This window comes from Luteimonas sp. MJ250, from assembly GCF_039548455.1.
Lineage (GTDB): Bacteria > Pseudomonadota > Gammaproteobacteria > Xanthomonadales > Xanthomonadaceae > Luteimonas.
The window spans coordinates 225452-283122 of record NZ_JBCLVB010000014.1 but is presented as its reverse complement, the minus strand read 5'-3'; the positions used below and the strand labels follow the sequence as shown (position 1 = coordinate 283122).

Annotated in this window: 48 protein-coding genes and 1 pseudogene (2 of these 49 running past the window's edge); 27 read left to right on the top strand and 22 right to left on the bottom strand. The window is 70.0% G+C overall.

All coding sequences use genetic code 11. The features are described 5' to 3' along the window. On the bottom strand, positions 1–1313 hold the 5' portion of the coding sequence (locus WCE37_RS12410) for a M14 family metallopeptidase (RefSeq protein WP_343277247.1). It extends 37 nt beyond the left edge of the window; 1313 of the gene's 1350 nt are visible here — the first part of the coding sequence; its start codon is at positions 1311–1313; its stop codon lies beyond the left edge, outside the window. 137 nt (positions 1314–1450) lie between these two features. Here WCE37_RS12410 and rsgA point away from each other — a divergent pair, with 137 nt between their 5' ends. Then, positions 1451–2533 (top strand): ribosome small subunit-dependent GTPase A, encoded by a 1083-nt coding sequence (rsgA, locus tag WCE37_RS12405; protein WP_343279666.1) that lies wholly within the window; start codon positions 1451–1453, stop codon positions 2531–2533. A gap of 54 nt (positions 2534–2587) precedes the next feature. Beyond that, entirely contained in the window at positions 2588–3802 is a 1215-nt protein-coding gene (locus tag WCE37_RS12400) for a flavohemoglobin expression-modulating QEGLA motif protein (protein WP_343279665.1), read from the top strand. On the opposite strand, the gene WCE37_RS12395 is transcribed toward WCE37_RS12400, so the two are convergent. Both WCE37_RS12395 and WCE37_RS12390 read right to left on the bottom strand, forming a co-directional pair. Next, positions 3799–4698: a LysR family transcriptional regulator gene (locus WCE37_RS12395; RefSeq protein ID WP_343277248.1), complete on the bottom strand. Its 900-nt coding sequence runs from the start codon at positions 4696–4698 to the stop codon at positions 3799–3801. The two genes, WCE37_RS12400 and WCE37_RS12395, sit on opposite strands and share 4 nt — an antisense overlap. A gap of 63 nt (positions 4699–4761) precedes the next feature. Then, positions 4762–6507 (bottom strand): gamma-glutamyltransferase family protein, encoded by a 1746-nt coding sequence (locus WCE37_RS12390; RefSeq protein WP_343279627.1) that lies wholly within the window; start codon positions 6505–6507, stop codon positions 4762–4764. A gap of 230 nt (positions 6508–6737) precedes the next feature. Between WCE37_RS12390 and ggt the strand changes: the two genes are divergently transcribed. The 3 genes from ggt to WCE37_RS12375 all read left to right on the top strand — a co-directional run bounded on the left by ggt (position 6738) and on the right by WCE37_RS12375 (position 13582). Then, positions 6738–8465: a gamma-glutamyltransferase gene (gene ggt / locus WCE37_RS12385; protein ID WP_343279626.1), complete on the top strand. Its 1728-nt coding sequence runs from the start codon at positions 6738–6740 to the stop codon at positions 8463–8465. Positions 8466–8595: 130 nt separating this feature from the next. Further along, positions 8596–11691 (top strand): TonB-dependent receptor, encoded by a 3096-nt coding sequence (locus WCE37_RS12380; protein ID WP_343279625.1) that lies wholly within the window; start codon positions 8596–8598, stop codon positions 11689–11691. Between the two features lie 76 nt (positions 11692–11767). Then, positions 11768–13582, top strand: a complete 1815-nt coding sequence (locus WCE37_RS12375) for a serine hydrolase (protein ID WP_343279624.1) — start codon at positions 11768–11770, stop codon at positions 13580–13582. On the opposite strand, the gene gltS is transcribed toward WCE37_RS12375, so the two are convergent. Genes gltS through dgcN form a run of 4 tightly spaced genes read right to left on the bottom strand, consistent with a single transcriptional unit; the run spans position 13575 to position 18501 of the window. Beyond that, complete coding sequence (gene gltS / locus WCE37_RS12370) at positions 13575–14771, bottom strand: sodium/glutamate symporter (RefSeq protein ID WP_343277252.1); 1197 nt, start codon at positions 14769–14771, stop codon at positions 13575–13577. The two genes, WCE37_RS12375 and gltS, sit on opposite strands and share 8 nt — an antisense overlap. Before the next feature lie 45 nt (positions 14772–14816). After that, a complete protein-coding gene (locus tag WCE37_RS12365) occupies positions 14817–16448 on the bottom strand; it encodes an amidohydrolase family protein (RefSeq protein ID WP_343279623.1) in 1632 nt (543 codons plus the stop codon). Beyond that, on the bottom strand, positions 16445–17452 hold the full coding sequence (gene dgcA, locus WCE37_RS12360; RefSeq protein WP_343279622.1) for an N-acetyl-D-Glu racemase DgcA: 1008 nt from the start codon (positions 17450–17452) through the stop codon (positions 16445–16447). Before dgcA ends, WCE37_RS12365 begins: the two co-directional genes overlap by 4 nt. Further along, entirely contained in the window at positions 17446–18501 is a 1056-nt protein-coding gene (gene dgcN, locus WCE37_RS12355; protein ID WP_343279621.1) for an N-acetyltransferase DgcN, read from the bottom strand. Before dgcN ends, dgcA begins: the two co-directional genes overlap by 7 nt. A gap of 175 nt (positions 18502–18676) precedes the next feature. Between dgcN and WCE37_RS12350 the strand changes: the two genes are divergently transcribed. After that, positions 18677–21019: an NADP-dependent malic enzyme gene (locus WCE37_RS12350; protein WP_343279620.1), complete on the top strand. Its 2343-nt coding sequence runs from the start codon at positions 18677–18679 to the stop codon at positions 21017–21019. Here WCE37_RS12350 and WCE37_RS12345 read toward each other — a convergent pair. The 3 genes from WCE37_RS12345 to WCE37_RS12335 are packed head-to-tail and all read right to left on the bottom strand — an operon-like array spanning position 21016 to position 23619. After that, positions 21016–21372, bottom strand: coding sequence for a response regulator (locus WCE37_RS12345; RefSeq protein ID WP_343279619.1), 357 nt, complete (start codon positions 21370–21372; stop codon positions 21016–21018). The two genes, WCE37_RS12350 and WCE37_RS12345, sit on opposite strands and share 4 nt — an antisense overlap. A gap of 7 nt (positions 21373–21379) precedes the next feature. Then, the gene (locus tag WCE37_RS12340) at positions 21380–21820 is read right to left on the bottom strand and encodes a response regulator (RefSeq protein ID WP_343255901.1); all 441 of its coding nucleotides are present in this window, start codon (positions 21818–21820) and stop codon (positions 21380–21382) included. Further along, a complete protein-coding gene (locus tag WCE37_RS12335; RefSeq protein ID WP_343279618.1) occupies positions 21817–23619 on the bottom strand; it encodes an ATP-binding protein in 1803 nt (600 codons plus the stop codon). The genes WCE37_RS12340 and WCE37_RS12335 overlap by 4 nt, the downstream gene beginning before the upstream one ends. Before the next feature lie 185 nt (positions 23620–23804). Between WCE37_RS12335 and aceE the strand changes: the two genes are divergently transcribed. Next, complete coding sequence (aceE, locus tag WCE37_RS12330) at positions 23805–26498, top strand: pyruvate dehydrogenase (acetyl-transferring), homodimeric type (RefSeq protein ID WP_343279617.1); 2694 nt, start codon at positions 23805–23807, stop codon at positions 26496–26498. 192 nt (positions 26499–26690) lie between these two features. On the opposite strand, the gene WCE37_RS12325 is transcribed toward aceE, so the two are convergent. The 7 genes and pseudogenes from WCE37_RS12325 to WCE37_RS12295 form a co-directional block, all read right to left on the bottom strand. Then, positions 26691–27464, bottom strand: coding sequence for a hypothetical protein (locus WCE37_RS12325; RefSeq protein ID WP_343279616.1), 774 nt, complete (start codon positions 27462–27464; stop codon positions 26691–26693). A gap of 170 nt (positions 27465–27634) precedes the next feature. Further along, positions 27635–27988: a BON domain-containing protein gene (locus tag WCE37_RS12320; protein WP_343279615.1), complete on the bottom strand. Its 354-nt coding sequence runs from the start codon at positions 27986–27988 to the stop codon at positions 27635–27637. 195 nt (positions 27989–28183) lie between these two features. Beyond that, the gene (locus tag WCE37_RS12315) at positions 28184–28447 is read right to left on the bottom strand and encodes a DUF3297 family protein (protein WP_343256181.1); all 264 of its coding nucleotides are present in this window, start codon (positions 28445–28447) and stop codon (positions 28184–28186) included. Positions 28448–28527: 80 nt separating this feature from the next. Further along, positions 28528–28995: a peptide-methionine (R)-S-oxide reductase MsrB gene (gene msrB, locus WCE37_RS12310; protein ID WP_343256191.1), complete on the bottom strand. Its 468-nt coding sequence runs from the start codon at positions 28993–28995 to the stop codon at positions 28528–28530. Between the two features lie 54 nt (positions 28996–29049). Beyond that, positions 29050–29319 (bottom strand): annotated as a pseudogene (locus tag WCE37_RS12305) (DUF4031 domain-containing protein); the annotation flags it as partial. 7 nt (positions 29320–29326) lie between these two features. Continuing rightward, positions 29327–29896 carry a DUF3016 domain-containing protein gene (locus tag WCE37_RS12300; protein ID WP_343279614.1) on the bottom strand — a complete coding sequence of 190 codons (570 nt, stop codon included), beginning with the start codon at positions 29894–29896 and terminating at the stop codon, positions 29327–29329. A 57-nt stretch (positions 29897–29953) separates the two neighbouring features. Next, a complete protein-coding gene (locus WCE37_RS12295) occupies positions 29954–30664 on the bottom strand; it encodes an arylesterase (protein ID WP_343279613.1) in 711 nt (236 codons plus the stop codon). A 211-nt stretch (positions 30665–30875) separates the two neighbouring features. Here WCE37_RS12295 and WCE37_RS12290 point away from each other — a divergent pair, with 211 nt between their 5' ends. Genes WCE37_RS12290 through WCE37_RS12275 form a run of 4 tightly spaced genes read left to right on the top strand, consistent with a single transcriptional unit; the run spans position 30876 to position 35956 of the window. Further along, positions 30876–31883 carry a L,D-transpeptidase gene (locus WCE37_RS12290; RefSeq protein WP_343279612.1) on the top strand — a complete coding sequence of 336 codons (1008 nt, stop codon included), beginning with the start codon at positions 30876–30878 and terminating at the stop codon, positions 31881–31883. 3 nt (positions 31884–31886) lie between these two features. Beyond that, a complete protein-coding gene (locus tag WCE37_RS12285; RefSeq protein ID WP_343279611.1) occupies positions 31887–32651 on the top strand; it encodes a peptidoglycan DD-metalloendopeptidase family protein in 765 nt (254 codons plus the stop codon). A 57-nt stretch (positions 32652–32708) separates the two neighbouring features. Next, entirely contained in the window at positions 32709–33431 is a 723-nt protein-coding gene (locus WCE37_RS12280; RefSeq protein WP_343279610.1) for an ABC transporter ATP-binding protein, read from the top strand. After that, entirely contained in the window at positions 33428–35956 is a 2529-nt protein-coding gene (locus WCE37_RS12275; protein WP_343279609.1) for an FtsX-like permease family protein, read from the top strand. Before WCE37_RS12280 ends, WCE37_RS12275 begins: the two co-directional genes overlap by 4 nt. Positions 35957–36047: 91 nt before the next feature. Here WCE37_RS12275 and WCE37_RS12270 read toward each other — a convergent pair whose 3' ends face one another. Beyond that, entirely contained in the window at positions 36048–36308 is a 261-nt protein-coding gene (locus WCE37_RS12270) for a hypothetical protein (protein WP_343256188.1), read from the bottom strand. A 140-nt stretch (positions 36309–36448) separates the two neighbouring features. Here WCE37_RS12270 and WCE37_RS12265 point away from each other — a divergent pair, with 140 nt between their 5' ends. Together WCE37_RS12265 and WCE37_RS12260 are read left to right on the top strand one after the other, a co-directional pair. Then, on the top strand, positions 36449–37609 hold the full coding sequence (locus tag WCE37_RS12265; RefSeq protein ID WP_343279608.1) for a methyltransferase: 1161 nt from the start codon (positions 36449–36451) through the stop codon (positions 37607–37609). Continuing rightward, entirely contained in the window at positions 37606–38313 is a 708-nt protein-coding gene (locus tag WCE37_RS12260; protein WP_343279607.1) for a 16S rRNA pseudouridine(516) synthase, read from the top strand. Before WCE37_RS12265 ends, WCE37_RS12260 begins: the two co-directional genes overlap by 4 nt. Before the next feature lie 51 nt (positions 38314–38364). Here the strand turns inward: WCE37_RS12260 and WCE37_RS12255 are convergent, their stop codons facing one another. Continuing rightward, entirely contained in the window at positions 38365–38889 is a 525-nt protein-coding gene (locus tag WCE37_RS12255) for a DUF1415 domain-containing protein (RefSeq protein ID WP_343279606.1), read from the bottom strand. Further along, positions 38889–39371, bottom strand: a complete 483-nt coding sequence (locus WCE37_RS12250) for a YajQ family cyclic di-GMP-binding protein (protein WP_343256089.1) — start codon at positions 39369–39371, stop codon at positions 38889–38891. The genes WCE37_RS12255 and WCE37_RS12250 overlap by 1 nt, the downstream gene beginning before the upstream one ends. A 114-nt stretch (positions 39372–39485) precedes the next feature. Here WCE37_RS12250 and WCE37_RS12245 point away from each other — a divergent pair, with 114 nt between their 5' ends. Both WCE37_RS12245 and WCE37_RS12240 read left to right on the top strand, forming a co-directional pair. After that, entirely contained in the window at positions 39486–40535 is a 1050-nt protein-coding gene (locus WCE37_RS12245; protein ID WP_343279605.1) for an NAD(P)-dependent alcohol dehydrogenase, read from the top strand. Positions 40536–40649: 114 nt separating this feature from the next. Then, positions 40650–41504 (top strand): DMT family transporter, encoded by an 855-nt coding sequence (locus WCE37_RS12240; protein ID WP_343279664.1) that lies wholly within the window; start codon positions 40650–40652, stop codon positions 41502–41504. A gap of 133 nt (positions 41505–41637) precedes the next feature. Here the strand turns inward: WCE37_RS12240 and WCE37_RS12235 are convergent, their stop codons facing one another. Next, the gene (locus tag WCE37_RS12235; RefSeq protein ID WP_343256087.1) at positions 41638–42258 is read right to left on the bottom strand and encodes an OmpW family outer membrane protein; all 621 of its coding nucleotides are present in this window, start codon (positions 42256–42258) and stop codon (positions 41638–41640) included. A gap of 247 nt (positions 42259–42505) precedes the next feature. On the opposite strand from WCE37_RS12235, the gene WCE37_RS12230 reads away from it, so the two are divergent. From WCE37_RS12230 to WCE37_RS12220, 3 genes are all read left to right on the top strand, one after another. Then, a complete protein-coding gene (locus tag WCE37_RS12230) occupies positions 42506–43960 on the top strand; it encodes a dihydrolipoyllysine-residue acetyltransferase (RefSeq protein WP_343279604.1) in 1455 nt (484 codons plus the stop codon). A gap of 10 nt (positions 43961–43970) precedes the next feature. Beyond that, positions 43971–45791, top strand: a complete 1821-nt coding sequence (lpdA, locus tag WCE37_RS12225) for a dihydrolipoyl dehydrogenase (RefSeq protein WP_343279603.1) — start codon at positions 43971–43973, stop codon at positions 45789–45791. A gap of 200 nt (positions 45792–45991) precedes the next feature. Then, positions 45992–47914, top strand: coding sequence for a peptidoglycan recognition family protein (locus WCE37_RS12220; RefSeq protein WP_343279602.1), 1923 nt, complete (start codon positions 45992–45994; stop codon positions 47912–47914). A 55-nt stretch (positions 47915–47969) separates the two neighbouring features. Here the strand turns inward: WCE37_RS12220 and WCE37_RS12215 are convergent, their stop codons facing one another. Next, entirely contained in the window at positions 47970–48893 is a 924-nt protein-coding gene (locus WCE37_RS12215; protein ID WP_343279601.1) for a hypothetical protein, read from the bottom strand. A gap of 181 nt (positions 48894–49074) precedes the next feature. Here WCE37_RS12215 and WCE37_RS12210 point away from each other — a divergent pair, with 181 nt between their 5' ends. The 9 genes from WCE37_RS12210 to atpD form a co-directional block, all read left to right on the top strand. Next, positions 49075–50619: a BCCT family transporter gene (locus WCE37_RS12210; protein WP_343279600.1), complete on the top strand. Its 1545-nt coding sequence runs from the start codon at positions 49075–49077 to the stop codon at positions 50617–50619. Positions 50620–50918: 299 nt separating this feature from the next. Next, the gene (locus WCE37_RS12205; protein ID WP_343277280.1) at positions 50919–51302 is read left to right on the top strand and encodes a hypothetical protein; all 384 of its coding nucleotides are present in this window, start codon (positions 50919–50921) and stop codon (positions 51300–51302) included. Between the two features lies 1 nt (position 51303). Further along, positions 51304–52101, top strand: a complete 798-nt coding sequence (gene atpB, locus WCE37_RS12200; protein WP_343277281.1) for a F0F1 ATP synthase subunit A — start codon at positions 51304–51306, stop codon at positions 52099–52101. Between the two features lie 112 nt (positions 52102–52213). Next, the gene (atpE, locus tag WCE37_RS12195; protein WP_343256079.1) at positions 52214–52513 is read left to right on the top strand and encodes a F0F1 ATP synthase subunit C; all 300 of its coding nucleotides are present in this window, start codon (positions 52214–52216) and stop codon (positions 52511–52513) included. A gap of 100 nt (positions 52514–52613) precedes the next feature. Then, on the top strand, positions 52614–53084 hold the full coding sequence (locus tag WCE37_RS12190; RefSeq protein WP_343256078.1) for a F0F1 ATP synthase subunit B: 471 nt from the start codon (positions 52614–52616) through the stop codon (positions 53082–53084). Between the two features lie 5 nt (positions 53085–53089). Further along, positions 53090–53617 carry a F0F1 ATP synthase subunit delta gene (locus WCE37_RS12185; RefSeq protein WP_343279599.1) on the top strand — a complete coding sequence of 176 codons (528 nt, stop codon included), beginning with the start codon at positions 53090–53092 and terminating at the stop codon, positions 53615–53617. 94 nt (positions 53618–53711) lie between these two features. Beyond that, positions 53712–55262 carry a F0F1 ATP synthase subunit alpha gene (gene atpA / locus WCE37_RS12180; protein WP_343256076.1) on the top strand — a complete coding sequence of 517 codons (1551 nt, stop codon included), beginning with the start codon at positions 53712–53714 and terminating at the stop codon, positions 55260–55262. An 85-nt stretch (positions 55263–55347) separates the two neighbouring features. Further along, positions 55348–56211, top strand: coding sequence for a F0F1 ATP synthase subunit gamma (gene atpG / locus WCE37_RS12175; protein WP_343279598.1), 864 nt, complete (start codon positions 55348–55350; stop codon positions 56209–56211). Between the two features lie 146 nt (positions 56212–56357). Next, positions 56358–57671, top strand: partial view of a F0F1 ATP synthase subunit beta gene (gene atpD, locus WCE37_RS12170; protein WP_343279597.1) — the 5' portion only. Its footprint extends 96 nt past the window's final position; 1314 of the gene's 1410 nt are visible here — the first part of the coding sequence; its start codon is at positions 56358–56360; its stop codon lies off the right edge, out of view.

Sequence of the window (57671 nt, the reverse complement as noted above, 5' to 3'; positions counted from 1 at the left end):
TGCGGGCATTCCGGGACGGCCGTGGGCGGCTGCGGCTCCAGCAGCAGGGCCATCAGGCTTTGCGCCGCGTGGCGGGCGGCCTTGTCCAGCTCCGCGGCGGGCGTGGTATCGCCCACCTCGTAGGTCACCGTTGGCGCGCCTAGGCGGCAGAACGCCCAGTTCTTGAACACCGGCGAGCGGGCGGTGGATGGCTTTTCCTCGATGTCGAAACCGGCCTGCATGGCCGTGATCCACGCGTGCAGCACGCCGCCCGGCGCGCGCGATGGATCCTCGGTCACGGTGTAGAACACGTCGCGGAAGGTGGAGTGGAAATCGATGGCGAAGGCCACGCGGCCGGCGTCGATGCCGCGGGCGTCCAACAGGTCGCGCAGCGCGCGCGTTTCCGGCTGCGCGAATGGCCCCCAGTCGCGGTTGAGGTCGACGCCGTTGGCGTTGCCGCGCCAGTGGCCCTCGACCACGCCGTCCGGGTTCAGCAGCGGCACCACGAGCACGCGCACCCGTTCGCGAAACGTGCGTGCCTGCGGCGTGTCCGCGGCCAGGGACTCTATGAATCCGGTCAGCGCCTGGGTCCCGGTGTTCTCGGGCGGATGCTGGCGCCCGAGCACCAGCAGCACCGGTGCGTCGGTGTCGGCAACGGCGCCGAACTCGAAAACATGCAGCGGGCGGCCCTGGACCGAACTGCCGAAGGTGCGTGGCTCGACGCCGAGCCGCGCGGCGACGTCTGCCGACCACGCCTCGAAGTCCCCGGGCAGGAACGGCGGCTGTGCCGACACGTGCAGCGCGCCCGTTTCGAGCTGCAGCTGCAGATGGGCGACGCCGTCGTCATCGACCCGGTACTCGTCGCCACCGGCCTCGCGCCACTCCCGGCCGTCGGCGCTGAGCTTGGGCACGTAGCGGTGGCGATGGCCGTGGGCATAGGCGAAGCGCAGCTCCAGCGTGCGCGGCGCGTCGGCGTGGATGCGGAAGCCATACCAGGCGCTGGGATTGACCGGCTCCGTTTCCGGGGCGATGTCGATGCGGTAGCGGCCTTCACCCAGGCGCTCCACGCCGGACAGCCGCGCCGCGGGCAGCAGGTTGTCGAAGCGGATGCCGTCCGCGTCGAAGCGCCAGGCCTTTCGGACCTGGACCGCCACCTGCGGTACGTCCGCCGGAGCGGCGGCGGGCGGCACGGAGGCCGCCGCCTCCGGCGGATCGATCGGCTGGTGCGACGCACAGCCGGCCACGAGCAACGCCAGCGCGGCGGGCAGCCAGCGGGCGGCGCGCGTGGCCGCGTGGCCGCAGCGGTGCCGGCGTTCTTCGGTGGAAGGCGTCATCTGGAATCCAGTCGGGGGCAGTGACGCGCGATGGTCGCAGGCGCACCAAGGGCTGCCAAGCCGGCAGCGCTGGCGGGCGCTAGAATCGCGGCCATGATCTTCCATCGCCCCAGCGCTTGAATCCCGCCCCCGCCGAACTGCAGGCCATCGGCTGGCGGGCCGGCATCGATCCGCGCTGGCAGGAGGCGATGGACGCGCATCCGCAGGCGCGCCCTGCGCGGGTGGTCGAGCAGCATCGCTCGGGCTACGTGGTGGCCACCGGTCCCGACGACGGCGTCGCGGTGGAGTCGCTGCCCGAGTGGCAGCGGCCGGTCGGATACCGCAAGGGCACGGTGGCGCCGGAAGACCGGCCCGCAGTCGGAGACTGGGTGCTGGTCGAGGACGGCAAGCGCATCGTCGCCCTGTTGCCGCGCCGCAGCGCGATCAAGCGCGGCGCCGCCGGCGAGCACTACCGGCAGCAGCTGATCGCCGCCAACGTCGACGTGGCCTTCGTGGTCTGCGGGCTGGACGGGGACTTCAATCCGCGCCGCATCGAGCGCTACCTGCTGCTGGTGCAGGGCAGCGGCGCGCAGCCGGTGGTGGTGCTGACCAAGGCCGACCTGCCGGGTGCCGACCCGGCCGCGGCGCACGCCGCGCTGGCCGCCATCGAGGCCCTGGGCGTGCCTGCGGTGGCAGTGAACGCGAAGGACGCGGCGGCGGTCGTGGCGCTGTCGCCCTGGCTGCGTCCGGGCGACACCGCCGTGCTGGTCGGGAGCTCCGGCGCCGGCAAGTCCACGCTGACCAACACCCTGCTCGGCAGCGACCGGATGAAGACCGCCGCGGTGCGCGAACACGATGCCCGCGGCCGCCACACCACCACCCATCGCGCGTTGCTCCCGCTGGCCACCGGCGCCTGCCTGATCGACACGCCCGGCATGCGCGAACTCAAACCCACCGGCGAAGAGGAACTCGCCGACGGCGGCTTCGCCGACATCGAGGCGCTGGCGGCGCAATGCCGGTTCCGCGACTGCGCGCACGGCCGCGAGCCCGGCTGCGCGGTGCGCGCCGCGATCGCCAGCGGGACGCTCGACGAAGGCCGCTTCCTCAACTACCTGAAGCTTGGCGGCGAACTCGCCGCCGCCTCGGACCGCCTGGCCTCGCGCCTGGCCGACCGGCAGGTCGCGAAGCTGCCATCGCGCACTCCACAGAAACGGCCGGACGACCGGTCCGGCAAGCGCTGAGGCGTGGACGCCCGGTCGCCCGAGCTCGCAGGCCACGCCGCGCTCGACGCGCGCATGGTCGCGGCGGCGCGCGGGATCCGGGTGCTGACCTTGGCAAGCTGGCCTGCGACGGTGCAGCAGGAGTTCCTTGCCGGCCTTGCGCAGGGCCGGCTGCGGCTGCCGCGGGTCGGCTATCCCCGCCATGACTTCAGCGATGCCCGCCGCGAACTGCAGGCGATCGTGGATGCCGCCGACCCCGCGCATCCGCTCGGTCGCTACCTGGTGGACTCGGCGCGGCAGTGGGACGTGGCCGCGCGCATGCTCGAAGCGCTGGGCACGCCCGCGGCCGGTGCGCTGTCGGTGGCGCTGTACGGCCGGCCGGACGACCCGCTGCCTGGCGGCGGGCCGAGCACGCGCGAGGCCGCGCGCCATTTCATCGCCATCGCCAACGAGCTCGACCGCGAACTGCTGGCGCCGGAGGAGCAGGTCGCGATCTCCGCCAACGCGCTGCAGCTGCAGCTGCAGAACGCGCTCGACGCCTTCTTCGGCGGGCGCGTGGTGGCGGTGGAGCTGGACCCGGACATGATCGCCAAGGCTGCGGCCGGCGCCTACCGCATCCGCCTGCGCACCGGTGCCGCCTACACCGATTACGACCGCCGCCAACTGTTGCACCACGAGGCGCTGGTGCATTCGCTGACCGCGCTCAACGGCCGCGCGCAGCCGCTGCTGCCGAGCCTGGCGATGTCCTCGCCGCGCATCACCGCCACCCAGGAGGGCCTGGCGGTGCTGGCCGAACAGATCACCGGCAGCATCGACATCGAACGCATGAAGCGCATCAGCCTGCGCACCGAGGCCATCGCGATGGCGATGGAGGGCGCGGACTTCCTGCAGGTGTTCGGCTACTTCCGCGACGCCGGCCAGGACGCTGCGGAAAGCTTCTCCTCGGCCCAGCGCGTGTTCCGCGGCGTGCCGGTGACCGGCGGCGCGGCCTTCGCCAAGGACACGGTCTACCTGCGCGGGCTGGTGGAGGTGCACACCTTCTTCCGCCACGCGCTGCGCGACGGCCGCCTGCGCCAGTGCCGGCGCCTGTTCGCCGGCAAGATGACGCTTGACGACGTGCAGGCCTTCGATCCGCTGTTCGATGCCGGGGTGCTGGCGCCGCCGCGCTGGCTGCCCGACTGGGTGGCGCGCGCGAACGGCCTGGCCGGACAGCTGGCGTTCTCGCTGTTCGCAAACCGGATCCGGCTGGACCGGCTGTCCGGTGTCGCCGCGCCGGGCAGCGCTGCCTAGGCCCCGCCCGGGCGCGTGTCGCGCAGGGCCTTTGCAAACACCACCAGGAAGCGGCGCGCGGCCTCCGATGGCGGGCGGTCCTCGAGGTGCACGCACTGCACCTTGAAGCGCAGCGGCGGCGAGAACGGCCGGTGCGAGGTGGCGGGGCCCGTGGCTGCGCGCGCGGTGAACTCGTCCACCACCGCCACGCCCACGCCGTGGCGCGCCAGTTCGGCGGCGATGTAGAAGGTCTGGTTGGAAACCACTTCGTTGACCGTGATGTCCTGGCGCTGGAGCTCGCGGTTGAGCAGTTCGCCCACCGGCCCGCCCGTGGTCAGGCCCACCAGGTCCTGGCCGTCGAGGATCCGCAGCGGCACGTGCTCGTCGACGCCGGGAAGGGCCGCAGTCTGGAATAACAGCATCAGCTCCCCGGTGTCGATGTCGCGACGTTTCATTCGTGGGTGCATGGGCGGGTCGTAGGCGATGGCGATGTCGCAGCTGCGTTCGTACAGTGCCTGGAACAGCGCATCGTGGTGCAGCGTCTGTACGTCGAAGGTGACGTCCGGGTGGCGCGCACGGAAACGCGCAATCGCCAGCGGCGCGACGTGCAGCCCCAGCGAAGGCACGACCGCCAGGCGGATGCGGCCGCCGGCGAAGCTGCGCAGGTTGCCGACCGTCTTCTGCAACGAAGTCAGCCGGTTGAAGACCTCGGAAACTTCGACGAACAGCTCGTGTGCCTGGTCGGTGGCGACCAGGCGCCCGCGCACCAGGCGAAACAGTTCCAGCCCCAGCTGCTGCTGGGTGTGCTGCAGCACCTTGCTGACCGAGGGCTGCGAGACGTGCAGCGCGCGCGCGGCGGCGCTGATGGAGCCGGAGGTATAGACGGCGTGGAAGACTTCGATCTGGCGAAAGCGCATTGTCGGCCGGCACTCCAGGGTGGCACCTTCATGATCGCCGCCGGTTGCCCGTATGTCGCGTGACTAAGGTTGTGCAACGACGCCTTCGCGACGCGGGTCGGCGGCGCCCTGCAGGACGCCGTCGGTCCGGGCCACGCCGTGCAGGCCCGAGTCCTCCCCGGCGCCCGCGACGATGTCGATGCCGCGCCCGGACAGCGCCGCGCGCAGCGCCGGGGAAAAAGCGGCGGCCTCACCGTTGAAGCGTTCGCCGCGCGCGACCAGGTTGGGCAGCGCGACCGCCTGTTGCAGCGGCAGGTCCCAATAGAGCCATCCGATCAGGGCCTTGGCGACGTAGGCGGGAATCGCGTTGCCGCCCGGCGAGCCGATCGCGCCGACGAAACCGCCGTCGCGGTCGAGCACGATCACAGGCGACATCGATGAGCGCGGGCGCTTGCCGGGTGCGATCGCGTTGGCGGCAGTCGTGCCCGGGCCCCAGGAGAAGTCGGTCAGCTGGTTGTTGAGCAGCATGCCGCCGACCACGCGCCCGGAGCCGAAATAGGATTCGATGGTGGTGGTCATCGACACCGCGTTGCCCGCGGCGTCGACCACGACGAAGTGGCTGGTGCCGGCGGGCTCGTGGGTGGCGTCGGCCCCGTGCGCGGTCGCGGCGGGCGGCTGGCCATGCGCGGGCCGGCCGGTGGCGGCATGCGCGCCGATCAGCGCGCGGCGCGCAGCGACATAGTCCGGATCAAGCAGGCCCGCTACCGGCACCTGCGTGAAGCGCGGGTCGCCGACGTAGTGGTCGCGGTCGGCGTACATCAGGCGGCTGGCTTCGGCGAAGAGGAACCAGGCCTGTGGATCGTCGGGGCCGCGTTCGGCGATGTCGGTGCCGTCGAGCAGCAACATGAGCTGCAGCAGGCCGACGCCGCTGGCGGGCGGCGGTGCCGCGCAGATCACCCAGGCGCGCAGGGGACGGCAGATGGCGTCGCTGCGTTCGGCGCTGCCTTCGCGCAGGTCCGCCAGCGTCATGCGCGCGCCGTGCGGCGGCTGCGCGACGCGCGCCACCAGTGCGTCGGCCAGCGGCCCCGAGCGCAGGGCATCGGCGCCGCGCACGGCTATCGTGCGCAGGCTGGCGGCATAGGCCGGATTGTGGAAGGTGTCGCCGACGCGTAGCGGGGTGCCGTCCGCTGCGGCGAACAGCGCCACCACGTCGGATGCCCCTGCCTGCGGAAACGTGCCGGCGATGTGGCGATGCAGGCGCGGCGTCACCGCGAAGCCCTGCTCGGCCCGCGCCGCCGTGGATTCGAACAGCGTGGACCAGGACAGCAGGCCGTGCGCGGCGTGTGCGAGCTCCAGCGCGTGCAGCGCGCCGGGTACGCCGGTGGCGTGTCCGCTCAGCATCGCGTCGGCGCGCACCAGCATGTGCCCGTTGCCGTCGGTGAACATGCCGGGCACGGCGGCCGCTGGCGCGCGCTCGCGGCCGATCCAGCTGTCCACCCGGCCCGAGTCCGCGTCGTAATGCAGCACGATCGCGCCGCCCAGCAGCCCCGAGCTCTGCGGCTCGACCAGGCCCAGCATGGCCTGCACGGCGATGGCGGCATCGATCGCGCTGCCGCCACGGCGCAGCACGTCCAGACCGGCCTCGGTGGCGAGCGGGTGCGCGCTGCTGACCAGGCCTGCCGCGGGCGTGTCCGCCACGGCGGCCGGCGGTGGGGGCGCGGGTGTGCCGGCGCCTGCGCCGGTGCCGCAGGCGACCAGGCAGAGCACGGACAGCGAGGCAAGCGCGCGGTATGCCGTGGAGAGCGATGCGTGCAGCAGGGACGAGGTCAAGGGCAGGTTCCTGCGGAGGCCGGCGACGGGTGCGTCGCCGGCGGGAGGAGGTCCCGAGGCTATCGCGATCGCACGCCGGGCGCCCCACGCTTTGCGGAGGTGTCCGATAACGCCAGGTTATGGCCGCGCCCATAGCCCCGCCGCATACCCGTCCGCAGGAAAGCTGGGCGACAGCCGGGCCGGCCTCGGGCAGTGTCGAAGCGCTGCCCCGCCGACAAGGAGACCACCACATGCGCAGGCAATCCAGGCTGTTCCGCGTGGCGCTGTTCGCGCTCTGCCTGGCCGCCGGCTCGGCGGCGCCAGCGCAGACGCGGCAGTTGCTCAACTACGAACAGATCCACAAGCCCGTGGTCGCCGAGGGCGGCATGGTCGTCAGCCAGAGCGCGCATGCCAGCAGGATCGGGGCGCAGGTGTTGCGCGATGGCGGCAACGCGGTCGACGCCAGCGTGGCGATGGCCTTTGCCATGGCCGTGACCCTTCCGCGCGCCGGCAACATCGGCGGCGACGGCTACATGCTGGTCCATCCCGCGGGAGGGGCCGCCGCGGTCGCGATCGACTTCCGCTCGATGGCGCCCGCGCTGGCCACGCTCGATGCCTACATCGGTGGGGACGGAACCCTGAAGGGCCACTCGGCCGGCATCCGCGCCGCGGGCGTGCCGGGCACCGTGGCGGGTCTGGCGCTGGCGCACGAAGCGCACGGCCGCCTGCCCTGGAAGCAGTTGCTGCAGCCCGCGATCCGACTGGCTGCGGATGGGATGGTGCTCAGCCGCGACGAGGCCTTTGCGCTGGATTGGGGCCGGGAGCGACTGGCGCGCAGCACTGCGGGCGCGAAGGTCTTCCTGCACCCGGACGGATCCGCGCTGCGCGCGGGCGAGCGCCTGGTGCAGGCCGACCTGGCCTGGTCCCTGCGCCAGATCGCCGAACACGGCGCTGATGCGTTCTATCGCGGCGCGATCGCCGAGCGGATCGACGCCGGCATGCGCGCCCACGGTGGGCTGCTGCGCAAGGCCGACCTGGCCGCGTATCGCGCCATCGCGCGCGAGCCGCTGCGCGGCAGCTACCGCGGCTATGCGCTGCTGACCATGCCGCCGTCCAGTGGCGGCGGGCCGGGGATCGCGATGACGCTCAATATCCTGGAGCACTTCGACCTGGCGACGATGGGAGCAGGCTCCGCCGATGCGCTGCACGTGCTGGCCGAGGCGACCAAGCGCGCCTGGCGCGACCGTCGGGCCCACGCCAACGATCCGGCGGCGTCACCCGTGCCGCTGCAGGGCTTTGTTTCAAAGGCCTATGGCGCGGCGCGTGCGACGGAGATCGCGATGGACCGGGCGACGCCTGCGGCCGCGGTCGACGCGGGCGACATCTGGGCCCATGAAGGACCGGACACCACCCATTTCTCGGTGGTGGACGACGAGGGCAACGCGGTCAGCACCACTTACACCATCGGCGCCGACTTCGGCTCAGGGGTGATGCTTGAAGGCACGGGTTTCCTGCTAGGCAACCTGATCGGCAACTTCTCGCTGCAGGCGCAACTCGATGCCGCCCGCGAGGGCCGCGAGCCGCCGGCGAACGCATTGCGGCCGGGCAGCCGCCCGGTGTCGAGCATGTCGCCGACGATGCTGCTGCGCGATGGCCGGCCGTGGCTTGTGACCGGCAGCCCGGGCGGCAACACCATCCCGGGCACGATCGTGCAGATGATCGTCAACGTCGTCGACTTCGACATGAACATCGCGGAGGCGACGTCGTTCCCGCGCATCCACCAGCAGGTCACCGCGCGTGGCGAGCTCGACATCGAGCGCGGGTTCAGTCCGGACACGCTGCGCATCCTGCGCGAGCGCGGCCACGAGCCGGAGCAGGGACAGACCATCGGCAGCACGCAGACGCTGCTGTTGGAGGCGTCCCACGTGGAAGGCGCGGCCGATCCCCGGCGCCCGGGCGCGGCTGCCTTCGCGCAGTAGGCGCGCAGGCATAACCTCCCGCTATGGGATGGGGCAGAAAAACGAGGGCTGGCGAAACGGCAACGCCGCTAAAGTCGAATAAGGGGAGCGCGCCTGCGCGCCGGTTTGATGTCTTCGGAGGGAACACCACATGCACCATCGCCTGACCAAGCCGACGCTGCTCAGCGTCATCCTCGGCGCGACGCTCCAGAGCATGGCGTTTGCACAGCAGCAGGATGTCGCGGAGCCGGATACGCCGCCGCTGCAGACAACCGCCACCGCCACTGCCACCGCAAAGGAGCTGGACGCCGTCGTGGTCGTGGGCAGCCGGCTTGCGAGCACGCGCACCGAGGGGCCGTCGCCGGTCCTGATAATGGACGAGGAGAAGATCGAGGCGACCGGCGCGATCTCCGGCGACGAGCTGCTGCAGTCGATCCCGCAGGTCGGCGACATGATGTTCAACAACGCCGACACCGCCGCCAACCTCAACGCCGCGCGCGGCGACGTCGGCTCGATCAACCTGCGCAACCTCGGCACCGGCAACACCCTGCTGATGGTGAACGGGCGTCGCATGGTCCCGCATCCGGGCACGCAGACCGAGGCGCTGGTGCCGCGGCAGACCGCCAACATGAACGCGATCCCGCTGTTCGGCACCCGCCGGGTGGAGACGCTGCTCGGCGGCGCGTCCGCGCTGTACGGATCCGATGCGGTGGCCGGCGTGGTCAACGTGGTGCTCGACACCCACTACCAGGGCTTCCAGGTGCAGGGCCAGTACGGCGGCTCCGAAGACGTGGACTTCCGCCAGGGCAATATCAACTTCAAGGCCGGCAAGTGGTTCAACGATGGCCGCACGCGGGCCACGGTGGTCGGCGGCTGGACGCACCGCACCGACCTCCCGGCCACCGAGCGCGACTACAGCGCCAACATGGACCGCCGCGCGCAGATGGACGGCACCGACTTCGAGGGCGTCACCGCCTTCGACGACCGCATCACCGGCACGGCCTGGGGCGTGTTCCAGACCATCGACGGCGTGCGCGTGCGCGATGCCGACAACGGTTCGATCACCAGCGCCAGCGGCTATTTCCACATCGACCCGGTCGGCCACCACGGCTGTACCGCGCAGGTCACCGGTGACGTCTGCATCAACTCGGGCTCCCAGAGCACCGACGCCGACCGGCCGCTGCGCTTCAGCCCGAACCACCAGCGCAACATCCTGGGCGAGGTCGACCGCATGAACGTGTTCGGCACGCTCGAGCACGACCTCGACGACAACTTCGTCGCCTTCGCGGAGTTGGCGTACTACGAGTCCCGCTACAAGGGCATGCGCGAGCAGGCGGCGGCGCTGGGCGCGGCGCCGATCATCGTGCCGAAGACCAATTACTGGAACCCGTTCGGCGCCATGTACCTGCCCGACGGCTCGCTCAACCCCAACCGCCTGGCCGGCATCGACGCGCCGGAGGAGGGGCTGGACGTGCGCATGACCAGCTTCCGCGCCACCGACACCACGCGCCCGTACACGGTCGATGACGACCAGTACCGGTTCCTGGCCGGCGTCCGCGGCATGGTGGGCGGCTTCGACTGGGAAGGCGCGGTGCTGTACTCGGAGGCCAACACCACCGACACCCAGCACGGCTCGATCAGCAACACGCTGTTCAGCGAGGCGCTGGCGTGGAGCACGCCCGATGCCTACAACCCCTTCCACGGCGGCAACCTTGCCGACTGGGGTGCGCCGCCGGATTCCGCGCGCAATCAGGTGGCGATCGACCACTTCACCGTCCCCGTGGTCCGCAAGAGCAAGGCGACGCTGTTCCAGGTCGATACCCGCTTCATCCGCGAGGATCTGTTCGCGCTGCCCGCCGGCCACGTCGGCGTCGCCTTCGGTGCCGAGTGGCGCCGGGAAACCCTGAAGGACGACCGCGACCCGCGCTTCGACGGCACGATCACCTACACCAACCCGATGAACGGCGCGATCACCAGCGACGTGCTCGGCGCCAGCCCGTCGGGCGACAACTCCGGCGACCGCGACGTCGGTTCGCTGTACGCCGAGTTCGCGATCCCGCTGGTGTCGCCGTCGATGGGCGTGCCGCTGGTGCGCGCGCTGGACCTGCAGGTCGCCGGGCGCCACGAGCGCTACTCGGACTTCGGCGGCGTCACCAAGCCCAAGGTCTCGCTGGCCTGGGACATCGTGGACGGCCTGATGGTCCGCGGCAACTGGTCGGAGAGCTTCCTCGCGCCCAACATCCTGCAGCTGTACGCCGAAGGCACCACGGTCAGCAACAGCCGCACCGACTACTACGTCTGCGAGGCCGACATCCGCAACGGCACCATCGACGGCGTGCACCGCTGCGGCCGCAGCTACAGCACCATGGCGATCCGCAGCGGCAACCGCGACCTGCAGCCGGAGACGGCGGAAACCTGGTCGGCGGGCGTCGTGTTCCAGCCGCGCTTCCTGCCCGAATCCACCCGGATGACGTTCACCGCCGACTACTTCGAGATCCAGCAGGAAGACGTGATCGGCATCCTGGGCGAGGCCACGCAGCTGGCGCTGGACTACCTGCTGCGCATGGAGGGCTCGTACAACCCGGCGGTGGTGCGGCTGGAGCCCGATCAGGCCCGGATCGACCTGTTCGACGGCACCGGGCTGGCGCCGGTGGGCATGGTCGACTACGTCGACGACGTCTACATCAACCGCCTGCCGCGGACCACGCGCGGCATCGACTTCGGCGTCGACTGGCGCCTGCGCACGGACAATGCCGGCACCTTCTACTCCAGCCTCAACGCGACCCGCCTGATCGAGATGTCGCAGGACCCGACCGAGGACGAGCTGCGCATCATCGCCGCCCAGGAAGCCGGGGTCATCGATGACAACTTCGACATCCGCAACGCCGGCAACCTGCTGGGCGTCAACGGCAAGCCGGAATGGCGCGCGACCTTCAGCGCCTCCTGGCGCAAGGACGGCTGGGGCCTGGGCACCTTCGTCAACCACACCGACGCCTTCGAATCGACCGGCGCGGTCTCCAACCTCGGCAATTACTACCCGGTGCCGAGCTGGACGACGACCAACCTCTGGGCCGAGCATCGCTTCAGCGGAACCGAGGGCTTCCTCGATGGCACCCGTATCCGCCTGACGGTGCGCAACATCGGCGATCGCCAGCCGCCGCTGACCCCGAGCGCGCTGGGCTATTCTTCGCTGCACAATGCGCTCGGGCGCGGTTACTACCTGACGGTGACCAAGTCCTTCGACTGATCGCCGTCCACGCGCGCGCCGCCGCCATGGATGGCGATGGCCTGGCGCACGGTCCCGGAATCCCCTCGGAGGCACCATGAAGCAACGCAGCAGGGCCGGTCGCGCCCTGGCACTGTTCGCCGTCGTCCTGGCCTGCTGCGCCTGGCTGCCGTCCGCGGCGGCCGGGGGCATCGAGGACCGGTTGCGCGGGTTGATGGACGAGCACGGCACGGTGGGCCTGGCGGTGGTGGTGGTCCGCGACAACGCCATCGTCTACAGCGGCAGCCTGGGCTGGAAGGACCTGGAGCGGCAGGTTCCCCTTGAACAGGATGACGCCTTCCGCATCGCCTCCATCTCCAAGTCCTTCGTGGCCACCTCCATCCTGCAGCTGGTGGAGCAGGGCCGCCTGTCGCTGGACGACGAGGTTGGCGGCCTGATCGGCTTCCCTGTGCGCAACCCGGCGTTCCCGGAGCGCCCGGTCACGCTGCGGATGCTGCTCAACCACACTTCGTCGATCACCGACGGCGAGCAGTACGGCAGCCTCGATGCCATCGATCCCGGAGCAGGCGGCGCGTGGCGGGAGCGCTATGCCGACCGCGCGCCCGGTGAGCGCTACGAATATTCCAACCTCGGCTACAACATGGCCGGCGCGATCGTCGAGCGCGTGTCCGGCGAGCGCTTCGACGCCTACGTCCGCAAGCACGTGCTCCAACCGCTCGGCCTCTACGGTGGCCACCTGGTGGACGCTTTGGACCGGAACCGTATCGCCTGGATCTACCGCTGGCGCGAGGGCGATGGCTTCGTGCGTTCGGAGGCGGCCTACGCGCCGCTGGCCGAACGCCTGCAGGGCTATGCCATGGGCCGCGACGCCCCCCTGTTCTCGCCCACGGGCGGGCTGAAGATCCCGGCACCGGACCTGGCGAAGTACATGCTGATGCACATGAACCACGGCCAGTGGAACGGCGTGCGCATCATCAGCCCGGCGAGCGCGGTGGCGATGCAGACGCCCACCGTCGCCATCGACGGCGGCAGCGGCGGCTACGGCCTGGCCATGCGCACCGACCGGACCCTGGTGCCCGGGGTGGTGCTGACCGGCCACACCGGATCGGCCTACGGCCTGTACAGCTCGATGTTCTTCGATGCGGAGAGGAAGTACGGCTTCGTCGTGATCACCAACGGCAGCCGCGGCGAGGAGGCGTTGCGGACGGCGGTCAACCGGGCGCTGCACGAGCACTTCATCGCCGGCCTTGAGGAGACGCCGGCCGCGCCCGTCGTCTCCGGCGCGGCCACGATGGACGCGGCGGGCATGGTCGACATCCGCAGCCTGGTGCCGGACATGTCGCAGGCGATCGCCTATGCCGGCAGCGACAACTTCGTCGGCGCGCCGGTGGACGGCTACGAAGCGCCGCGCTGCTGGCTCAAGCGCGAGGCGGCCGAGGCGCTGGCGCGGGTTGAGGCCTCGCTGCGCGAGCGGGACATGCGCCTGCACATCTTCGACTGCTACCGCCCGGTGCGCGCGGTGACGCACTTCATGCGCTGGGTCGGCGATGCCGGCGACGTCGCCACCAAGGCCACCCATTACCCGGACCTGGACAAGCAGCAGCTGCTCGACGGCTACATCGCGGAGGTTTCGGGCCACAGCCGCGGCCACACCGTCGACCTCACCGTGCTGCGCTGCGACGATCGCGGCCTGGACTGCGCGCCGCTGGACATGGGCACCGGCTTCGACTTCTTCGGCACCCGCGCCAATACCGATTCGCCGGAGGCCAGCGCGGAGCAGCGCGCCAACCGCCACCTGCTGCGCGACGCGATGGCCGCCGGCGGCTTCGCCAACTATCCGATGGAATGGTGGCACTACAGCTTCCAGACCGGCGTGGTGCCGGGGCCGCTGTACGACGTGCCGGTCAACTGAAGAAGTTGATGAACCCGGTGATGATCAGCGCGTTGCTGAAGTCGATGAAGAACGCGCCCACCAGCGGCGCGACCAGGAACGCGCGCGGCGCCGCGCCGTAGCGCTCGACCAGGGTGCGCATCACCGCCATCGCGTTCGCTGTGGTGCCGAGCATGAAGCCGATGAAGCCGCCACCCATCACCGCGGCGTCGTAGTCGCGACCCATCATCCGGAACACCACCAGGCAGAACGCCGCCACCATCGCCACCTGCAGGCCCAGGTTGACCAGCAGCGGCATCGCCAGGCCGGCCAGTTCCCACAGCTTGAGGTTCATCAACGCCACCGACAGGAACAGCGCCAGGCTGACGTTGCCGATGAGGTCGGTGGTCGGCACCGACATGCCGATCCAGCCGGTGGCGTCGTCGATGTTGCGGATCACCGCGCCGACCAGCATCGCGCCGACGTAGGCGGGCAGGGTGATGCCGGTGGTCGAGATCAGGTCGCTGACCCAGCTGCCCAGCCACATCGCCACCAGGATCACCACAATGCTCTTCAGCGCGCCGTATTCGCGCTGGGCTTCGGTCAGCGGCGGGCCGGCGGCCTGGAGGTCCTCGGGCGAGGTGTGGTCCTGCGGCCGCGAGGACACCAGTTTGAAGCGCCGGATCAGCACCGTGATCACCGGCCCGCCGATCAGTCCGCCCAGCACGATGCCCGACATCGCCGCGGCCACCGCGATCGATTCCGCGCCTTCCACGCCGGCCGCTTCGAACAGCGGCGCGAACGCCAGCCCCGTCGCCGGGCCGCCGGTCAGCGTGGTCGAGCCTGCGAGGACGCCGAAGAGCGGGTGCAGGTCGAAGCCCATCGCCACCGCCATGCCGAGCAGGTTCTGCGCCACCGCGAACACGGTGGCCAGGGCCAGGAACACCATCACCTGCTTGCCGCTGATCTTCAGCAGGCGCAGGCTGGCGTTGAGGCCGATGGTGGTGAAGAACGCGATCATCAAAGGGCTCTGCAGCCCGGTGTCGAGCACGAACAGCGTCGTGCCGCGGTCGTGGGCGATCCAGGCCGCGATCGCGAACACCAGTCCGCCGATCACCGGCGGCGGCAGGTTGTAACGGCCGAGCACGGGGATCACGCGGCACAGCGCATAGCCAATGAACAGCGCGATGCCGGCGAGGGCGAGGGTCTGGACGGCGTCGAGTTGCAGCATGGCTTCCTTCTCGGTCTCAGGCCGCCCGCGGGTGGCGGGCGGTGCTCAGGGGCAGGTGCCCGGAGGCGGACGATGCTGGAGCATGCGGCCCGGCAGGGCATGTGCCGCATGGCCCTCGTCGATCACCGGTATTCCGTTGACGAACAGGTGCACGACGCCCGTAGACAGCACGTCCGGCCGGATGTAGTCGGCCTTCGGCGCGTAGGCCTCCGGGTCGAACACCAGCACGTCTGCGAACTGCCCGGCGCGCAGGAAGCCGCGATCGGCGATGCCGAACGTGGTCGCGGTCAGCCCGGTGGAGCGGTGGATGAAAGCGGCCAGGTCGATCACACCCTCACCCACGACGAAGCGCGCGTACTTCTCGGGAAAGGTCGCGTACTGGCGCGGGTGGCCATCGCCGCCGTCGGAGGCGGTCAGCACCCAGGCTTGGCGCATGAGCAGGTCGACGTCATCGCGGCGCATGTTGAACGAGGCGATGCGCTGCGCCGAGCCGGTGCGCCCGGTGCCGCCTTCGCGGATGATGCGCAGCGCGGCTTCGACAGGGTCGAGGCCGGCCTCGACGGCGAACTGCTGCAGCGTGCGCGCACTCCACGGCCAGCCGGTGCCGGTCATCAGGATCGCGTCGGCACCGCCGCGGCGCTTGAGGTTGTCGCGGATGCCGTCGCGGATGCGGGCGGCATTGACCGGGTCGTCGAGCCGCTCGAACAGCGCCGGACGCCCGCCGTCCACCGCCCAGCGCGGCAGCAGCGCGGCGCCAAGGCTGGTGGAGGAGGCCAGCCACGGATACTGGTCGGCGGTCACGCGCTGGCCTTCGGCGCGCGCGCGCTCGATGCGCGCGACGATGTCGCCTGCGCTGCCGTGGACGTCCGCGCCCAGCGCCTTGATGTGCGCGATGTGCACCGGAAGCCGTGCGCGCCGGCCGATTTCCAGCACTTCCTCGATCGAGCCCATCAGGCCCAGCGAGTAGCTCGATTCGTCGCGCTGGTGGGTGTCGTAGATCCCGCCGCGGACGCCGGCTTCGTGCGCGAGCGCGACCACCTCGTCGGTCGAAGCGAAGCTTTGCGGCGCGTAGAACAGGCCGGCGGAGAGGCCGAAGGCGCCCTCGCACATCGCGTTCGCGACCAGGCCGCGCATGCGCGCCAGCTCGGCGTCGTCGGGTGCGCGTGCATCGTGCCCAAGCACGCGTCGGCGCACGGGGCCGAGGCCGACGTAGGCGGCGACGTTGGTGCCGGTGCCCGCGGCTTCCAGCGCCGCGCGCTCGGCGGCGATATCCGGTGTGCCGCCGCCGTCGATGCCGATGAAGATCGTGCTCACGCCCTGGTGCAGCCAGGGCAGGAGGCGCCGCATCGCCGGATCCTGCGAGCGCAGGTAGGTGTCGGGATGGGTATGCGGGTCGATCAGCCCCGGCGACACCACGTGGCCGCTGGCGTCGATTTCGCGCGCCGCGCGGTAGCGCCGTCGCAGGCCGGGTCCGACTTCGAGGATGCGGTCGCCGCGGATCGCGATGTCGGCGCTCCGGCCGGGCCCGTCGCCACCGTCGAACAGCAGGCCGCCGTGGATCAGGGTGTCAGCTTCATTCCTGGCCTCGACTGCGGACGGCTGCTGCGGCTGCGGCCGACTGGCGCATCCGGCGGGCAGCAGCAGGCAGGCAACCATCAGGCCGCGGGCGGCCCTCATGCGGCGTGCGCGTCCCTGGCGCGAGTGCCGCCACCCCACAGCGCCGGTGCCGCGGGCTGCAGCAGGCCGTCGCGCATGGCCACGCCGCCGGCGTGGTCGTCTTTCAGCCACAGCGGCCCGTCGAGGTCGACGAATTCGGCGTGGCGCGCGATGTGCCACGCCGGCGCGATCGCAAGCGAGGAGCTGATCATGCAGCCGACCATGATCTCGAAGCCCTGCACGCGCGCCGCGTCCAGGAGTTCCAGCGCGCCGGTGAGGCCGCCGGTCTTGTCGAGCTTGATGTTGACCACCTGGTAGCGCCCGCGCAGGCGCGCCAGGTCGTCCGCGGTGTGGCAGGACTCGTCGGCGCACAGGCGCGTGACCGGTACGAATCCGAGCAGGGCGTCGTCCTCGCCGGCAGGGAGCGGCTGCTCGACCAGGTCGATGCGGGCCTCCGCAAGCACCGCCTGCATCGCCTGCAGCAGTTCGAAGGACCAGCTTTCGTTGGGATCGACGATCAGGCGTGCACGGGGCAGCACGTCGCGCACGGCGCGGATCTGTGCGGCGGGATCGGTGGCATCGACCTTGATCTTCACCAGGTCGAGGTGGGCGAGCGCGCGCGCCGCCTCGGCCATGCGTTCCGGCGTGTCGAGGCCCACGGTCTGCGCGCAGACCAGGGGCGGGACATCGGGCTGGCCCAGCAGCGACGCGACCGCGGCCGCCTGCTGCTGCGACTCGAGGTCCCAGAGCGCGCAGTCCAGGGCATTGCGCGCTGCGCCCGGGGACAGCAGTTCGCACAGTCCGCGCCGGTCCAGGCCGCCGGCGATGGCCGGGGCCAGCAGCGAGGCCTGGTCGATCACCGAGGCCACGCTTTCGCCGTAGCGCGCGTAGGGCATCGACTCCCCGCGGCCGGTGCATCCGCCGCGGCTGACCGTCGCCACCACCACTTCGGCCGAGGTGCGCGTGCCGCGCGAGATCCGGAAGGGCGTCGCCAGCATGTGGCTGGCATGCGCCAGGCTCAGCACGGCACCGATTCCAGCAGCCGGTCGACGATCCGCGCCACGCCGCCGCGCATCGGGTCCTGTGCCGGCAGTCCGAGCAGGTCCTCGGCCTCGCGGCAGGCGCGCTCGGCACCGGCCGGGTCGAGCTTCGAGGTGTTGAGTGCCAGGCCGACCGCGACCACGCCGGGACTGGTCAGCCGTGCCGCGGCGAGGTTTGCTTCCAGCGTGGCGGCCAGGCCGGGCAGCGGGTAGTGGCGGAGGCCGCGCATGTGCGGGCGGCCGGGTTCGTGGCACAGCACCAGTGCGTCGGGCTGGGCGCCGTGCAGCAGGCCCAGCGACACGCCCGCGTACGAGGGATGGAACAGCGACCCCTGGCCTTCGATCAGGTCCCAGCCGCCATCGTGGCGCTCGGGCGACAGCCATTCGATGCCGCCTGAAATGAAGTCGGCGACCACCGCGTCGATCGGGATCCCGCGCCCGGCCACGAAGATGCCGGTCTGGCCGGTGGCGCGGAAGTCGGCGGCCAGGCCGCGGCCGCGCATCTCGGTTTCCAGCGCCAGCGTGGTGTACATCTTGCCGGTGGAACAGTCGGTGCCGACGGTCAGCAGCCGGCACCCGGCGCGCTTCGCGCCGTTGCCGACCGGCGTGGCCGGCGGGGTGCGGGCGTCGAACAGGTGGCGACCGTTGCGGCGCGCGGCCTCGACGATCTCCGGGTGCGAGACCAGCCGTTCGTGCAGGCCCGAGGCGACGTTCATGCCGGCATCCAGCGCCGCGATGATGTCCGCGACCGAGTCCGCGCCCAGCCGCCCGCCGGCATTGGCCACGCCAACAATCATGGTGTTGGCGCCGGCGGCGCGGGCCTGGGCGAAGTCCATGTCCGGCACGTGCACGCTGGTCCTGCATTCCGGCCCGCGGAACTGGCCCACGCACCATTCGGGCCGGAACTGCACCAGCCCGCGCGCGGTTTTGGCGGCAAGGTCGTCCGCCGCGTTGCCCAGGTACAGCAGGAACGGCGGCGGCCAGCGCGATGCGTCCGTGGCGGCGGTGGATGAGGCGGAAACGGTGGCGGGCATGGCCTGGTGCGTCCTGTGCGGCCCGGCTGGGCAGGGGGAGTTCCATCTTCGGTCCTGGGCATATGTCCCGCCATTGAAAAGATGCCGTCCGCGCATAACCCGGGGTTATGGCATCGCCGGGCCGCACCGGCCCGGGGAGCTAGAATGGACGGCCCGCCAGGACCACAGCCACGCCATGACCGAACAGCCGCCAGCCAGCCCGTCGTCCACCGAAGAGTTCAAGCAGGCGGCGCTCGACTACCACCGGGTCAGTCCGCACGGCAAGATCAAGGTGGTCCCGACCAAGGCCCTGGTGACGCAGCGCGAACTGGCCCTGGCGTACTCGCCCGGCGTGGCCTACGCCTGCGAGGCGATCGTGGCCGAGCCCGACGAGGCCAGCACGCTCACCGCCCGCGGCAACCTGGTGGCGGTGATCACCAACGGCACCGCGGTGCTGGGCCTGGGCGACATCGGCCCGCTGGCGAGCAAGCCGGTGATGGAAGGCAAGGGCGTGCTGTTCCAGAAGTTCGCCGGCATCGACGTGTTCGACATTGAAGTCGACGAGCGCGATCCCGACCGGCTGGTCGACATCATCGCCAGCCTCGAACCGACCTTCGGCGGCATCAACCTCGAGGACATCAAGGCGCCGGAGTGCTTCATCGTCGAGCGCAAGCTGCGCGAGCGGCTGAAGATCCCGGTGTTCCACGACGACCAGCACGGCACCGCGATCATCGTCGGCGCGGCGCTGATCAACGCCCTGGAGATCGCCGGCAAGCGCATCGACGAAGTGAAGATCGCGCATTCCGGCGCCGGTGCGGCCGGCATCGCCTGCCTGGACATGCTGGTGGCGCTGGGCGCGACGCCGGCCAACATCCTCGCCGCCGACCGCGACGGCGTGATCCACACCGGGCGCGAAGGCATGGATCCGGACCGCGCGCGCTACGCCCGCGACACCACAAAGCGCAGCCTGGGCGAGATCGTGGAGGGCGCCGACGTGTTCCTGGGCCTCTCCGCCGGCGGCGTGCTGACGACCGACATGGTCACGACCATGGCCGCGCGCCCGGTGATCCTGGCCCTGGCCAACCCCCATCCCGAGATCCTGCCCGATGCCGCGCGCGCCGCGCGCCCGGACAGCATCATCGCCACCGGTCGCTCCGACTATCCGAACCAGGTCAACAACGTCCTCTGCTTCCCCTACATCTTCCGCGGCGCGCTCGACGTCGGCGCGACCGAGATCAACGAGCGCATGAAGCTCGCCTGCGTGCATGCGATCGCGGACCTGGCGCGGCGGGAATCATCCGACCTCGGCGCCGCGTACGGCGGCGACGTGCTGTCCTTCGGCGCCGACTACTTCATCCCCCGGCCCTTCGACCCGCGCCTGCTGATGACCCTCGCGCCCGCGGTCGCGCAGGCGGCCATGGAGTCGGGCGTGGCGCGCCGGCCGCTGGCCGACGTCGATGCCTATCGCGAGAAGCTGGGCCAGTTCGTGCACCGCACCGGCCTGGTCATGAAGCCGGTCTACGAGCGCGCGCGCGCCGACGTGAAGCGCATCGTCTACGCGGAAGGCGAAGAGGAAACGGTGCTGCGCGCGGTGCAGTCGGTGGCCGACGAGCAGCTTGCGCGGCCGATCCTGATCGGCCGGCCCGAGGTCATCGCACAGCGCATCGAGCGCCTGGGCCTGCGCCTGGAGGAAGGCCGCGACTTCGAACTCACCAACATCCACGACGACCCGCGCTTTGGCGACTACTGGCGCCAGTACCACGCGCTCACCGAACGCCGCGGCGTGACCCCGGACGCGGCCAAGAACCTGGTGCGCTCGCGCGCCACTCTGATCGCGGCGCTGATGGTCCAGCGCGGCGAGGCCGACGGCATGATCTGCGGCCTGGTCGGCCGCTACCACAAGAAGCTCGGCTACCTGCGCACCGTGTTCGGGCTCGACCGCGGGGTGGCCGGCACCTCGGCCATGACCGGCGTGATCAACGACCGCGGCGTGTGGTTCTTCCTCGACACCCACGTGCAGGTCGATCCCACGGCCGAACAGATCGCCGAGGCCACGCTGCAGGGCGCCTACCGGCTCAAGCTGTTCGGCATCGAGCCGCGGGTGGCGCTGCTGTCGCATTCGAACTTCGGCAGCCACGACAACCCGAGCGCGGCGAAGATGCGTCGGGTGCGCGAGATCCTGGTGAAGCGCGCGCCGCGCCTGGACATGGACGGCGAGATGCAGGGCGACACCGCATGGGACGCGGTGCTGCGCGAGCGCATGTGTCCGAACACCACCCTCACCGGCCGCGCCAACATGTACGTGCTGCCCAACATCGACTCGGCCAACATCGCCTACAACCTGGTGCGGGTGATGACCGACGGCGTGGCGCTCGGACCGATCCTGATGGGCGTCGACCATCCTGCGCACGTGCTGACCGCGGGCAGCACGCCGCGGCGCGTGGTCAACATGACCGCGATCACCGCGGTGGAAGCGCAGATCCGCGCCGTGCGTCGCAGCAGCAGCGGCGGCGGGTCCGCGGAAGCGGACGGCGTCTAGGCGCGAACGAGTCCGCGCGCCAGTTCGACCAGGCGCGCGGGGTCGTCCTTCAGCACCACCGCGTGGGCGTCGGGCAGCTCGCCGGCGCCCTGCGGCGGCTCGGCACCGGTCAGGATCACGTAGCAGGCCTCCGGCGCATGCCGCCGGGCCGCCGCCAGAACCTCCGCGCAGGACCAGCCGGGGAGGTTGAGGTCGCAGAGCACCAGATCCGGGACGAAGCCCTCGCAGGCCGCGGGCAGCGCGCTTTCGCGCTGGACGCTGCGGCATTCGATCACGATCCGGGCCTCGCGCAGCGCGAATTCCGTCAGCTCGGCGTCGTCGCGCGAATCATCCACGATCAGCACGCGGAGCACGGCGACGTCAGCCTTCGCCCGGGGACTCGTTGAGCACCGCCCAGAACTTGCCCAGCGTGCGCACGGCCTCGAAGAACTGGTCGACATCGACCGGCTTCACCACGTAGGCATTGACGCCGAGGTCCCAGCTGCGCGCAAGGTCGTTCTCTTCGCGCGAGGACGACAGGATCACCACCGGCATGCGCTTGAGGCTCTCGTGCTTGCGCAGCTCGGTGAGGACCTCCAGGCCGTCCATGCGCGGCATCTTGATGTCGAGCAGCAGCACGGCCGGGTCGCCCTCGGGACGGTCGGCGAACTTGCCGCGGCGGAACAGGTAGTCGAGCGCCTCCACGCCGTCCTCGACGTGGACGATGGGGTTGGCGAGGTGGGCGTCCCTCAAAGCGTCGACGGCCATCTCGGCGTCGTGCGGGCTGTCCTCGGCGAGGAGGATCGTGCGGATGGCGGTCATGCGGTCTGACTCCGTTGGCTCAGGTCGAGGTTGGCTGGGAGAGTGAAATGGAAAGTAGCGCCCTTGCCGGGCTCGGCTTCGGCCCAGATGCGGCCATTGTGCCGGGTGACCACGCGCTTTGCGCTGGCCAGGCCGATGCCGGTGCCGCTGAATTCGCTGGGGGCATGCAGGCGCTGGAACACGCCGAACAGCTTGCCGGCGTAGGCCATGTCGAAGCCGGCGCCGTTGTCGCGGACGCTGAAGACGTGCTCGCCGTCGGTGCCCAGGGCGTGCTCGACGGTGATGGCAGCCGGCTCGCTCTGCATGCTGTACTTGACCGCGTTGCCCATCAGGTTGCCCCAGAGCTGGCGCAGCATGTTCTCGTCGGCCACCAGCACCGGCATCGGCCCGATGCGCCACTGCACGTGGTGCCCGGGTGCCTCGGTGGCGACGTTGCTGTCGAGCATCGCCCGGGTTTCCTCGACCAGCGACTGGATGTCCACTGCCTGCAGGCGCAGCGCGCTGCGGCCCAGGCGCGAATAGACCAGCAGGTCGTCGATCAGCTCCGACATGCGCTTGGCCGAGCCACCGATCACGCCGATGTAGTGGGCGCCCTTTTCGTCGATGTCTTCGCCCAGATGGCGGCGCAGCTTGTCGGCGAAGCCGGCGATGTGGCGCAGCGGGGCGCGCAGGTCGTGCGAAACCGAATAGCTGAAGGCCTCGAGCTCGCGGTTGACGTCGGACACCTGCTCGACCTTGCCTTCCAGCTGGCGGTTCAGGTCGCGGATGTGCTCTTCGCTGGCCTTCTGCAGGCTGATGTCGCTGGCAGTCACCAGGGCGACGGTGTCGTCGCTGTCGGGAAGCTCCATCAGGCGTGCGTTGACCAGCATCACCCGCTGCATGGAATCGGCGGTGCGCTGCGTCAGCTCGTAGTCCCAGAGTTCACGGTCGCGGCCGCAGACGTCGCGCAGCCGGCGCAGCGTTTCCTCGTCGTTCCAGGCGCCGGAGCCGACCTCGGACAGCAGCTGCCCGCGGCCATCCTCCCCGAGTCCGAACAGCTCGCTGAAGGCGGCGTTGTGCATCACGATGCGCAGCGACTTGTCGAGCAGCACGATCGGCTCGCGCACGGTGTCCAGCACGGCCGCGGCGCGCAGGTTGGCGCGCTGCGAGGCGACTTCCGCGAGGCCGCGCCGGTCGGAGTCGCGGGCGGCCAGCGTGGCCAGGCCAACCAGCAGCAGGATCTGCGCGAACAGGGTGCCGCCGGACAGCCAGGACGCCTGGCTGCGCGCGCGTTCCGCGACCGCGGTGCGTTCGGCGAGCAGCATGCGCTCGGCGTTCACCATTTCCGCGATCGGCGCCTGCACCGGGAACTGTTCCGCCAGTCGCTGCAGCTCCGCCTGGTCGACTCCGCCGCCGGGCGCGACCAGGCGTTCGATCTGGTCCAGGCGCTGGCTGATGCTCTCGCGGAGCCGGCCGATGCGCACCTGCTGATCGGCCGAGTCGCGGGTGAGTTCCTCGATGGTGTCCAGCGTCGGCTTGATCACCGTGAGGCTGTAGTCCATGCGCTCCTCGAGAATCGGCGCGTCGGCGCCGAGGAGGCGTTCCAGCGTGACCGCCTCGATGTTGCGCACCGCGGCGCTGACGATCTGCAGGGCGGCCTCGACCTGCAGCGTGTGCGCCACCATGGTCTCGGCGTCGCGGTTGCGCTCCTCGGCCATGCGCAGCAGCAGGAACGGCGCGACCACGATCACGAGCACGGCCAGGACCAGCAGCGGAATGCGCCAGCGGGAGGCGACCAGTGGCGTGGCGGCGGAGGGCATCGGCGACGGGTTCCCCTGGGTGGATCGGTGCGCCGGCGCGCAGGAGCGCCGGCCAGCCGCAGGATCATCGTCCAAGCGGGTGCCATCAGGCAAACGCGCTCGCCGGCCCTGGCGGCGGCGCTGGTAGAATCGGGGGTCCCAAGACCCACGACAGACGCGGCCGGTGTGCCGTTGCGGAGCAGAGCATGAACAGCTGGCTGAACGACGTCCTCGAGAACGATCCGGATCCAACCGAGTCCCGCGAGTGGCTGGAGTCCCTGAAGGCGGTCATCGATGCCGAAGGCACCGGGCGCGCCCACCAGCTGCTGGAAGGCATGGTCGAACTGACCCGCCGCGCCGGCGCCCACCTGCCGTTCGCGCCGACCACCGAATACATCAACACCATTCCGCCGCACCTGGAGCCGAAGATCCCCGGCGACCAGACCATGGAATGGCGCATCCGCTCGATCATCCGCTGGAACGCGATGGCGATGGTGGTGCGCGCCAACCGCAAGCCCGGCGACCTCGGCGGCCACATCGCCAGCTTCGCCTCCAGCGCGACGCTGTACGACGTCGGCTTCAACCACTTCTGGCGCGCGCCTTCGGAAAACCACCCCGGCGACCTGCTCTACATCCAGGGCCACTCCTCGCCCGGCATCTATGCGCGCTCCTTCCTCGAGGGACGCATCAGCGAGTCGCAGATCGACCACCTTCGCATGGAGGTCGACGGCCGCGGTATCCCGTCCTACCCGCATCCCTGGCTGATGCCGGACTACTGGCAGACGCCTACGGTGTCGATGGGCCTGGGCCCGATCGCCGCCATCTACCAGGCGCGCAACTGGAAGTACCTGGAGGCGCGCGGCCTGATGCCGAAGTCCGACCGCAAGGTCTGGTGCTTCCTCGGCGACGGCGAGACCGACGAGCCGGAGAGCCTGGGCGCGATCTCGATCGCCGGCCGCGAGGGCCTGGACAACCTGGTCTTCGTCATCAACTGCAACCTGCAGCGGCTGGACGGGCCCGTGCGCGGCAACGGCAAGATCATCCAGGAGCTGGAAGGCAACTTCCGCGGCGCCGGCTGGAACGTCCTCAAGACCATCTGGGGCAGCTACTGGGATCCACTCCTGGCCCGCGACAAGGACGGCATCCTGCGCAAGCTGATGATGGAAACCGTCGATGGCGAGTACCAGAACTGCAAGGCCTTTGGCGGCAAGTACACGCGCGACAACTTCTTCGGCAAGTATCCCGAGACCGCGGCGATGGTCGCCAACCTGTCCGACGACGACATCTGGCGCCTCAACCGGGGCGGCCACGACCCGCACAAGGTGTACGCGGCGTACCGGAGCGCGGTCGAGACCAGGGGCCAGCCCACGGTGATCCTGGCCAAGACGGTCAAGGGCTACGGCATGGGGTCGGCCGGCGAGGCGCTGAACCCGACCCACCAGACCAAGAAGCTCGATGACGAGGCCGTGCGCGCCTTCCGCGACCGCTTCAAGATCCAGCTCGACGACGAGCAGCTGAAGGACGGCGCGGTGCCGTTCTTCCACCCCGGCGAGAAGTCCGAGGAAATCGAGTACATGAAGGAGCGCCGCGCCGCGCTCGGCGGCTATCTGCCGCAGCGGCGCCGGAAGAGCACGGAGACGCTCGCCGCGCCGAAGCTGGAGGTGTACGAACGCCTGCTCAAGGACACCGGCGAGCGCGAGATCAGCACCACGATGGCCTTCGTGCAGTCGCTGGGCATCACCCTGCGCGACAAGAAGGTCGGTCCGCGCGTGGTACCGATCGTCTGCGACGAGGCGCGCACCTTCGGCATGGAAGGCCTGTTCCGCCAGATCGGCATCTACGCCCCGGACGGCCAGAAGTACAAGCCGGTCGACCGCGACCAGCTGATGTACTACCGCGAGGACGCCACCGGCCAGGTGCTGCAGGAAGGCATCTCCGAGGCCGGTGCGTTCGCCTCGTGGATGGCGGCCGCAACCAGCTACAGCAGCAACGACCTGCCGATGCTGCCGTTCTACATCTACTACTCGATGTTCGGCTTCCAGCGCGTCGGCGACGCCGCCTGGCAGGCTGCGGACATGCGCGCGCGCGGCTTCCTGCTTGGCGCCACCGCCGGCCGCACCACGCTCAACGGCGAGGGCCTGCAGCACGAGGACGGCCACAGCCACCTGCTGGCCGGCGCCATACCCAACTGCCGGGCCTACGACCCCACCTTCGCCGGCGAGGTGGCGGTGATCCTGCAGGAGGGCATGCGCCGCATGCTCGACGAGCAGCAGGACGAGTACTGGTACCTCACGCTCATGAACGAGAACTACGTCCACCCGGCGCTGCCCGAGGGCGCGGCCGAGGGCGTGATCCGCGGCATGTACCTGCTGAAGGACGCGGGCAAGCCGAGGAAGGGCGAACTGCGCGTGCAGCTGATGGGTTCGGGCACGATCCTGCGCGAGGCCATCGCCGCGGCCGAGCTCCTGGACAAGGACTTCGGCGTCACCGCCGACATCTGGTCCTGCCCGAGCTTCACCGAACTCAGCCGCGACGGCTTCGATGTCGAGCGCTGGAATCGCCACAACCCGGAAGCGAAGAAGCCGCGCAAGGCCTACATCACCGGGCTGCTCGAAGGCCACCAGGGCCCGGCGATCGCGGCCACCGACTACGTGCGCGCGTTTGCCGACCAGGTCCGCGCTTTCGTGCCGATGCACTACACCGTGCTGGGCACGGATGGCTTCGGACGCTCGGACACCCGCGCCAACCTGCGCCGGCACTTCGAGGTCGACCGCTTCCACATCGCCCATGCCGCGATCGACGCCCTGGCAAAGGACGGCACGATGACCGCAAAGGACGCAGCGCGCGCGCTGAAGCTTTACAGGATCGACACCGACCGGCCGAACCCGCTGCACGCCTGAGCGGGACGCAGTCGCCCGGGCCCCCGGGCCATGTCGGCTTCGCCAGGGACCTGGCTGGCCGGGGCGGATATTTGCCCGGCTGTTCTATGCCATGTGCCACGGCGACACGAATGAAGAGGCCCCCGCAAGCGGGGGCCTCGTGGTCATGCTGTACATAGCCGGCTGTCGCAGCCGGCTGTTGCAGCCGGTGGATCAGCGGCCGTCGCGGTCCGCATCGCCAGGCATGCGTTCCTCGACGCGGTGCCAGGCGTCCTTGACCGCGGCCTTGGCGTCCTGCCAGCCGAGGCGCGACTCGCCCTTGGCCTGCTCCCAGCCGCGCTCGAGTTCCGACTCGGTCTGCGGAGACCACGACGCCTGCGGACGCGAGGTGCGCGCCTGGGTGCCGTAGCGGTAGGCCGAGCGATAGTCGTCAAAACCAAAGCCGTCGCTGTAGTAATCGGTCTTGTCGTACTGCTTCGAGTAGTGCTGGTCCGTATCCTCGTAGGCGCTGTAGGTGCGGTCCGTGCGGGCATACGCATCCTGCACCGCGGGCCGCGCCGTGTCCCAGTCCAGGCTCGAGTCGCCGCGGGCCTCGTTCCAGCGCTGCTGCAGCTGCGGCTCGGCTTCGTTCCATTCGCGCCGGCCGGACTCGTTGCGGTATTCGGTGCCCATGCGGTAGGCGGGCGCGTAGTCGCGGTCGAAGTCGCGGTTGGCCTGGTAGTACTCGCGGTTGCCGGCATCCTGTCGCCAGTATTCGACTTCGGCCGTCGGGTCGACGCGTTCCGCAAGCGATTTGCCGCCGGCGGCGCCGCCCACGGCACCGATGCCACCTCCGACCAGGGTGCCGATGGGGCCGAAGAGGCTGCCGACCGCGGCGCCGGCAAGCGCACCCGCCGTGCCGCCGGCGGCCACGCCCACGGGATGTGAACCCGGGGCGCCGCTGATCGGGTCGCGGTTTGCGTCGGGGGAAGAGTCTCTGTTGTTCATCCGTGCGTTCCTGCGTTGTCGGGGGAACATCGACTATTGCGCGCGGCGGGTTGTGGCGGCGTGGAGGCTGCGCGCAGGCGCGGATAACATTTGGCTGCGCGCGCGCCATTCAGGCAAAAAAAGACACCGGCGCGTGGCCGGTGTCCGTGTGCAACGCAGTCGGCGCGGATCTATTCGGTCGGGTCGACGCGCAGGCCCGTGGTATCGACATCGGTCACGCCCTCGATGCCGGACGCAATGCGGAGGGCTTCGTCGATCTGCGCCTGGCTGTCGACATCACCGCTCAGGGTCACTACGCCGTTGACCGTCTCGACGTCGACCTGCAGGCCGGCGACGTCTTCGTCGGCAAGCAGGCTGGCCTTGACCTTGGTGGTGATCCAGGTGTCATCGACGGGCTGATCCGAGTCGGCCGTGGCGCTGCGGTCGGTCTGCGGGTCGTTGTCATTGGCCACCGCGCTGCCACCGGCAACGAGCAGGGCGAGGGCGGCGGCGAGGAGGCCGGTGTGCTGGATGCGCGTGTTCATCTTGCAGTGCTCCGCTGTGTGGGGGAGCTTGCGATTTTCCGGTTGTGCGCATCGACGGAGCGTGAGCGGCGCGAGCGGTGAATGGCAGCCGCGCGATTTCATCCGCTGCGCGCAGCGCAGACGGCCAGCGCGTGGATCTCGCGTGGCAAACCCCCGCGAGGACGGGGCGCCTGCGGGCGCCCCGTGCCGAGTGCGTCAGGCGGAGTCGCCTGCGTCGGCAGCATCGCGGAAATAGGGCTCCACGCTGCCGTTGATCTTCATCGTCATCGGGTTGCCGCGGCGGTCCAGCGCACGACCCACGGCGACCCGGATCCAGCCCTCGCTGATGCAGTATTCCTCGACGTTGGTGCGCTCGTCGCCGTTGAAGCGGATGCCGATGCCGCGCTGCATGGCCTCCTCGTCGTAGTGGGGACTGCGCGGGTCGTTGCTGAGGCGGTCGGGCGGGGTGGTCTGGGTCATCGTGGATTCCGTGCTGGAGACGCGATGCGTGCCGAGGCGCGCGGCGCAAGAGGATACCCGGGCGCGGCCGTGGACGCCGCTCAGGCGGCCGGCAGGCCCTCGGGCGCACCGCGGCCCAGCAGGTCCGGCAGCGGGTCGCCGTCGGCAGTGAAGTCCAGGGACACGGAGTTGAGGCAGTGGCGCTCGCCGGTGGGCGGTGGGCCATCGGGGAAAACATGGCCAAGGTGGCTGCCGCAGCGCGCGCAGACTTCTTCGACCCGCACCATGCCGTGGCTGCTGTCGCGCACGTAGCGGATGTGCGCGGGGTCCACGGGCGTGGTGAAGCTGGGCCAGCCGGTGCCGGAGTCGAACTTCGCGCTGGCGCGGAACAGCGGCAGGCCGCAGAAGCCGCAGGTATAGGTGCCCTCGCGCTTGTTGTCGAGGAAGGCGCCGCAGAACGGGGCTTCGGTGCCGTGGGCGAGGAGCACCCGGCGGGCCTCGTCGTCGAGGGCCTCGCTGAGCCTGCGGCGGCTGGCATCGTCCGGCGGGGAGAGGTCGAAGGCGGTCATGCGCGGCTCCTGTGGGAATTCATCGCCGCCATTATCGTCCCCGACGGCGTTGCGGCGCCCCTGGCGGCGGGCATTGGCAATGACCGCGCGCATCTGCACACGGTCGCGATGCCGGGAAATGGGCACCGCACCGAGCACGATCGCGCGCTCCCGCAGCTCGGCGGTGACGTCGTAGTGGGCGCCGCTGGTCTTGTCCTGGAAGGCACGCCGCGGCATGCCCAGGGCGGCGGCAAACGCATGCAGCTCGTCCAGCGTGTCGGCCATCAGATGCGCCCAGCGGCGGCCGCGCCAGAGCGTCACCGCGTCGTCGACATAGACCGCCATCGGGCCGTCAGTCGCCCCTGCCGGAGAGGTCGCGACGGATCCAGTCGTCGACCAGGCGCTTCTCGTGGCGCAGGGCGTCGCCCATCGCCACCGTGCCCCCGGCCCGCTGCAGGAAGCCGAGGTCGGTGAGCTCGCGCGCACCGCTGTCCACGATCTGGCCCGATGCGTCGAAGCGCGTGTAGGACAGGTCGATCCGGGGCGGATAGATGTCACGGACGATGCGCACATGATCGCTGCGCCCGGCGGCAGGTTCGAACTCGCCGGCGCGCTTGATGTCGGTGATCTCGACTTCAAGGCGCTCGCCGGGTGCGAGTGCCGCGGCGGCACGCCGCGCAAGGTGCTTTGCGATCGCGCGGACCCAGTCGCCGCGCCTGGCTTCGAACCTGTTGCGGCTGAAGCGCACTTCGCTGAATCCGGCCGGATCCGACCACGACACCGCCACCGGGCCATCCTGGTCCAGGCTGCGCGGATAGTCGGGATCGGTGACGTCGATGGCCGCGGCCGAGCCCGCGAGCGACAGGGCGGCCACGAGGAAGGCGGCGGCGATGAAACCGGGAATGCGTCGGGCGCGAATCATGGCGGCGCTCCTTGCGGCGGGGCATTCCAGTCTGCTACCGGCGCCGACGGGCTGCAATCAATGAGCGGCCCGCGGACAAGCAGTGTTCAGAAGCGGGGCGAGTGCCTGCCATGCGTGCGTGGCGATCGCCGGCTGTGCGGCGGCGGTGGGATGCAGGTTGTCGTCCTGGAAGCTGGTGCGGTCGCGGGCGACGGGCTCCAGCAGGAAGGGCAGCAGCGGGATGTCGAAGAACGCCGCCAGCCGCTCGTAGACCCGCTCGAAGCCCCGCGCGTACTCGGGGCCGAGGTTGGGCGGCATGCGCATGCCGACCAGCAGCACCTCGGCGCCGACGTGCTGCGACGCACCGACCATGCGTGCCAGGTTGCGATGCAGTTCGGCCAGCGGCAGGCCGCGGAGCGCGTCGTTGGCGCCGAGTGCGATCACCACCACTGCGGGATGATGATGCAGGACCTCGCCGACCACCCGCGCCGAGCCGCCGGCGCTGGTCTCGCCGCTGATGCTGGCGTTGGCGATGCGGCAGCCGGGATAGTCATGCGCGAGGCGTGCGGCGAGCAGCGAAACCCAGCCTTCGTCGGCGGCCAGGCCGTAGCCGGCCGACAGCGAGTCACCCATCACCAGGACCGTGCGCCGGGTGTCGTCACTCCCGTCGGCCTGGCGGGCGGACGCGGGCGCCGCGGCAAGCAAGGCAAGGGCGGCCAGGGCCGGCAGCAGCGTGCGCAGCAGGCGCACCGGCAGGCACTGCCCGGCGGGCAGGGTTCCTCGCAGCATCCGCGTTCTCCGTTTCGCGCCGCGGCTTCGCGGCAGGAACACATGATGCCCGAGTGGCCGCCGTCCAAGCGTCGACGTCGACTGCGCGGCCTGCAGGCCTGCGGCTTCGCAAGCCGGGCCTGAACGCCGGCGGGGCAGGGCGGGCGGCCTTTCACGCTGCATGCTCCACGGCTCGCGCAGCATCGCCGCGACACCTGCCGAGGATTGCCGAATGACGCTTGCCAAGCCACTTGCCCTGGTGCTCTGCACCGTGATCGGGACCGCGCTGCCGACGGCGCATGCGCGCCAGGACGCACCGTCACAGGACGCACCGTCGCAGGAGGCGGCAGCGGCGGTGCCTGCCACGCATCCCGCGAACGATCCCGCCGCGGCCAGTGGTGATGACGCGATGCTGCGTGCACAGGTGCTGCTGGATCGCGCGCACTTTTCCCCCGGCGAAATCGACGGCCGCGGCGGCGGCAACACGCAGCGCGCGATCAGCGCGTTCCAGCGCAGTCGCGGACTCACGGCCAGCGGCGAGCTGGACGAGCCGACGTGGAAAGCGCTGGACAAGGATGCCGCGCCGGTCCTGGTCGAATACGTGGTCACGGCCGCCGATATCGCGGGTCCGTTCAAGCCGCTGCCCGCCGACATGATGGAACAGTCGCGGCTGGAAGCGCTCGGTTTTGAAAGCGCGGCCGAGGCGCTGGGCGAAATGTTCCATGCCAGCCCCGGCCTGCTGCAGCGGCTCAATCCGGACAAGGACCTCGCCGTCGTCGGCTCGCGCATCGTAGTGCCCGCGGTCGACGGTGGCGCGCCGCTGCCGGAGGTCGCGAAGGTGGTCGTGGACAAGTCCGACTCCGTGGTGCGGCTGCTGTCCGCCGATGGCGAAATCGTCGCCCAGTACCCCGCATCGACGGGCAGCGAACGCGATCCGCTGCCGATCGGCGAGTGGACGATCAAGGGCGTCGCGCGCGATCCGACCTTCCACTACAACCCCGAACTGTTCTGGGACGCGGATCCTGCGCACGCCAAGGCCACGTTGGCACCGGGGCCCAACAATCCGGTCGGCGTGGCCTGGGTGGACCTGTCCAAGGAGCACTACGGCATCCACGGCACGCCGGCGCCGGCGCACGTCGGCAAGACCGACTCCCACGGCTGCATCCGGCTGACCAACTGGAACGTGCTCGCGCTTGCGGCCGCGGTCGATCCCGGCACTCCGGCGGTGCTGCAGGAATAGCCAGTGAAATACCTGGCGTGGATCTTCGCCGGCCTGCTGCTGGCGGCCGCCCTGCACGCGGCGACGATGTCGCCCGCCGAGCGGGCACGCATCCTGCGGATCGCGCCGGCGCCGCCGGTTCCGCCCGGGGAACGCCCGTCGACGCAGCCGGTTGCCAGCGTGAGGGCCACTGCGCCACGCGTGCAGCCGCCCAAGGCCGCGAACGCGCCGTCTGCAGGCACGCCCGCTGCCACGACCGCAGCCGCAGCGGGGCCACCGGCAGTGACACGCGTCTTGCCCCAGCCGGCGCCTCCGTCCGAGCCCGGCAGACGCGTCGACAGCGTTGCCGGACCGCCCCCGGGCCTGATGGTGCCGGTCCGGGGCGTGGCGCCCTCGCAGCTCTCGCCGACCTTTGAAGACGCCCGCAGCGAAGGCCGCGTGCACGAGGCGCTGGACATCATGGCGCCCGCCGGCACGCCGGTGCTGGCGGTGGCCGACGGGCACGTCGAGAAGCTGTTCGACAGCCGGCTGGGCGGGTTGACCATCTACCAGTTCGACCCGGGCGCACGCTACGCCTATTACTACGCGCACCTGGAGCGCTACGCGCCAGGGCTGGCGGAGCAGCAGCAGGTTCGCCGGGGCGAGGTCATCGGCTATGTCGGCAGCACCGGCAATGCCGATCCCGCCGCACCGCACCTGCATTTCGCCATTTTCCTGCTGGGTCCGGAAAAACAGTGGTGGAAGGGCACGGCGATCGATCCCTATCCGCTGTTCGCGGCGCAGCGCTGACGTCGTTTCCGGGCCCGCGCCCGATATCCTTGGCGTCCCCCGCAGCAGGAAGTTTCCATGGCCGAACAGGCATCGACCGACATCGTCCGCACCCTCGCGCCCGCCCTCGTGGCGCAGTCCCTGGGCAAGCGCGTGCAGCTGCCCGGCGGCGAACTGGTCATCCTCGACGGCGTCGGCTTCAGCATCGCGCGGGGTGAGAGCGTGGCGGTGGTCGGGCCTTCGGGCTCGGGCAAGAGCACGCTGCTGTCGCTGCTTGCGGGCCTCGATGCGCCAAGTTCGGGCACGGTGACCGTCGACGGCGCAGCGCTGTCCACGCTCGACGAGGACGGCCGCGCAAAGGTACGTGGCGACAAGGTCGGCTTCGTGTTCCAGAACTTCCAGCTGCTGCCTTCGCTGACGGCGCTGGAAAACGTGATGCTGCCGCTGGAGCTGCGCGGCGATGACGACGCCGAAACACCGGCGCGCGCGATCCTCGGGCGCGTCGGCCTTGGCGAGCGCCTGGGGCACTATCCGCGGCAGCTGTCGGGCGGTGAGCAGCAGCGCGTCGCGGTGGCGCGCGCCTTCGTCACCGGGCCCTCGCTGCTGTTCGCCGACGAGCCCACCGGCAACCTCGACACCAGCACCGGCCAGGCCATCATCGAGCTGCTGTTCGCGCTCAACCAGGACGCGGGCACCACGCTCGTGCTGGTGACACACGATGAACACCTGGCCGAGCGCTGCGGACGCACGCTGCGCATCGAAGGCGGGCGGCTGGTGGCCGACAGCGGCCCGGCGGCATGAGGGTCGCGCGGCTTGCCTGGCGCCAGCTCAGGCGCGACCTTGCCTCGGGCGACGTGCGCATCCTGCTGGCGGCGCTGGTGCTGGCGGTGGTGGCGGTCACGGCGGTCGGCTTTGTCACCGACCGCGCCGCGCGCGCGCTGGCGATCGAGGCCAACCGCCTGCTCGGCGGCGACGCCGTGCTGCGCGGAGACGCACCGATCGAAGGGCCGGCACGGGACGCGTCGCTGGCCCCGGGCCTGCAGCACGCGGACACCGTCGAACTCGACACCATGGTGCGCGTCGGCCGCGGCGAGGCGGCGCAGCTGAAGCTGGGCGAGCTGCGTGCGATCGGCGAGGGCTTCCCGCTGCGCGGCGAGTACCGCATTGCCGGCGCCGACGGCATCGAGCGCGCGACCGGGGGGATCCCGGCACCGGGCACGCTGTGGATGAGCCGCGGCGGTGCCGACACCCTGGGCGCCAGCATCGGCGACAGCGTCGGCATCGGCACCCTGGAGCTGCGGCTGGAGGCCCTGGTGGTGCAGGAGCCCGATGCCGCGCTGGACTATTTCAACGTGGCGCCCAAGGTCTTCATCCACCCGCAGGACCTCGCCGCGACGGGGCTGGTGCAGGAGGGCAGCCGTATCCGCTACCGGCTGGTGGTTGCGGGTGATGCGGGCGCCGTGGAGCGCTTCACCGCCGTCGCGCGCGGCAACCTTGCACGCGGCCAGCGGCTTGAAACGGCCGCCGATGCGCGCCCCGAAGTGCGCTCGGCGCTCGATCGCGCAGGCCGCTTCCTCGGGCTGGCTGCGCTGGTGTCGGTGGTGCTGGCCGCGGTTGCGGTGGCCATGGCCGCGCGCCGGCACAGCGCGCGCCACCTGCAGGGCGCGGCGGTCATGCGCTGCCTCGGCGCAAGCCAGGCGACCCTGGCCGGCATCCACATCGGCGAGCTGCTGCTGCTCGGGCTGATGGCCTGCACCGCGGGGGTCGCCGTTGCCTGGGGGCTGCAGTGGCTGATCGCCGGCTGGCTGGCCGGCATGCTCGGCATCGACATCCCGCCGGCGGGCCTGCTGCCTGCGCTTGGCGGCTACGGCGTGGGCATGGTGGTGCTGCTGGCCTTCGCCGTGCCACCGGTGCTGGCCCTGCGCCGGGTCCCGGCGCTGAGCGTGCTGCGCCGCGACCTCGACCCCACCGAGCCCGCCGCACTGGTCGTGCTGGCCGCCGGCGTCGCCGGCATCGGCGCGCTGCTGTGGTGGCAGGCGGGGTCGGCGACGCTTGCGATCGCGATGCTGGCAGGCATCGCCACCACCCTGGGCGTGCTGGCGCTGCTCGCCTGGCTGATGATCCTGGCCGTGCGCCGGCTGCGCACGCGCCTGCGCGGCGCCGCGCGCTACGGCCTGGCCAATGTCAGCCGCCGGGCCGGCACCAGCATCGCCCAGGTGTCCGCGCTCGGCCTCGGACTGATGGCCCTGCTGCTGCTGACCTTCGTGCGCACGGACCTTGTCGGGCGCTGGCAGCTGGCGCTGGCCGAGGAAGCGCCCAACCGCTTCATCGTCAACGTGCAGCAGGACCAGATCGACGGCGTGGCCGCGATCGCCGCGGCGCAGGGCCTGGCCGAGCCGATGCTGTACCCGATGGTCCGCGGGCGCCTGGCCACGCACAACGGAGCGGCGGTCAGCGGCAGCGATTTTGCCGCTGGCGGCGGCGGTGACGAAGACTCGCGCCGCGCGCAGCGCCGGGCCGACCGCGAGTTCAACCTGTCCACCGCCACCGAGCTGCGCGACGACAACCGGGTCACCGCGGGCGCGTTCTGGGAGCCGGGCGGCGGCGAGGGCACGGAGCTGTCGGTCGAGGCCGGCTTCGCCGAATCGCTGGGCTGGGGGCTGGGCGACCGGGTCGCCTTCGATATCGCCGGCCGCCGCATCGAGGGCCGCGTCACCAGCCTGCGCGAGGTCGAGTGGGAGAGCTTCCGGCCGAATTTCTTCGTGCTGTTCTCGCCGGGCGCGCTGGACGGCTATCCGGCCAGCTGGATCACCGCGGTCAGCGTGCCGCAGGGCGATACCGCGTTCACGCGCGCCCTGGTGCAGCGCTATCCCAACGTCTCGGTGATCGACGTCGACGCGGTGCTGCAGCAGGTGCGCAGCACCGCCGACCAAGTGTCGACGGTCGTTGAAGTGGTGTTCTGGTTCGCGCTGGCCGCGGGCCTGCTGGTGCTGCTGGCTGCAATCAGCGCCAGCCAGGACGAACGCCTGCTCGAAGGCGGGGTGATGCGAGTACTCGGGGCCAGCCGGCGGCAGCTGCGGCTGGCGCAGGCCTCGGAGTTCGCGGTCATCGGCCTGCTCTCGGGGCTGGTGGCGGCGGTCGCGGCCTCGGTGCTGGCGGGCGTGGTCGCCACCCAGGTGTTCGACCTGCCTTGGGAGCCGGACATCGCGATGGCGGCGCTTGGCGGCCTGGCCGGCATGGCCGCGGCCCTGCTGGCTGGGCTCTGGGCCACGCGGCGCGTGCTGGACGCGCCACCGGCGGTAACGCTGCGCGAACTGCAGGGTTGATGCGGTGGCCGGACCGGCGGGCCAGCCGATGGCCTTGGGCAAACCGCAGGGCTGAGCGCGCCACGCGCCGGGTGCACGTGGCGCGCCCCGATCAGCCGGTGACGGACTCGGGCTCGGCCTCGAAGCGCCGCGCGTAGCTGCGCTCTTCGGCGACCGAGGCGACGTCGTCGTCGGCGCTGTCGGGAGCCCCATATACCGCGTAGGCGATCCCGTCGCCCTTGCGACCGATCTGGCGCAGCCGGTAACGCGGCTGCCCGCCGCCGGTGTCCGGGGGATAGTGGGTGGGCGGCGTTTCGGCGTCGATGTCCAGCTCGCTGTTGTCGATGGGGCCGCCGACGAAAAGTGCGCGCATGCGTGGTTCCTTGTGGTCCGGGATTGGCCCGATGCTGGCAAATCCGGCATTCGCACCGGATGAAGCATGCGTTCGTCGACCGTGCAGGGACGGTTGCCGCACTACAATCCCGTGCCCTTGAATCGAGTCCCCGACCCTCAATGACCAGTCCTGGCGATGCCGCCCTCGACGCGCTGCTCCTTCCTTTTGCCGACGGCACGCTGGCCCGCGAGGCGGAAGCGCTGTTCCTGCGTGCCCGCGCGGGCGCGGCGCTGGATCCGCAGGACTGGCCCGAGCTTGCCTGCGAAAGCGTATTCAAGCCGGACGCCGAGGCCTTGCAGGAGGCCGGCTTCACGGTGACCGATGGGCTCGCGGAAGGCTCGCGCGACCGTGCCCCGGCGGATATCGGCGGCGACGCCGGCGCCCGGCCGCTGGTGCTGCTGCTTCCACCGCGCCAGCGCGATGAGGCGCGTGCAGCATTCGCCGAGGCCCTGGCGCGCGCGGCGCCGGGCGCGTACGTGGTCGCGAGCGTCGCCAACGATGCCGGCGCGAAGTCCGCCGAGGCCGACTTCGCGCGCATCGCCGGCCCGGTCAGCACGCGCAGCAAGTACAAATGCCGCGTGTTCTGGGCGCGTGCCGGGCAGGCCGGCGCGGATCCGGCGCTGGCGGCGCAGTGGCGCGGGCTCGACGCACCGCGACGGATCGAAGGCGGCCGCTTCCTGAGCCGGCCGGGCGTTTTCGCCTGGGACCGCGTCGACCCGGCGTCGGCGCTGCTCGCACGGCATCTTCCAAGCGACCTCGCTGGCCGCGCCGCCGACCTCGGCGCCGGCTACGGCTACCTGTCGGCCGAACTGCTCGAGCGCTGCCCCGGCGTCACCGCACTGGACGTTTTCGAAGCCGACGCCCGCGCCCTGGCGCTGGCGCGGCACAACCTCGCCGGCCATGCGCCGCGCGTGGCCCTGGGCTTCCATTGGCAGGACGTGACCGCGGGCATTGCGACGGGCTACGACGTGCTGGTCAGCAATCCGCCGTTCCACGTGCCCGACGGCCGCGAGCGTCCCGACGTCGGCCGCGCCTTCATTGCTGCGGCCGCCCAGGCGCTGCGCCCCGGTGGCCGGCTGTGGCTGGTCGCCAACCGCCACCTGCCCTATGAAGAGACCCTGGGCACCGGCTTTGGCGAGGTGCGCCTGGTAGCGCAGGAGGGCGGGTTCAAGGTGGTGGAGGCGGTGAAGTCCACGGGTGCGCGTCCGCCGCGGCCCGCGCGCGAGCCGCGTGAGCCGCGTGGCAGCTGGGATGCGCGCGAGGCGCGGATGCGGCGATGAAGCTGGTCAAGACGCTGGCCAACCTGGGCCACGGCAGCCGCAAGCAGGTGGCGCTGATGTTCCGCGAAGGTCGGGTGACCGATGCGGCGGGCGAAGTGCTGTACGCGGACGACCAGCCCGAGCGGGCCGATGTGCGCGTGGACGGCGAGCCGCTGGACCCGCCGCCGGGCCTGCTGCTGATGCTGCACAAGCCGGCCGGCTACACCTGCTCCAAGAAGGATCGCGGCCGCCTGGTCTACGAGCTGCTGCCGGAGCGCTTCGCGCTGCGTTCGCCGACGCTGTCGACGGTGGGGCGGCTGGACCGCGACACCAGCGGCCTGCTGCTGATGACCGACGATGGCCAGCTGCTGCATCGGATCATCTCCCCGAAGTCGAAGCTGTCGAAGGTGTACGAGGCGACGCTGGCGGAACCGCTGCGCGGGGACGAGGTGGCCGCGTTCGCCAGCGGTACGCTGATGCTGGAGTCCGACGACACGCCGCTGCTGCCGGCGGAGCTCGAGGTCATTTCGCCCACCCGGGCGCGGCTGACCCTTCACGAGGGCCGCTACCACCAGGCGCGGCGGATGTTCGCGGCGGTGGGCAACCATGTCGATGCGTTGCATCGCAGCCACGTGGGCGGACTGTCCCTCGGCGACCTGCCGGAAGGGCAGTGGCGCATGCTCGACGAGGCCGGCCGCGACTCGATCTTCAGCCCCGGTCGCTGACGGACGGCCGACTGATCCCGCCTCTCGCCCTGCCGCAGCCCCGATGACCGCCTAGAACAGGTCACGCCACCCGGCATGGCCCAGCTTCTGCAGCGTCTCGACGTTGCGCTCGACGATCTCGTCGGGATCTGGAAACGCCTCGACCGCGCGCGAGACGCTGTCTTCGCGCAGCAGGTGCAGGGTCGGCCAGGGCGAGCGGTTGGTGTAGTTGCCGATGTCGTCCGGCTCGCTGCCCGCGAACTGGTACTGCGGGTGGAAGCTCGCGACCTGCAGCTCGCCTTCCAGGCCGAGTTCCGCGACCAGCGCGTCGGCGGTCTCGAGAAAGTCGTTGTAGTCGAGGAAGTCGCCCAGCACGTGCGGATGCACGATCAGCGTCGTGTCGACATCGGCCGCCGGCGTGTCGCGCAGGCGCGCCAGTTCTTCGCCGAGTTCGGCCAGCAGCGCGGCCTCGTCGCGAGCCCCGCTCAGCACCATCCGCACCTGGCCCTTGTTGACCACGGCCTTGGCGAAGGGGCAGAGGTTGAGGCCGATGACCGCGCGTTGGAGCCAGCGGCGGGTGTCTTCCAGCGGATCCATCAGTCGCGGAAGTTGTCGAACTGCAGCGGCTGCTCGAACTCCTTGCCCCGCAGCAGCGCCATGACGTCCTGAAGGTCGTCGCGCTTCTTGCCGGTCACGCGCAGCTTGTCGCCGTTGATCTGGGTGTCGACCTTGAGCTTGGCGGCCTTGATCTCGGCGCCGATCTTCTTCGCCAGGTCGCGTTCGATGCCCTGCTTGACGGTGACCTTCTGGCGCGCGCCGGCGAGGTTGGTCTCGACGTCGCCGAACTCCAGGCAGCGGGTGTCGATCTTCCGCGCCGCCAGGCGGGCACGCAGGATGTCGGTCATCTGCTGCAGCTGGAATTCGCTCGGCGCGCGCTGGGTGATCACCGCGTCCTCGCGCTCGAAGGCTGCATCCACGCCCTTGAAGTCGAAGCGCGTGGTCAGCTCGCGGTTGGCCTGGTCGACGGCGTTGGTCAGCTCGTGGGTGTCGACTTCGGAGATGATGTCGAAGGACGGCATGGCGCGGTAACCACCTTGGAATGAAGGGGCCTCAGGGTACCGCAACGCGGTCGGCGCGGGCCTCGTGCATCATGGGCGCCCGGCCGCCCCCACGGCCATTCCCGGAGTCCGTCCATGCACAAGACCGCCGCCTATGCCGCCACCTCGGCCACCGCGCCGCTGGCGCCCTGGAGCCTGGAGCGCCGCGAGCCGCGCGCCGGCGAAGTATTGATCGACATCCGCTATTGCGGCATCTGTCATTCCGACCTCCACACCGTGCGCGGCGAGTGGGGCGCGGTGGACTACCCGCTGGTGCCTGGGCACGAGATCGTCGGCCATGTTGCCGCGGTCGGTGAAGGCGTGGAGCGGTACAAGGTGGGTGATGCGGTCGGCGTGGGCTGCTTCGTCGACTCCTGCCGCAGCTGTGCGCAGTGCGCGGCGGGCGAGGAGCAGTACTGCGACAAGGGCATGGTCGCCACCTACGGCAGCGTCGATCCGTCCACCGGCGAAGTCACCCAGGGCGGCTATTCCACGCGCATCACCGTGCACCAGGACTACGTGCTGCGGATTCCGGACGGCCTGCCGCTGGATCGCGCCGCGCCGCTGCTGTGCGCCGGCATCACCACGTTCTCGCCGCTGCGTCGCTTCGGGCTGAAGGCCGGTGACGAGCTCGGCGTGGTCGGCCTGGGCGGGCTCGGCCACATGGCGGTCAAGCTGGGCGTCGCGATGGGCGCGCGCGTGACCGTGCTCAGCACCTCGGAGCGCAAGCGCGAGGACGCGCTGAAGCTGGGCGCCCATGCCTTCGAAGTGGCCGGCAGCGATCGCGGCGCGGCGCGACGCCTGGCCAAGCGCTTCGACATGATCCTCGATACCGCCTCCGCCGCCCACGACTACAACCTCTACCTGGGCATGCTGAAGATCGACGGCACGATGGTCCTGCTGGGGATGCCCGAGCCGACGCCGGTGTCGGCGGGTGCACTGGTGATGGGCCGCCGCCGGCTGGCCGGTTCGTTGATCGGCGGCATTCGCGAGACCCAGGAAATGCTCGACTTCTGCGCCGCCAACGGCGTGGCCAGCGACATCGAGCTGATCGACGCCGCCGGCATCAACGAGGCCTACGAACGCATGCTGCGCGGCGACGTGCGCTACCGCTTCGTGATCGACGCCGCCACGTTCGGCGGCTGAGCGCGGTCAATGGACCCGGTTGGACCCGGAACGGCGGCGGACGCGGCTGTCGGCGGCACCGTCGATGCCAGCGAAGAGGTGGCCGCGCGCGACCACCGTCGCGCCATCGCCGCGATGCTCATCGCGGTCGCCGTGCTGTGCGTGATGGATGCCTGCATGAAGCAGCTTGCGGGGCATTACCCGCCCTTGCAGGTGGCGGCGCTGCGCGGACTGGTCGGCCTGCCGCTGGTGCTGGCATGGGCGGCCGCGACCACCGGCCTGCGGCCGCTGTTGCGCATCCACTGGCCGCTGCACCTGCTGCGCGGCGTGCTGGGCGTGGGGTTCCTGTCGTGTTTCGTCGCCGGCCTGCGTGACCTGCCGATGTCGACCGCCTATGCGATCACCTTCGTCGGGCCGCTGCTGGTCACCGCGATGGCGGTGCCGCTGCTGCGCGAGCACGTCGGGCCGCGGCGCTGGACGGCGATCATGGTCGGCATCGTCGGCGTGCTGGTGGTGCTGCGGCCGGGCGGGGAGGGCGTGCTCACGCATGCGGGCTTGCTGGTGCTGTTTGCCACCGTCTGCTATGCGGCCTCGGTCGTGATCGTGCGCATGCTGGCGCAGCGCGACAGTGCGCAGTCGCTGGTGTTCTGGTTCCTGGCCATGGTCGCCATCGGCGCGGGACTGCTGGCCTGGCCGCAGTGGGTGCCGCTGCGCATGGCCGATGGCTGGCTGCTGGCCGGCATCGCGGTGTCCGGCACCCTGGGGCAGGTCGCGCTGACCCACGCCTTCCGCCTGGGCCAGGCCTCGCTGATCGCGCCGCTGGAGTACACCGCCCTGCTCTGGGTGGTGGTGCTGGACCTGGTGCTGTGGCAGGCCCTGCCCGACGGCATGACCTGGCTGGGTGCGGCGATCATCGTCGTCAGCGGGCTGTACATGATGCGGCGGGAGCGGGTGGTCAAGGCGCAGCCGTTGGAAAGCGGCGAAAGCTGAGCCGGACCGCGCAAACCGTATGGCCAAGGTGGAAGCGAAACCGTAAGCGGGGTCGTGGCCGGCCGGCGCCGGAAACGGAAACGGGCCCCGCAGGGCCCGTCTCCATCAGTCGGATGCGTCACAGGGTCCGGCGTCAGAACCGTGCGCCGATGCCCACGCCGAGGACCACCGGGTCAAGCTTGGCCTCGCCGGCGTCCACGCCGTTGATCTTCACGTCGGAGTCGGCCTGGAAGTAGCGCGCATCGGCGCGCGCAAACCAGGTCGGGGTGATGTTGACGTCCATGCCGACCGTCGCCACCGCACCCTTGGCGGTCTCCACGCCGACGCGATCGCCGGCGGGCGTGGCGCTCTCGTTGTCGTAGTTGGTCTCGTGGTAGCCGAGGCCGACGAACGGGCGCACGGTGCTGTCGGGGGTGCCGAAGCGGTACTGGCCGCTCAGCGAGTAGGGCTGGGCGTCGACGCTGCCGACCTTGCCGCCGCCGGCGTTGACGCGCTGGCCGTAGCTGTCCGCGGCCCAGGCTTCAACGCCCCAGTTGTCGGTGATGTGGTAGGTCACGCCAAGCGTGGGCGTGCCCTCGCCCTCGAACTCGGTACGGGTACCGGCGATCTCGGGGTTGCGGGTCGGTTCCACCATCGAATAGCCGGCGACGACCGAGACGCGCTTGTCGGCGGTGCTGCCGGCGTCCTGGGCAAAGGCGGTCGGGGTGATGGCAATGGCCAGCGCGGCCGGAATCAGGATCTTCATGGGGGACATGGGGGAGTCTCCTCGTTACGAACGTATGGTCCCGGGATGGGACGGCGCCACCCTATCGATGCGCGCATGAATCCCGCTTGTCGCGGCGGCGGGATCACGGGAACTTCCACACATCCGGTTCATCCACTGCACCACGCGTCCACGCCGGTGAATCGCGGATGAGCGCCGGCGCGGGGGCGGCGCGCTTGGCGCGTGCAGCGGCCGGGGCCACAATAGCGGCCCGACCGATCCCCCCGTGGAGACCCCGATGGCCAGCACCCAGGAAGCACGCGTACCGGACATCGGAGGTTTCGACGACGTTCCGGTGATTGAAGTGCTGGTCGCCGTCGGCGACAAGGTCGACAAGGACCAGAGCCTCATCACCCTCGAATCCGACAAGGCCACGATGGAGGTCCCGTCGCCGTTCGCGGGCACCGTGCGCGAGCTCAAGGTGAAGGTGGGCGACACGCTGTCAGAAGGCGGCGTGGTGGCGCTGATCGAGGCGGCCGACGCCGACGCCGACGCCGACGCAGCCGGGGATGCCGGTTCCGGAAGCGCTGCGCCCGCGCCCAAGGCCGGGGGCGACGCTGGCGGTGAAGAGCGTGCCCAGCCCGAAGCGGACGCGAAAACCACGCCCGCCGCCGAAACCGGGACCCGGGTGCAGCCGGTGGCCGTGGCCGAGGCCGCCGACAACATCGCCCAGGCCTCGATCGACCACCAGGCCGGCGTGGCTGCGGCCGAAGACACCGCGCCGCCGCGGCGCTTCGACGCCGATGCACTGCTGCCGGGCAAGGTGCCCTATGCCAGCCCCGCGATACGGCTGTTCGCGCGCGAGCTCGGCGTCGACCTGCTGCAGGTGAAGGGCAGCGCGCGCAACGGGCGCATCACCCGCGAGGACGTGCAGCAGTTCGTGAAGGGCGCGCTGCAGGGCGGCGCCACTGCCGGGGGCGCGGTCGCCGGCGGTGCCGGGCTGTCGCTGCTGCCCTGGCCGAAGGTCGACTTCTCGAAGTTCGGCGAGGTCGAGGAGCAGCCGCTGACCCGGATCCAGAAGATCAGCGGCGCCAATCTCGCGCGCAACTGGGCGATGATTCCGCACGTCACCCAGCACGACAGTGCCGACATCACCGATCTCGAGGCGCTGCGGGTCGCGCTCAACAAGGAGAACGAGCGCGCCGCCGCCAAGGGCGAAGGCGTCAAGCTGACCATGCTCGCCTTCATCATGAAGGCCAGCGTCGTGGCGCTGCAGGAGTTCCCGGAGTTCAACGCCTCGCTCGATGCCAGCGGTGAAACGCTGACCCTGAAGAAATATTTCAACATCGGCTTCGCCGCCGACACGCCCAAGGGCCTGATGGTCCCGGTGGTGCGCGACTGCGACCGCAAGGGCATCAACGGGATCGCGCAGGAAACCTCGGTGCTGGCGAAGAAGGCGCGCGACGGCAAGATCGGCCCGGCGGACATGTCCGGCGGCTGCTTCTCGATCAGCTCGCTGGGCGGCATCGGCGGTACCTCGTTCACGCCGATCATCAACGCGCCGGAGGTGGCGATCCTGGGCGTGTCCAGGTCGGCGATGCAGCCGGTCTGGAACGGCGAGAAGTTCAAGCCGCGGCTGATGCTGCCGCTGTCGCTGAGTTACGACCACCGGGTGATCGACGGTGCCGCGGCGGCGCGTTTCACCGCCTATCTCGCACAGCTGCTCGGCGACATGCGCCGGGCGATGCTCTGAGGGCGCGACCATGGCGAACATGATCGAAGTGAAGGTTCCCGACATCGGCGGCCTGGACGGCGTGCCGGTGATCGAAGTGCTGGTGGCAGTCGGCGACACCGTCGCCGTCGACCAGGGGCTGGCGACGCTGGAGTCGGACAAGGCGACGATGGAAGTGCCCTCGTCGGCCGCCGGCGTGGTCCGCGAGGTCAAGGTCAAGGTTGGCGATACCGTGGCCGAGGGCAGCGTGGTGGTGGTGCTTGAAGCCGAGGCGTCCGCGGACGCTGCGACCCAGGCTGGCGACTCCGGCGCAGCGGCAAAAAGGCCCGCTCCCGCCGATGACGCCGGTCCAGGCAAGCCACCGGTGGCCCGCTCGCATCGCGCGCCCGCCGAACCGGAAGCGCCCGCGCCAGCCGCACCCAGTGGCCGCAAGGCCGACATCGAGTGCGCCCTGGTCGTGCTTGGCGCAGGCCCCGGCGGCTACACCGCCGCCTTCCGCGCCGCCGACCTCGGCATGGACGTGGTCCTGGTCGAGCGCTACGAACAGCTCGGCGGCGTCTGCCTCAACGTCGGCTGCATTCCGTCCAAGGCGCTGCTGCACGCCGCCGGGGTGATCGACGAGGCCGCGCATGCCGCCGACTACGGCATCAGCTTCGGCAAGCCGAGGATCGATATCGACGCCCTGCGCGGCCACAAGGAGCGCGTGGTCGGCCAGTTCAACAAGGGCCTGGCCGGCATGGCGAAGCAGCGCAAGGTGCGTGTGGTCACTGGCACCGGCAGCTTCGCCTCGACCAACGAGATCGAGGTCACCGGCAGCGATGGCAAGGTCCAGCTGCTGCGCTTCGAACAGTGCATCATCGCCGCCGGCTCGCAGGCGCTGGAGCTGCCGGGTTTCCCCTGGGACGACCGGAGGGTGATGGATTCCACCGACGCGCTCGAGCTGGCCGGGGTGCCGAAGAAGCTGCTGGTCGTTGGCGGCGGCATCATCGGCCTGGAGATGGCGACGGTGTACCGCGCGCTGGGCAGCGAGATCACCGTGGTCGAGCTGGCCGACCAGCTGATGCCGGGCGCCGACAAGGACCTGGTCAAGCCGCTGGCCGATCGGCTGAAGAAGCAGGGCGTCGCGATCCACCTGAAGACGAAGGTGGTCGAGGCCAAGGCGCAGAAGAACGGCATCAGCTGCAGCTTCGAGGGCGACAACATCCCCGACGGCAAGCTCTACGACCGCGTGCTGGTGGCCGTGGGTCGCGTGCCAAACGGCAAGCGCATCGGCGCTGAAAAGGCCGGGATCACCGTGGGCGAGCGCGGCTTCATCGAGGTCGATGGGCAGATGCGCACCAACGTTCGCCACGTCTTCGCCATCGGCGACCTGGTCGGCCAGCCGATGCTGGCCCACAAGGCGACCCACGAGGGCAAGCTCGCGGCCGAGGTGGCCGCCGGCGAGAAGCGCGAGTGGATCGCGCGCGTGATCCCGTCGGTCGCCTATACCGATCCAGAGATTGCCTGGGTGGGCGTCACCGAAACCGAGGCGAAGGCGAAGGGCATCAAGCCCGGCGTGGCGAAGTTCCCGTGGGCGGCGAGCGCGCGTGCGGTCGGCATCGGCCGCGGCGAGGGCTTCACCAAGCTGCTGTTCGACGAAGAGACCAAGCGCGTCATCGGCGGCGCCATCGTCGGCGTGCACGCAGGCGAGCTGATCGCCGAGGTCGCGCTTGCGATCGAGATGGGCGCCGAAGCCGCCGACATCGGCCATACCATCCACCCGCATCCGACGCTCTCGGAGTCGGTGGCGATGGCGGCCGAGGCCTTCGAGGGCACCATCACCGACCTGTACATGCCGAAGAAGCGCGGCTGAGGCCGCGCGACCCGGCGTGAAATCGTGATCCCGTCCGCGCTTTCCGCGGACGGGCTTCGCCTTTCCGGCCGATCTAGGGCCGGCCCCATCTGTCGCCATCTCCTGCCGGGCCGCCAACTCGCCTGACGGGCCATCGACGCCCGTTCCGGGCGCTTGGGGATGCCTGGATTCCGCGCGCAAGCGCAACCAGGAGGGGTGAGATGAAATCTGCAAACAGGAAGTTGTTGGGCGTGGCCGTGGCCGTGGCCTGCATCGGCATGGGGGGCGTGGCGGCGAATGCCTCGGCAGCGGAGACCAGGGACCGGCTGCAGCCCGACGCGGTGGAGTTCGAGCGCCAGGAGCGCGCCATGGACCAACGCCTGCGCGAAGAAGAGACGCGGCTGCGCATCGAGCGTGCGGCCTATGCTTCGCATTTCGCGCGCGCCTATGCGGCGTATCCGCAGATCCCGCGCGGCACGCTTGAGTCCATCGCCTACGTGCAGAGCCGCTGGCACAACGTCCGCGTCGAGGAGGCCGGTGACATGGGCGACCATCACCACATGCCTGCCGCACACGGCGTGATGGGTCTTTACGCCGGTGACGGTTTTGCCGACCAGGTCGGCGAGGCTGCCGCTCTGCTCGGCGTCCCCATGGAGCGGGTGAAGAGCGACCCGGCCACCAATATCATGGCCGCCGCGACGCTGCTCGGCCGCCAGCTGCGCGGCAAGGACGTGCGTGACCTGGAGTCGCTGGCGCCGGAACTTGCGCGCTATGCCGGCTACTCCGCCCAGCCCGGCGGCGGCGAGATCGACGACTACGCGCGCGCCAGCTTCGCCTTCGACGTGCTGCTGGCGCAGGACCGCGGCGTCGACGAGAAGGGCATGGTCGTGCCGCAGACGGCGGTGGCCTGGGAGCGCGCCTTCGACGTGCCGATGCTGGTGAAGCTGCAGGCGCCGTTCGTGCGCCTGGACGTGGAGGGCGACCGCATCGAAGTCGACGGCTTCGCCGTCGATCCGGTGAGCGAGCAGCTGGTGCGCAAGGCCTCGAAGACGGACGGCGACGGCAGCCTGCGCGCGCAGAGCACGGATTACGGCCCGGCGATCTGGAATCCGGCGCATTCCAGCAACTACAACGCCTCGCGCAGCGCCTCGGTCAGCGCGGTCACCCTGCACACCGCACAGGGCAGCTACGCCGGCACCATCAGCTGGTTCAAGAACTCCTCGTCCAACGTCAGCGCGCACTACGTGATCCGCAGCTCCGACGGCCAGGTCACGCAGATGGTGCGCAACGCCCACACCGCCTGGCACGTGCGCAACCAGAACAGCTATACCCTGGGCATCGAGCACGAGGGCTACGTCAACAACAGCAGCTGGTACACCACCGCGATGTACAACGCCTCGGCGGCGCTCGTGCGCAGCTTCTGCTCAAAGTACAGCGCCATCAGCTGCGCCAGCGCCTACAAGGGCGCGCCCAGCAGCGGCATCAACGTGCTGCCCACCAGCGTCAAGATCAAGGGCCACCAGCACTTCAGCGGGCAGACGCACACCGATCCCGGCATCAACTGGAACTGGGCCAGCTATTACACCCGCCTGAACCCGACGTCCGGTGGCGGCACCCGCATCCTCGACTCGTTCGAGGGCAGCGTCGGGCATTTCAACACCAGTCCGGCGTATTCGGGCAGCACGACCGGTATCTCGACGGCATCCACCGCCACCCGTACCTGCACCACGCGCAGGAACGGCAGCTGCTCGCTGCGCGTGCTGCTCAAGGACAATCCCAACACATCGGCAAACTGGGCGGTGCGGCTGCTGTCTGGTTCGGGCAACCCGGGCAGCAACACGGCGCTGTCGCGTGCCAACGGCAGCGTCGGCTTCTGGGTCTACGCCGGTGGCAGCGGTATGAGCGTGGCCATGGGCATCGATGACAGCGATGGCACCGAGCGTTCGGTCAGCCGCAGCCTCGCCGCCAACAGCTGGACCTACGTCTCCTGGAGCCTCACCGACGCCGCGCAGTGGAACGCGTGGGTCGGCGGCAACGGCGCGATCAGCGCGAGCAGCGTGAAGCTGGATGCGATCTGGCTGTACCACGCCAACACCAGCTACGACGTCAACGTCTACATCGACGACGTGCAGGTCAGGAACTGAACAGGCGCCGCGGGGTCCGGGATTTCCGGGCCCCGCGGCGGTTCGGTCTACAGCATCAGAACCGGAACGTCACGCCCGCCATCGGGCCGTGCACCTTGAGCTGGGCGCTGCCGGTGCCCGCGTAGTCGATATCGGCCAGGCCGGCCTCGGCCGGCGGCACGATCGTTCCGGCGAACCGGTCGCGGAGCTTCAGCCGGAACCAGTCGTAGCCGACGTGCACGCCGAAGCGTTCGGTCACCAGGTATTCGACGACCACGCCGGCACGCTCGAAGTGGCCGTCCTCGTCGACGAAGTCGCCCCAGTCGGTGTCCAGGTATTGGCCTTCGAAGTCCACGCGCCAGCGGTCCACCGGACGCCAGGTCAGCCGCGTGTGTACGGCGGGACTCCAGCCCGTGACTTCGTCGCGCAGGCGCGCCGAGCCGGCATCGAGCTCCTCGGTCCCGGTCCAGCTGGCGTCGGCCACGGCCTCCAGGTCGACGTGGGTGGCGCCCAGGCCCAGGCCCCATTCCAGGGCCGGCGTGGCCACGATCGCGTACTCGTAGTGCAGCGACGCCATCGCGAACTTGATCCGGCCCGAAGCGTCCACGGCCGGCAGGGCGAGGGATTCGCCGGGGGTGGGGTTGACGACGCCACCGCCGAAGCTCCAGGCATCGTCGTTTTCGTAATCGTAGTAGCTGGCGCCGATCGACTGGCGGTCGGTGATGCGGACGTTGAGGGCGCCGCGGGGGCGCCAGTCGTCGCCGGTATCGAGCGTGGCGGCGTCGGAGAAGGTTACGGTGTCTGTGCCGTCGCTGGCTTGGCCATCGACGCCGAGGCGCAGGTCGGCGCCCGGGTTGAAGGCGCTCAGGCGCAGCGTGAAGCGGTCGTCGCGGTCATTGCCGTCCTGGGCGAAAGCAGGTGACGCGATGGCCGCCAGTGCCACGGCGAGGGCGGCGTGTCGCAGGGTGTTGATGGAAGTGCGGTGATGCGCGCAGGTCATGTGGGGAGCTTCGCTGGTGGGGAAGGGCGTGCAGTGTTGAACGCCAGCCGGTGGCAGACGCGTGAAAAACGTTGCGGCGGTCTGTCGTCGCGGTGCCGGCCGGCATCGGGCGTCATGTCACGTCACGTGGCAGCGGCCTATGCTGTCGTCCGCATCCGGTCGCACAAAGGGGGAGCCCCCCATGGTGTTCCGCATTTCGCTGCTGCTGGTCGTGGCCCTGGCCGTGATCGCCGGGTTCGCGCCCGGTCCGTTCGGCACGCTGACCTCGGCGGCACTGAGCGCGGTGATCAGCCATGCCGGCTGGCTGTACCTGCTGATCGTGTTCCTCACGCTCGTGTTCCTGGCCTACCTGGCGTTCGGACCCTTTGCGCGACTTCGCATCGGCGGGCGTGACGCGGAGCCCGAGTTTTCCGGCTTCGCCTGGCTGTCGATGCTGTTCGCCGCGGGCATGGGCATCGGCCTGGTGTTCTGGGGTGCCGCGGAGCCGGTCTCGCACCTGGTGAACCCGCCGGAAGGCCTGCCGTCGGGCAGCCCGCAGGCGGCCCGCGCAGCCATGCGCTACACCTTCTTCCACTGGGGACTGCACCCGTGGGCGATCTACGCGCTGATGGGCTTGGCGATCGCCTGGTTCCAGTACAACCGCGGCGGCCGCGGCCTGATCAGCGACCTGCTGCAGCCGCTGATCGGGGACCGCCACCTGGGTTGGATCGGGACGCTGGTCAACATCGTCGCGGTGGTGGCCACCGCCATCGGCGTCGCCACCACGCTGGGCTTCGGCACCATGCAGATCAGCGCCGGCATGGCGCGCGTGTTCGGCCTGCCCACCGGCCTGGGCATGCAGCTGGCGGTGATCGGCGCGTGCTTCGTGCTGTACATGGGCTCCAGCGCCAGCGGCGTGGACCGCGGCATCAAATGGCTGTCGACCTTCAACCTGATCCTTGCCGGCGTGCTCCTGCTGGCGGTGGCTCTGCTCGGTCCCACGGGCTTCATCTTCGAGATCTTCACCACCTCGCTGGGCAGCTATTTCGACCATCTCATCGAGATGAGCCTGCGCATGGCGCCGTTCTCCGAAAGCACCTGGGTGGCCGACTGGACGATTTTCTACTGGGCCTGGTGGATCTCGTGGTCGCCCTTCGTGGGCTCCTTCATCGCCCGCGTTTCCTACGGCCGCAGCGTGCGCGAGTTCGTGCTCGGCGTGGTCGCGGTGCCGAGCCTGCTCGGCTTCGCCTGGTTCGCCACCTTCGGCGGCGCCGCGCTGTGGGGTGAAATGTTGGGAGGCGGAGACATGGCGGGAGCGCTGGCGCAGGGCTACGAGACCGTGCTGTTCAGTATGTACGCCAGCCTGCCGTTCGCGCAGCTGCTGTCCGGCGTGACCATCCTGCTGCTGGTGATCTTCTTCATCACCTCGGCGGATTCCGCGGTGCTGGTGCTTGGATTGATGTCCGGCGAAACCGCTGGCGATCCCCCCCTGTCGCGCAAGTTCGCCTGGGGCATCGCCATCGCCCTGATCGCTGCCGCCATGCTCATGGCTGGCGGGCTGGAGGCGCTGCAGACGCTCATCACCGTTGCCGCGCTGCCGTTCGCGCTGCTGATGATCGGCGTGATGGTGGGCCTGCAGCGCGTGCTGGGCATCGAGGCACTGCGCGAAAAGGCGGAAGAGCGCCGCGCCCGTCGTGCGATCGAGGAGTGGATCGCGCGCGACCGCGAGCGGGAGCCCGGCGCCTGACAAGTCGAAGCCCCGGGGAGTCCGGGGCTTCTGCAGGGCCTGCGCGGATCGACGAGGGGAGAGCGCACGCAGGCCGCGCACAGGGTCAGACAGCGGGATCGCGAAAAGGTTTCGCCCGGCCGCCGTCGCATTCATCCGCTCCGGGCCAGAGCGTGGACCTGCCGTCCCGGGGCTCCGTGACACCTCGTTCAGGCGCCCGACTTCTCCCATTGGCCCCCGACCTGATTCGACTGCTATAATTCCGGGGCTAGACGGGGCCAGTTTGTTTGGCCGGCTCCCGCACCACACCCAAGGACGCCATGTTGAATCCCCTTGCCGCAGGTTCGCGGCTGGTGCGGCGCACGATCACCTGGCAGGTGGTCGCGGTCGCCGCGCTGGCGCTTGCGCTGCTCGCGAAGGGATCCGCGTGGTCGCTGGGCGCGGTGGCAGGAGGCGCGGCCATCGCCGCGGGCGGCGCGCTGTACGGCGTGCTGGCGCTCGGTGGAGGTATTGCACCGGCCACCGGCGCGCTTGCGCGCATGGTGCTGGGGCTGCTGGCGAAGTGGGTGGTGGTGATCGCGGTGCTGGTGGTCGCGATCGGCCTGGTGCGGCTGCCGCCCCTCGCAGTGATCGGGGGCGTGATCGTCGCCCTGGTGGCACAGGTGCTGGCCATGGCCAGCGGACATCGAAACGGGAATCCTTGAAATGGCGGCTGCGGCGGACCTTACCCCCACCAGCTACATCCAGCACCACCTGCAGAACCTGACCGCGTCGGTCGGCGAGGGGTCGTTCATGACCCTGCACGTCGACACCCTGGTCAGCTCGGTGGCGATGGGCCTGCTGATCACCTTCCTGTTCTGGATCGCCACCCGCCGCGCCACCGCGGGCGTGCCCGGAAAGTGGCAGGCCTTCGTCGAGATCATGCTCGAGTTCGTCGACCGCCAGGCGCGGGACACGTACCACGGGACCAGCAAGCTGGTGACGCCGATCGCGATCACCCTGTTCTTCTGGATCCTGCTGATGAACATGCTGAAGTTCATCCCGGCGGACTTCTTCGCCATCCCGCTTGCATGGGTGGGCGTGGAGTACTGGAAGCCGGTGCCGACGGCCGACGTCAACGCCACGCTCGGCATGTCGATCAGCGTGTTCTTCCTGATGCTGTTCTTCGCCCTGCGCTCCAAGGGCCTGGGCGGCTTCACAAAGGAATTCCTGACCGCGCCCTTCGGCAAGTGGATGATGCCGTTCAACCTCATCCTCAACATCGTCGAATGGATCTCGAAGCCGGTTTCGCTGGCGATGCGACTGTTCGGCAACATGTTCGGCGGCGAGATCGTGTTCCTGCTGATCTGGGTGCTTGGCGGCGCCAGCATCATCGGCATGCTCGGCGGCGCGGTGTTCGGCTTGGGCTGGATGATCTTCCACATCCTGGTGGTCCCGCTGCAGGCCTTCATCTTCATGATGCTGTCGATCGTCTACCTGAGCCTGTCGGAAGACAGCCACTGACGTCCCGGCTCCAGTTCCCGGCTCCAGTTCAAGTTCAAGTTTTTCAGCTCCAACTCCAGCTCCACCCCAACCCTTTCGTCCAACCCTCAAAGCATCACGCCCGGAGATAACCATGGAAACCATCCTCACCACGCTTGCCCAGGTCCAGGCCTTCACTGCCCTCGGTATCGGCATCATGGTCGGCCTCGCCGCGCTCGGCGCCGGTCTCGGCCTCGCCATCATGTCCGGCAAGTTCCTCGAGTCGGCCGCGCGCCAGCCCGAGCTGATCCCGGTGCTGCAGGTCCGCATGTTCATCACCGCCGGCCTGATCGACGCCGCGTTCATCATCTCGGTCGCCGTCGGCCTGCTGTTCGCGTTCGCCAGCCCGTTCATCGGCCCGTGGACCGACGCCCTGGCGCAGCTGGCCGGCTGATCGCCTCGCCGCGCACGGCACGGGCGGCACCCGCCGCCCGCGCCCCGCAGCAAGGCCGGCATGCGCCCCGCATGCCCCGACCAACACGACAGGCACTGCCATGAACATCAATCTCACCCTGATCGCCCAAGCGCTTTCGTTCGCGGCGCTGATCTGGCTGATCGCCACCTTCGTCTGGCCGCCGCTGCTCAAGGCCATCGAAGAGCGCCAGCAGAAGATCGCCGAGGGCCTCGCCGCCGCCGACAACAGCCAGCGCGCGCTTGCGCAGGCCCAGGACAAGGCGGGCGAGGAGCTCAAGGTCGCGCGCAGCAAGGCCAACGAGATCATCGACCAGGCGCACCAGCGCGCCAACCAGATCGTCGAGGCCGCGCGCGTGGAAGCGCAGACCGAGTCGATCCGGCAGAAAGCGCTGTTCGACGCTGAGATCGAAGCCTCGGCCAACCGTGCCCGCGAGGACCTGCGCCGCCAGGTGTCCGCGCTCGCCGTGGCCGGTGCCGAGAAGCTCTTGAAGCGTGAGATCGACGCCAACGCCCACAAAGCGCTGCTCGACGAACTCGCCGCGGAGATCTGAGTCCGATGAGCCAGGAGATCACCCTCGCCCGACCCTACGCCCGCGCCGCCTTTGGGATCGCGCGCGACGGAGGCGATTTCGCGGGCTGGTCGCAGGCGCTGGCGTTCTCCGCCCGCGTCGCGGCCGATCCGCAGGTCGCGCCGCTGCTGGGCCACCCGTCGCTCACCGACGCCGACGCGGTCACGCTGCTGGCACCCGCGGCCGCGACGGCGGAACAGCGCAGCTTCCTCGCACTCCTGGCCAGCAATGGCCGCCTGGCCCAGCTGCCGGAAATCGCGGGCCTGTACGAAGACCTGCGCGCCGAAGCCGAACGCATCGTGCGCGCGACGGTGACCTCGGCGGCCGAGCTCCCGGAAGCCGAGATGGCCGGTATCCGCGCCGCGCTGGAGCGTCGTTTCGGCACCACGGTTGAAGTTGAAACCGCGATCGACGCCGCCCTCATCGGCGGTGCGGTGATCAGCGCCGGGGACGTCGTCATCGATGGTTCGCTGCGCGGCAAGCTCGGCCGCCTGCAGACGGCACTGAACCAGTAAACAGGGCCGTTGCGGTCCGGCGATGGCCGGCGCGACGCCACCACAAGATCCACTTACCGCGCACCACCCGCTGGCGCGCACCGAGGAACCGGAAATGGCAAGCACCCAGCTCAACCCCTCTGAAATCAGCGAACTGATCAAGAGCCGCATCGAGACGGTCAAGCTGGCCGCCGAAGCGCGCAACGAGGGCACGGTCACCTCCGTGTCCGACGGCATCGTGCGCATCTACGGCCTGGCCGACGTGATGCAGGGCGAAATGATCGAGCTGCCCAACGACACCTTCGCGCTCGCGCTGAACCTCGAGCGCGACTCGGTCGGTGCCGTGGTGCTCGGCGACTACGAACACCTGCGCGAGGGCGACGTGGCCAAGACCACCGGCCGCATCCTCGAAGTGCCGGTGGGTCCGGAGATGCTGGGGCGCGTGGTCAACGCGCTCGGCGAGCCGATCGATGGCAAGGGTCCGATCGGCGCCAAGCTGTCCGCCCCGGTGGAGCGCGTGGCGCCTGGCGTGATCTGGCGCAAGTCGGTCGACCAGCCGGTGCAGACCGGCTACAAGTCGGTCGACGCGATGATCCCGATCGGCCGCGGCCAGCGCGAACTGATCATCGGCGACCGCCAGACCGGCAAGACCGCGATGGCCATCGACGCGGTGATCAACCAGAAGAGCACCGGCATCAAGTGCGTGTATGTCGCCATCGGCCAGAAGGCCTCGACGGTCGCGAACATCGTGCGCAAGCTGGAAGAGAACGGCGCCCTGGCGCACACCGTCGTCGTCGCCGCCACGGCGTCGGAATCGGCGGCGATGCAGTACATCAGCGCCTACTCCGGCTGCACCATGGGCGAGTACTTCATGGACCGCGGCGAAGACGCGCTGATCGTGTACGACGACCTGTCCAAGCAGGCCGTGGCCTACCGCCAGATCTCGCTGCTGCTGCGCCGCCCGCCGGGCCGCGAAGCCTATCCGGGCGACGTGTTCTACCTGCACTCCCGCCTGCTCGAGCGCGCCGCGCGCGTGTCCGAGGAGTATGTGGAGCAGTTCACCAAGGGTGAAGTGAAGGGCCAGACCGGCAGCCTGACCGCGCTGCCGATCATCGAGACCCAGGCCGGCGACGTATCCGCGTTCGTGCCGACCAACGTGATCTCGATCACCGACGGCCAGATCTTCCTCGAGACCGACCTGTTCAACGCCGGCATCCGCCCGGCCGTGAACGCCGGCATCTCGGTGTCGCGCGTGGGTGGCTCGGCGCAGACCAAGATCATCAAGAAGCTGTCCGGCGGCATCCGCATCTCGCTGGCGCAGTACCGCGAGCTGGCGGCGTTCGCGCAGTTCGCCTCCGACCTCGACGACGCCACGCGCAAGCAGCTCGAGCGCGGCCAGCGCGTCACCGAGCTGATGAAGCAGAAGCAGTACCAGCCGATGTCGATCGCCCACCAGGCGCTGTCGATCTACGCGGTCAACGAGGGCTTCCTCGACGACGTGGCGGTCAACAAGATCGGCGCCTTCGAGGAAGGCCTGCACGCGCATTTCGACAATACCGCCGGCGAGCTGGTTTCGAAGGTCAACGGCAGCGGCGCCTGGAACGACGAGATCGAAGCGGCGTTCAAGAAGGGCATCGAAGACTTCAAGGCGACCGGTTCCTGGTGAGGCGTACCAGGGATGCGGGGTCGCCCGACCCCGGTCCCCGGACAGCAGCATCCAGCACCCCGTAGCGAGCAGAGCGAGCGAAGACATGGCCGGCGGCAGAGAAATCAAAACCAAGATCAAGAGCGTGCAGAACACCCGCAAGGTGACGCGCGCGCTCGAAATGGTCTCGGCCTCGAAGATCCGCAAGGCGCAGGAGCGGATGAAGGCCTCGCGCCCCTACGCGCGCGCGATGAGGCAGCTGATCGGCCACCTGGCACAGGCGAATACCGACTACCGGCATCCGTTCCTGGTCGAGCGGCCCGAGATCAAGCGCGTCGGCTACGTCATCGTCTCGTCGGATCGCGGCCTGGCCGGCGGCCTCAACAACAACCTGTTCCGCAAGCTGCTGGGCGAGATCCGGCAGTGGCACGAGAAGGGCGTCGAGGTCGACGTGGTCACCATCGGCCAGAAGGCGACGGTGTTCTTCCGCCGCCTGAAGGTGGACATGCTGGCCAGCGTCACCCACCTGGGCGACAACCCGGAGGTCGAGCAGCTGATCGGCATCGTCAAGGTGATGATCGACGGCTTCATCGAGGGCCGCCAGGACCGCGTGTTCGTGGTCTACAACGACTTCGTCAACACGATGACCCAGCGCGCGGCCTTCGACCAGCTGCTGCCGCTGCCGCCGTCGGACGAGCAGCTGGTGACCCATGACTGGGACTACCTGTACGAACCCGACGCCGAGACCGTGCTCGAGCACGTGCTGACCCGCTACATCGAGTCGCTGGTGTACCAGGCGGTGATGGAAAACATCGCCTCCGAGCACGCCGCGCGCATGGTCGCGATGAAGGCGGCCAGCGACAACGCGAACAAGCTGATCGACACGCTCAACCTGGTCTACAACAAGGCCCGGCAGGCGGCGATCACGCAGGAGATTTCCGAGATCGTCGGCGGCGCGGCGGCGGTGTAGCAGGAACAACCGGGATCGTCGGCGGCGCAGCCGCGGTCTGATCCATACATGCATGTGGGAGGGGCCGGGTGGCCCGGTCCCGACCAATCGCGGCCATGGCCGCTCCCACAATCAGAAAAAACAGCGAGTTCCAGAGGACTTAAGTGATGAGCAACCAGGGCAAGATCGTTCAGATCATCGGCGCGGTCGTCGACGTGGAGTTCCCGCGCAGCGAAGTGCCGAAGGTGTACGACGCACTGAAGGTCGAAGGCACCGAAATCACGCTTGAAGTGCAGCAGCAGCTCGGCGACGGCATCGTGCGCACCATCGCGCTCGGTTCGACCGACGGCCTGAAGCGCAACCTCATGGCCAACAACACCGGCAAGGGCATCTCGGTGCCGGTCGGCAAGGGCACCCTGGGCCGCATCATGGACGTCCTCGGTCGCCCGATCGACGAGGCCGGCAGCATCGAGGCGTCGGCCGAGTGGGAAATCCACCGCGACGCGCCGAGCTACGAAGAGCAGGCCGCGGCCAACGAGCTGCTTGAGACCGGCATCAAGGTCATCGACCTGATGTGCCCGTTCGCCAAGGGCGGCAAGGTCGGCCTGTTCGGCGGCGCCGGCGTCGGCAAGACCGTCAACATGATGGAACTCATCAACAACATCGCCAAGGCGCACGAAGGCCTGTCGGTGTTCGCGGGCGTCGGTGAGCGTACCCGCGAGGGCAACGACTTCTACCACGAGATGAAGGACTCCAACGTCCTCGACAAGGTGGCGATGGTCTACGGCCAGATGAACGAGCCGCCGGGCAACCGCCTGCGCGTCGCGCTGACCGGCCTGACCATGGCCGAGTACTTCCGCGACGAGAAGGACGAGTCGGGCCGGGGCCGCGACGTGCTGTTCTTCGTCGACAATATCTACCGCTACACCCTGGCCGGCACCGAGGTTTCGGCGCTGCTCGGCCGCATGCCGTCGGCGGTGGGCTACCAGCCGACCCTGGCCGAGGAAATGGGCGTCCTGCAGGAGCGCATCACCTCGACCAAGACCGGCTCGATCACCTCGATCCAGGCCGTGTACGTGCCCGCGGACGATTACACCGACCCGTCGCCGGCGACCACCTTCGCCCACCTCGACTCCACGGTCGCGCTGTCGCGCAGCATCGCGTCGCTGGGCATCTATCCGGCGGTCGATCCGCTGGATTCGACCTCGCGCATGATGGACCCGAACGTGATCGGCAACGAGCACTACGACACCGCGCGCCGCGTGCAGATGACCCTGCAGAAGTACAAGGAGCTGAAGGACATCATCGCGATCCTGGGCATGGACGAGCTGTCGGAAGAGGACAAGCAGGCCGTGTCGCGCGCGCGCAAGATCGAGCGCTTCTTCTCGCAGCCCTTCCATGTGGCCGAGGTGTTCACCGGCTCGCCGGGCAAGTACGTGCCGCTGAAGGAAACCATCCGCGGCTTCAAGGGCATCGTCGAC

Coding starts and splice junctions, on each gene's coding strand:
- WCE37_RS12380 (WP_343279625.1), top strand. CDS start 8,596: ATGCACCATCGCCTGACCAAGCCGACGCTGCTCAGCGTCATCCTCGGC.
- WCE37_RS12230 (WP_343279604.1), top strand. CDS start 42,506: ATGGCCAGCACCCAGGAAGCACGCGTACCGGACATCGGAGGTTTCGAC.
- WCE37_RS12190 (WP_343256078.1), top strand. CDS start 52,614: ATGAACATCAATCTCACCCTGATCGCCCAAGCGCTTTCGTTCGCGGCG.
- WCE37_RS12245 (WP_343279605.1), top strand. CDS start 39,486: ATGCACAAGACCGCCGCCTATGCCGCCACCTCGGCCACCGCGCCGCTG.
- WCE37_RS12265 (WP_343279608.1), top strand. CDS start 36,449: ATGACCAGTCCTGGCGATGCCGCCCTCGACGCGCTGCTCCTTCCTTTT.
- WCE37_RS12220 (WP_343279602.1), top strand. CDS start 45,992: ATGAAATCTGCAAACAGGAAGTTGTTGGGCGTGGCCGTGGCCGTGGCC.
- gltS (WP_343277252.1), bottom strand. CDS start 14,771: ATGCTGCAACTCGACGCCGTCCAGACCCTCGCCCTCGCCGGCATCGCG.
- atpE (WP_343256079.1), top strand. CDS start 52,214: ATGGAAACCATCCTCACCACGCTTGCCCAGGTCCAGGCCTTCACTGCC.
- msrB (WP_343256191.1), bottom strand. CDS start 28,995: ATGACCGCCTTCGACCTCTCCCCGCCGGACGATGCCAGCCGCCGCAGG.
- WCE37_RS12290 (WP_343279612.1), top strand. CDS start 30,876: ATGACGCTTGCCAAGCCACTTGCCCTGGTGCTCTGCACCGTGATCGGG.
- WCE37_RS12315 (WP_343256181.1), bottom strand. CDS start 28,447: ATGACCCAGACCACCCCGCCCGACCGCCTCAGCAACGACCCGCGCAGT.
- atpA (WP_343256076.1), top strand. CDS start 53,712: ATGGCAAGCACCCAGCTCAACCCCTCTGAAATCAGCGAACTGATCAAG.
- WCE37_RS12350 (WP_343279620.1), top strand. CDS start 18,677: ATGACCGAACAGCCGCCAGCCAGCCCGTCGTCCACCGAAGAGTTCAAG.
- WCE37_RS12300 (WP_343279614.1), bottom strand. CDS start 29,896: ATGATTCGCGCCCGACGCATTCCCGGTTTCATCGCCGCCGCCTTCCTC.
- WCE37_RS12240 (WP_343279664.1), top strand. CDS start 40,650: ATGCTCATCGCGGTCGCCGTGCTGTGCGTGATGGATGCCTGCATGAAG.
- atpB (WP_343277281.1), top strand. CDS start 51,304: ATGGCGGCTGCGGCGGACCTTACCCCCACCAGCTACATCCAGCACCAC.
- WCE37_RS12255 (WP_343279606.1), bottom strand. CDS start 38,889: ATGGATCCGCTGGAAGACACCCGCCGCTGGCTCCAACGCGCGGTCATC.
- aceE (WP_343279617.1), top strand. CDS start 23,805: ATGAACAGCTGGCTGAACGACGTCCTCGAGAACGATCCGGATCCAACC.
- WCE37_RS12280 (WP_343279610.1), top strand. CDS start 32,709: ATGGCCGAACAGGCATCGACCGACATCGTCCGCACCCTCGCGCCCGCC.
- WCE37_RS12250 (WP_343256089.1), bottom strand. CDS start 39,371: ATGCCGTCCTTCGACATCATCTCCGAAGTCGACACCCACGAGCTGACC.
- WCE37_RS12340 (WP_343255901.1), bottom strand. CDS start 21,820: ATGACCGCCATCCGCACGATCCTCCTCGCCGAGGACAGCCCGCACGAC.
- atpG (WP_343279598.1), top strand. CDS start 55,348: ATGGCCGGCGGCAGAGAAATCAAAACCAAGATCAAGAGCGTGCAGAAC.
- WCE37_RS12215 (WP_343279601.1), bottom strand. CDS start 48,893: ATGACCTGCGCGCATCACCGCACTTCCATCAACACCCTGCGACACGCC.
- WCE37_RS12270 (WP_343256188.1), bottom strand. CDS start 36,308: ATGCGCGCACTTTTCGTCGGCGGCCCCATCGACAACAGCGAGCTGGAC.
- WCE37_RS12260 (WP_343279607.1), top strand. CDS start 37,606: ATGAAGCTGGTCAAGACGCTGGCCAACCTGGGCCACGGCAGCCGCAAG.
- WCE37_RS12375 (WP_343279624.1), top strand. CDS start 11,768: ATGAAGCAACGCAGCAGGGCCGGTCGCGCCCTGGCACTGTTCGCCGTC.
- WCE37_RS12320 (WP_343279615.1), bottom strand. CDS start 27,988: ATGAACACGCGCATCCAGCACACCGGCCTCCTCGCCGCCGCCCTCGCC.
- ggt (WP_343279626.1), top strand. CDS start 6,738: ATGCGCAGGCAATCCAGGCTGTTCCGCGTGGCGCTGTTCGCGCTCTGC.
- WCE37_RS12275 (WP_343279609.1), top strand. CDS start 33,428: ATGAGGGTCGCGCGGCTTGCCTGGCGCCAGCTCAGGCGCGACCTTGCC.
- WCE37_RS12185 (WP_343279599.1), top strand. CDS start 53,090: ATGAGCCAGGAGATCACCCTCGCCCGACCCTACGCCCGCGCCGCCTTT.
- WCE37_RS12210 (WP_343279600.1), top strand. CDS start 49,075: ATGGTGTTCCGCATTTCGCTGCTGCTGGTCGTGGCCCTGGCCGTGATC.
- dgcN (WP_343279621.1), bottom strand. CDS start 18,501: ATGCCCGCCACCGTTTCCGCCTCATCCACCGCCGCCACGGACGCATCG.
- WCE37_RS12335 (WP_343279618.1), bottom strand. CDS start 23,619: ATGCCCTCCGCCGCCACGCCACTGGTCGCCTCCCGCTGGCGCATTCCG.
- WCE37_RS12400 (WP_343279665.1), top strand. CDS start 2,588: ATGGTCGCGGCGGCGCGCGGGATCCGGGTGCTGACCTTGGCAAGCTGG.
- lpdA (WP_343279603.1), top strand. CDS start 43,971: ATGGCGAACATGATCGAAGTGAAGGTTCCCGACATCGGCGGCCTGGAC.
- WCE37_RS12235 (WP_343256087.1), bottom strand. CDS start 42,258: ATGTCCCCCATGAAGATCCTGATTCCGGCCGCGCTGGCCATTGCCATC.
- WCE37_RS12365 (WP_343279623.1), bottom strand. CDS start 16,448: ATGAGGGCCGCCCGCGGCCTGATGGTTGCCTGCCTGCTGCTGCCCGCC.
- WCE37_RS12325 (WP_343279616.1), bottom strand. CDS start 27,464: ATGAACAACAGAGACTCTTCCCCCGACGCAAACCGCGACCCGATCAGC.
- WCE37_RS12295 (WP_343279613.1), bottom strand. CDS start 30,664: ATGCTGCGAGGAACCCTGCCCGCCGGGCAGTGCCTGCCGGTGCGCCTG.
- WCE37_RS12205 (WP_343277280.1), top strand. CDS start 50,919: ATGTTGAATCCCCTTGCCGCAGGTTCGCGGCTGGTGCGGCGCACGATC.
- WCE37_RS12395 (WP_343277248.1), bottom strand. CDS start 4,698: ATGCGCTTTCGCCAGATCGAAGTCTTCCACGCCGTCTATACCTCCGGC.